This is a genomic window from Paenibacillus sp. JNUCC 35, from assembly GCF_058269095.1.
In genome coordinates, this window is the sequence record NZ_CM177771.1 from 3,158,362 (window position 1) to 3,216,032 (window position 57,671).

The 57,671-nt window shown below is 52.3% G+C and carries 36 protein-coding genes, 2 pseudogenes and 1 riboswitch (2 of these 39 only partly in view); of the genes and pseudogenes, 9 read left to right on the forward strand and 29 right to left on the reverse strand.

The window, feature by feature from the left end; translation table 11 throughout:
- The 5 genes from AC2TF6_RS14420 to AC2TF6_RS14440 form a co-directional block, all read right to left on the reverse strand.
- Positions 1-1,456, reverse strand: the 5' portion of a protein-coding gene (locus tag AC2TF6_RS14420) for a GNAT family N-acetyltransferase (protein WP_491307319.1). Its footprint begins 1,763 nt before the window's first position; 1,456 of the gene's 3,219 nt are visible here — the first part of the coding sequence; the start codon lies at positions 1,454-1,456; the stop codon falls past the left edge of the window.
- Between the two features lie 426 nt (positions 1,457-1,882).
- The gene (locus AC2TF6_RS14425; protein ID WP_491307320.1) at positions 1,883-2,782 is read right to left on the reverse strand and encodes an NAD(P)/FAD-dependent oxidoreductase; all 900 of its coding nucleotides are present in this window, start codon (positions 2,780-2,782) and stop codon (positions 1,883-1,885) included.
- A gap of 418 nt (positions 2,783-3,200) precedes the next feature.
- Positions 3,201-3,524 carry a thioredoxin gene (gene trxA / locus AC2TF6_RS14430; protein WP_491307321.1) on the reverse strand — a complete coding sequence of 108 codons (324 nt, stop codon included), beginning with the start codon at positions 3,522-3,524 and terminating at the stop codon, positions 3,201-3,203.
- 486 nt (positions 3,525-4,010) lie between these two features.
- Entirely contained in the window at positions 4,011-4,409 is a 399-nt protein-coding gene (locus AC2TF6_RS14435; protein ID WP_491307322.1) for an Rrf2 family transcriptional regulator, read from the reverse strand.
- A gap of 171 nt (positions 4,410-4,580) precedes the next feature.
- Positions 4,581-5,195: a TetR/AcrR family transcriptional regulator gene (locus AC2TF6_RS14440; protein ID WP_491307323.1), complete on the reverse strand. Its 615-nt coding sequence runs from the start codon at positions 5,193-5,195 to the stop codon at positions 4,581-4,583.
- Between the two features lie 129 nt (positions 5,196-5,324).
- On the opposite strand from AC2TF6_RS14440, the gene AC2TF6_RS14445 reads away from it, so the two are divergent.
- The 3 genes from AC2TF6_RS14445 (at position 5,325) to AC2TF6_RS14455 (ending at position 7,997) form a co-directional block, all read left to right on the forward strand.
- The gene (locus AC2TF6_RS14445; protein ID WP_491307324.1) at positions 5,325-5,969 is read left to right on the forward strand and encodes a DUF2306 domain-containing protein; all 645 of its coding nucleotides are present in this window, start codon (positions 5,325-5,327) and stop codon (positions 5,967-5,969) included.
- 63 nt (positions 5,970-6,032) lie between these two features.
- Positions 6,033-7,316 carry a Dyp-type peroxidase gene (locus AC2TF6_RS14450; RefSeq protein ID WP_491307325.1) on the forward strand — a complete coding sequence of 428 codons (1,284 nt, stop codon included), beginning with the start codon at positions 6,033-6,035 and terminating at the stop codon, positions 7,314-7,316.
- Positions 7,317-7,382: 66 nt separating this feature from the next.
- A complete protein-coding gene (locus AC2TF6_RS14455) occupies positions 7,383-7,997 on the forward strand; it encodes a DJ-1/PfpI family protein (protein ID WP_491311660.1) in 615 nt (204 codons plus the stop codon).
- A gap of 371 nt (positions 7,998-8,368) precedes the next feature.
- Here AC2TF6_RS14455 and AC2TF6_RS14460 read toward each other — a convergent pair whose 3' ends face one another.
- The 5 genes and pseudogenes from AC2TF6_RS14460 to AC2TF6_RS14480 all read right to left on the reverse strand — a co-directional run.
- The gene (locus AC2TF6_RS14460; protein ID WP_491307326.1) at positions 8,369-8,857 is read right to left on the reverse strand and encodes a YfbM family protein; all 489 of its coding nucleotides are present in this window, start codon (positions 8,855-8,857) and stop codon (positions 8,369-8,371) included.
- Positions 8,858-9,417: 560 nt separating this feature from the next.
- The gene (locus AC2TF6_RS14465; RefSeq protein WP_491307327.1) at positions 9,418-9,906 is read right to left on the reverse strand and encodes an NUDIX domain-containing protein; all 489 of its coding nucleotides are present in this window, start codon (positions 9,904-9,906) and stop codon (positions 9,418-9,420) included.
- A 46-nt stretch (positions 9,907-9,952) separates the two neighbouring features.
- On the reverse strand, positions 9,953-11,062 hold the full coding sequence (gene pabB, locus AC2TF6_RS14470; protein WP_491307328.1) for an aminodeoxychorismate synthase component I: 1,110 nt from the start codon (positions 11,060-11,062) through the stop codon (positions 9,953-9,955).
- 211 nt (positions 11,063-11,273) lie between these two features.
- On the reverse strand, positions 11,274-12,521 hold the full coding sequence (gene glyA / locus AC2TF6_RS14475) for a serine hydroxymethyltransferase (RefSeq protein WP_491307329.1): 1,248 nt from the start codon (positions 12,519-12,521) through the stop codon (positions 11,274-11,276).
- Positions 12,522-12,600: 79 nt separating this feature from the next.
- Positions 12,601-12,696: pseudogene (locus AC2TF6_RS14480) on the reverse strand (hypothetical protein); the annotation flags it as partial.
- Positions 12,697-13,043: 347 nt separating this feature from the next.
- Positions 13,044-13,249: riboswitch (cobalamin riboswitch) on the reverse strand.
- Positions 13,250-13,564: 315 nt separating this feature from the next.
- Between AC2TF6_RS14480 and metE the strand changes: the two are divergent.
- Positions 13,565-15,835, forward strand: a complete 2,271-nt coding sequence (gene metE / locus AC2TF6_RS14485; RefSeq protein WP_491307330.1) for a 5-methyltetrahydropteroyltriglutamate--homocysteine S-methyltransferase — start codon at positions 13,565-13,567, stop codon at positions 15,833-15,835.
- Positions 15,836-15,856: 21 nt separating this feature from the next.
- On the opposite strand, the gene AC2TF6_RS14490 is transcribed toward metE, so the two are convergent.
- The 14 genes and pseudogenes from AC2TF6_RS14490 to panD all read right to left on the reverse strand — a co-directional run bounded on the left by AC2TF6_RS14490 (position 15,857) and on the right by panD (position 48,594).
- Positions 15,857-16,798, reverse strand: coding sequence for a LysR family transcriptional regulator (locus AC2TF6_RS14490; RefSeq protein ID WP_491307331.1), 942 nt, complete (start codon positions 16,796-16,798; stop codon positions 15,857-15,859).
- A gap of 540 nt (positions 16,799-17,338) precedes the next feature.
- Positions 17,339-17,722 (reverse strand): hypothetical protein, encoded by a 384-nt coding sequence (locus AC2TF6_RS14495; protein WP_491307332.1) that lies wholly within the window; start codon positions 17,720-17,722, stop codon positions 17,339-17,341.
- A gap of 343 nt (positions 17,723-18,065) precedes the next feature.
- Positions 18,066-18,290: pseudogene (locus tag AC2TF6_RS14500) on the reverse strand (helix-turn-helix domain-containing protein); the annotation flags it as partial.
- Between the two features lie 70 nt (positions 18,291-18,360).
- Positions 18,361-18,564 (reverse strand): hypothetical protein, encoded by a 204-nt coding sequence (locus AC2TF6_RS14505; protein WP_491307333.1) that lies wholly within the window; start codon positions 18,562-18,564, stop codon positions 18,361-18,363.
- 171 nt (positions 18,565-18,735) lie between these two features.
- Entirely contained in the window at positions 18,736-20,124 is a 1,389-nt protein-coding gene (locus tag AC2TF6_RS14510; protein WP_491307334.1) for a M20/M25/M40 family metallo-hydrolase, read from the reverse strand.
- Positions 20,125-20,138: 14 nt separating this feature from the next.
- Positions 20,139-21,419, reverse strand: coding sequence for an ACP S-malonyltransferase (gene fabD / locus AC2TF6_RS14515; RefSeq protein WP_491307335.1), 1,281 nt, complete (start codon positions 21,417-21,419; stop codon positions 20,139-20,141).
- A gap of 21 nt (positions 21,420-21,440) precedes the next feature.
- Positions 21,441-22,157: a thioesterase II family protein gene (locus tag AC2TF6_RS14520; protein WP_491307336.1), complete on the reverse strand. Its 717-nt coding sequence runs from the start codon at positions 22,155-22,157 to the stop codon at positions 21,441-21,443.
- Between the two features lie 40 nt (positions 22,158-22,197).
- Positions 22,198-23,169 (reverse strand): cysteine peptidase family C39 domain-containing protein, encoded by a 972-nt coding sequence (locus AC2TF6_RS14525; RefSeq protein ID WP_491307337.1) that lies wholly within the window; start codon positions 23,167-23,169, stop codon positions 22,198-22,200.
- A gap of 32 nt (positions 23,170-23,201) precedes the next feature.
- Entirely contained in the window at positions 23,202-33,467 is a 10,266-nt protein-coding gene (locus tag AC2TF6_RS14530) for an amino acid adenylation domain-containing protein (RefSeq protein WP_491307338.1), read from the reverse strand.
- A 14-nt stretch (positions 33,468-33,481) separates the two neighbouring features.
- Positions 33,482-34,285 carry a CPBP family intramembrane glutamic endopeptidase gene (locus AC2TF6_RS14535; RefSeq protein ID WP_491307339.1) on the reverse strand — a complete coding sequence of 268 codons (804 nt, stop codon included), beginning with the start codon at positions 34,283-34,285 and terminating at the stop codon, positions 33,482-33,484.
- Entirely contained in the window at positions 34,282-35,091 is an 810-nt protein-coding gene (locus AC2TF6_RS14540) for a CPBP family intramembrane glutamic endopeptidase (RefSeq protein ID WP_491307340.1), read from the reverse strand. Before AC2TF6_RS14540 ends, AC2TF6_RS14535 begins: the two co-directional genes overlap by 4 nt.
- A gap of 4 nt (positions 35,092-35,095) precedes the next feature.
- Entirely contained in the window at positions 35,096-35,968 is an 873-nt protein-coding gene (locus tag AC2TF6_RS14545; RefSeq protein ID WP_491307341.1) for a CPBP family intramembrane glutamic endopeptidase, read from the reverse strand.
- Positions 35,969-36,035: 67 nt separating this feature from the next.
- Positions 36,036-48,182: an amino acid adenylation domain-containing protein gene (locus AC2TF6_RS14550; RefSeq protein ID WP_491307342.1), complete on the reverse strand. Its 12,147-nt coding sequence runs from the start codon at positions 48,180-48,182 to the stop codon at positions 36,036-36,038.
- Between the two features lie 28 nt (positions 48,183-48,210).
- Positions 48,211-48,594: an aspartate 1-decarboxylase gene (panD, locus tag AC2TF6_RS14555; protein WP_009674847.1), complete on the reverse strand. Its 384-nt coding sequence runs from the start codon at positions 48,592-48,594 to the stop codon at positions 48,211-48,213.
- Positions 48,595-49,321: 727 nt separating this feature from the next.
- Here panD and AC2TF6_RS14560 point away from each other — a divergent pair.
- On the forward strand, positions 49,322-49,747 hold the full coding sequence (locus AC2TF6_RS14560) for a hypothetical protein (protein ID WP_491307343.1): 426 nt from the start codon (positions 49,322-49,324) through the stop codon (positions 49,745-49,747).
- On the opposite strand, the gene AC2TF6_RS14565 is transcribed toward AC2TF6_RS14560, so the two are convergent.
- The 3 genes from AC2TF6_RS14565 to AC2TF6_RS14575 all read right to left on the reverse strand — a co-directional run bounded on the left by AC2TF6_RS14565 (position 49,740) and on the right by AC2TF6_RS14575 (position 52,540).
- Positions 49,740-50,945 carry an MFS transporter gene (locus tag AC2TF6_RS14565; protein ID WP_491307344.1) on the reverse strand — a complete coding sequence of 402 codons (1,206 nt, stop codon included), beginning with the start codon at positions 50,943-50,945 and terminating at the stop codon, positions 49,740-49,742. The two genes, AC2TF6_RS14560 and AC2TF6_RS14565, sit on opposite strands and share 8 nt — an antisense overlap.
- A gap of 33 nt (positions 50,946-50,978) precedes the next feature.
- Positions 50,979-51,794, reverse strand: a complete 816-nt coding sequence (locus tag AC2TF6_RS14570; protein ID WP_491307345.1) for a MerR family transcriptional regulator — start codon at positions 51,792-51,794, stop codon at positions 50,979-50,981.
- 317 nt (positions 51,795-52,111) lie between these two features.
- Positions 52,112-52,540, reverse strand: coding sequence for a MarR family winged helix-turn-helix transcriptional regulator (locus AC2TF6_RS14575; protein ID WP_491307346.1), 429 nt, complete (start codon positions 52,538-52,540; stop codon positions 52,112-52,114).
- Between the two features lie 157 nt (positions 52,541-52,697).
- Here AC2TF6_RS14575 and AC2TF6_RS14580 point away from each other — a divergent pair, with 157 nt between their 5' ends.
- The gene (locus tag AC2TF6_RS14580; RefSeq protein WP_491307347.1) at positions 52,698-54,008 is read left to right on the forward strand and encodes an amidohydrolase family protein; all 1,311 of its coding nucleotides are present in this window, start codon (positions 52,698-52,700) and stop codon (positions 54,006-54,008) included.
- A gap of 320 nt (positions 54,009-54,328) precedes the next feature.
- On the forward strand, positions 54,329-55,069 hold the full coding sequence (locus AC2TF6_RS14585; protein WP_491307348.1) for a class I SAM-dependent methyltransferase: 741 nt from the start codon (positions 54,329-54,331) through the stop codon (positions 55,067-55,069).
- Between the two features lie 15 nt (positions 55,070-55,084).
- Here the strand turns inward: AC2TF6_RS14585 and AC2TF6_RS14590 are convergent, their stop codons facing one another.
- Positions 55,085-55,225 carry a hypothetical protein gene (locus AC2TF6_RS14590; RefSeq protein ID WP_491307349.1) on the reverse strand — a complete coding sequence of 47 codons (141 nt, stop codon included), beginning with the start codon at positions 55,223-55,225 and terminating at the stop codon, positions 55,085-55,087.
- A 433-nt stretch (positions 55,226-55,658) separates the two neighbouring features.
- Here AC2TF6_RS14590 and AC2TF6_RS14595 point away from each other — a divergent pair, with 433 nt between their 5' ends.
- The gene (locus AC2TF6_RS14595; RefSeq protein WP_491307350.1) at positions 55,659-56,033 is read left to right on the forward strand and encodes a hypothetical protein; all 375 of its coding nucleotides are present in this window, start codon (positions 55,659-55,661) and stop codon (positions 56,031-56,033) included.
- Between the two features lie 249 nt (positions 56,034-56,282).
- On the opposite strand, the gene AC2TF6_RS14600 is transcribed toward AC2TF6_RS14595, so the two are convergent.
- Positions 56,283-56,963: a TetR/AcrR family transcriptional regulator gene (locus AC2TF6_RS14600; protein WP_491307351.1), complete on the reverse strand. Its 681-nt coding sequence runs from the start codon at positions 56,961-56,963 to the stop codon at positions 56,283-56,285.
- 138 nt (positions 56,964-57,101) lie between these two features.
- Between AC2TF6_RS14600 and AC2TF6_RS14605 the strand changes: the two genes are divergently transcribed.
- Positions 57,102-57,671, forward strand: partial view of an MATE family efflux transporter gene (locus AC2TF6_RS14605; RefSeq protein WP_491311661.1) — the 5' end (the start) only. 783 nt of this gene lie beyond the right edge of the window; 570 of the gene's 1,353 nt are visible here — the first part of the coding sequence; its start codon is at positions 57,102-57,104; the stop codon falls past the right edge of the window.

Here is a 57,671-nt window from a genome sequence, read left to right on the forward strand (position 1 = left end):
GTGCAAATTCACTCGAATACGGTTTTCCGATGGACGGCGGCAACAGCAGAATTTCTTCGTCTTTCCGGCTCACGGTCCGAAGCGACATCTCGTTATTCTCCTTGTCGCAATGGAGACTGTACCCGCCGTTCCAGGCCATCCAGCCGCTATCCATTTCTCCTGCAACCATCGCGCCAGGCCCGCCGAAAGCTCCGCCGACGGTAGAGGTAAACAGCACCTCGGGCCCATTGTCCGGAACGGCCCGAATTTGCGGCCGAGCATGGTAGAAGCCGTAATCCAGCAAGCGGTAAGGAACGGCCAGCGAGACCCGCTCTTTTGCTTGCAGCCTCGTTTCGAAGGTTTGCTGTTCGAGAGCAAGCCAGGCGGTACCAGGCAGGGTGAAGGAAATCGCGGCCGGCTGCGCAAAATGATTTTGTATATCCAGATATAATGTATAATTGCCGCCCGTCGCATGTCTGACTGCGGGAACGCTCATTTTGATGCTGGCCGGAAATTTCGGTACGATGCCGACCTTCAACAGCGCTTCAGAACCATTAATATGAACCCGGGTCTGTACAGCCGGGCAAGTGCGCCATTCGCTCTGCGGCTCCTCGATCACACCGACGAAAAAGCTCGCCGAGATCTGACGTTCACCTTCCACCAGCAGTTCGTCCTGCCAATCGAAAACGATGTTGCGGTCCGATTCGCCCTGGAGCTGGAGTTTGAGCGGAGCGCCTGATTTGTTGACAATGCGGTATTCGATTGTATAATCATTGCCAAATACCGTTTCGGCTTGCTCAGCCATGGCGGATAGCAAAAAATCTTCCGTCTCGATGAGGCAGATGCCGCGGCTTCTGCGTTCAATATCGACGCGTAGCGACCGGCCGTTGTCGTTGGCCCAAGCGTAGGTGTACGTCTCGAAGCCGTTCTCCTTTTGCCCGTCCGGTTTGATTTCGATCGTCCGCATCAGGTCGGCATACCAGTCGAATTCCCGAAAATAGGGGGCGAGCGCTTCACAGGCAGCCACCTGGGGGATAAAATTCATAAAATGCACCACATCTTCGCGGTCTTCCCAGAAGAACCCACACCTCTTGTACAGGGGCACGGCCTTCATATTCGCTTCCCAGGTATACAGGTCGACGCGCGGCCAGCCCAGGCGGATCGTTTCTTCGACCGCCCGCAGCACGAGCCGTTTGCCCAGCTTATGGCCGTGAAAATCCGGCCGAACGTTCAACAGCTGAATATACAGCGCGCCGGTATCCTCGCGATATTCGCCCAGGCTGCAGTATCCGACGACCTCATCATTGCAGGTGGCAAGAAACACCGCGATGGCATCCGAGTTTTCCTCGCTTTGGCGGACTTGTTCGGCTGAACGGACGGAAGACCCTCCACCCCATTCGTCGTTGCTCCGGTTCCACATTTCAGCTACACTTTCCGCATAATCGGGTTGATAAGGCACAATATCTACAATTGTCATGTTTTCACCTCGTTTAGAATAAAAAATAGAAGATAATAGCTAAACGCAGGGCAATGATTCTAGCTACTCTAATTCATTGTTTCTCACTTACAGAAAAAATCCAGTTAAAATCTGGATAATCGACAGCTTTCTAATTCTTTCATCTGCACATTGTCTATTATTTCATTTGAGGCCAATCGGCTAATAATAGAAGCTAGCGTAATAGCTGAGTGCATAACGGCTAGATAGAGGCCCTGTATTCGATCATGAAATCCAACAACTTTGTCATTCTCTTTTTTTCTACGTATAAGCATGGGGCCATTGTAACCAAGTGCCTTCATGTTCGCTTTTTTCATCTGGCATCTATGTATCCCAGAATATAAAACAGCTCGCATTTTGAAAAAAGAATCAAAACACAAGCTGTATCGAGTAACTCTTTTCAAACATTTAAACAAACCGTTCTTCTGACAAGTCATGGTTGACCGTTACCGCCGTTTTGTAACCATCAGAAGCAGCATAAATCAGTTGGGAAGGCCAAACATTAGCCGCATCTCCAGCTGCGTACAGTCCAGAAATCGTGCTTCTGCCCATTGCATCGGTCGCAATCCCACCACGTTCCGTCACCGCATATCCAAGCTGTTTAGAGAAATCAGCCTTGGGTTGCCAATTCGGAATGGCGAATCCTGCGCTTCGTTTGATCCGGCGCCCATCTGCCAGAACAATTTGTTCGAGCAGGCCGTTCCGCCCTTCAAATGCAACAACAGGGGTTTCGATGACCTGAATATGTTTGGTTTCCAGCATATTGCGTTCTTCCGCCGTCAACAGCGGCTTGCCATTCGTGCATACAACCAGATCCTGACTCCAGTTGTAGAGCAACTTGGCCATATGGAGAAGAACTGGCTCTTCCGAAAGCAGAAAAATCGGTCGATCCCTCCATTCCCAACCGTCACAATACGGACAGTTAAATAAGCTTTTCCCATAAAAATTGTGCAAGCCGTCGATTTCGGGGAACTTTTCCTTTAGTCCCGTTGCTATAATCAGTTTCTTCGCCCGTACCCGCTCACCCATCTTCATGATGATTTCGAACCCATCTAGCTGTCTGTATATATCAACGACATCTGCTTGCCGATGATCGACTGACGGATATGCCAATACCTCTTCATAGGCTATGCGTCTAAATTCTGCCGGCTCGATGCCGTCACGGGTCAGAAATCCGTGGGAGGCGTGCGTGACGGCATTACGGGGATGGTTGTTGTCAATTAACATAACACTTCTTCTCGCTCTTCCAAGAACCAGTGCGGCGCTTAACCCTCCCGGCCCTCCGCCGATAATTACGCAATCTTTCATAAGGAATGTACTCCTTCCTTTCATAACTATATTCTATCCAAATTGCCGTTGATACATAATCCATATATGGTGAAGGACGAACATGAATAGTCGCCACTTGTAATCAAACCTGCAGATGATCAGCGAAATGCCTAAGTTGACGAGTAATGCTCCGAGCGAATCACCCTCGCCCGCCAGACAAAGCCGCGGAAAGGTATTCCTTAAAAGTGACCTGCTCAAGCAGTATCCTTCGAGGCAAATAAATTAAGGTTGCGTGCAATCTCCAACATGACGTTGTAGTACAACCTCTTGAATCCCTATAGTTGTCTCAAAGCAAAATACAATTCTTTATTCTGCCAAAAGGGCTTTATGAGTCGAAGTCCTTTTGGCAGCAAAAGAAGTTTTTTAACTTGGTATCACTCTTCATTAATCGATGCTATCAATAAAAAGATGCAACCCATCCTGCCAAAATTTCTTTTGGCATAATGCCAATTTTTTTATCGATGGGCTTTCCGTCCTTGAACAAAATCGTTGTCGGAAGAGACATTACACCGTATCTGGAAGAGATTTCCGCGTTCTCATCCACATTAATTTTAAGTATTCTCACATCGTTCTGGAGGGTCGCGTCATAATCTTCGAGCACGGGGCCGAACATGCGGCAAGGCGAGCACCAAGGTGCCCAGAAGTTGACCAGCGTAATCCCTTCGCTATGCAAATCTTGTTTGAATGTGTTATCTGTCGAGTGACAAATCATGGAGTTCATCTTCCCTTCTGGTATTTGGTATTAAATAAACACTTTGGAGATATATTATATCTGCAATAGGTAATAAAATAATGTTTATTTCATAGCACACCTCCCATCGCCTCAACGATAAAGATAATAAAGATATTTTATATCCTTAATGCTGAAAAAATATCGAGGACTTTATGTATCCATAATAGCGATTTATTTCTTGTCCGTCAAGCTTAACGGCGCAAATACTTTAACGGATGCTGAGTTTTTTCATCGGTCGAAACGAAATGTTCTTGGGGGAAGGTTAGATGAAGGAAGGCGTAATCAAAAGGCAACTTGCAATAAGCAAATTTCGTCAAAAATTCTTGAACCCCATAAGTTGTACGGAGCGGATTAAATCAAATTTCTTTCCTTTAATGTCGAATCACACTTTGATGTAAGAAAGCAAAAAAAGACACAACCCTCAAATGGTCGTGTTTTTTGCTCATTTATTGTAATGCTTCCATCACGTCGTCTTTATCCTCGCGTATGATTTCGAGCCAGATCTACCAACTTCATTTTTTTCAGATGCGACTCCATTTTCTCTTCCGCTTCCTTCATTACAGCTTGAATCAAACATTCCTCACCATGGACAAAATCACATTCGAATACAGACGCGCTACCCTCGATAGCGTGGATAATATCCAAAAAAGTAACGTCGTCTTTTTTACGGGTTAATCGATAGCCTCCGTTGGCCCCGGATACTGATTCTATCATCCCTGCTTTCACGAGCCTCGCTAAAATTTTGGAAAGATAGGTTGGTGAAACTCCTTGGGATTCTGCCAATTGCTGTACGCCTATCGACTTATCCGAAGAAGCTTCAATGAGTGCTAGCATGGTATGCAGAGCATAGTTTGTCGCTTTTGTAAATTTCATTATCTCACCTTATTCAAAGACTTATTGCATCTATAATATCTTTGGTGTTGGTAAAGTGTCAAGTTTCAATTCGCCCCATCTGCGCTGACAGCAGCCAATACGAAAAAATGCTGTTCGGCACCAACTGACCGCGTGTTAGGGGATCGAATACGAATAATCCCCTCCTTTGTTTCATTGTTTATCTATTCGTGCACACTCAGTTCGATAGGAAAGCAGGTAGCGGCGTAGATGCTCTTTGCAATACGCAATATGGCTGTTGTCGTGCGCAAGCTTACTCGCCATAATGGCGCCCTCCAGTGTGGATAGTATTAACGAAGACAACGAAACGACTTCAGTATCCGAACGAAGCTCCCCAGTTTGAATTCCATCCTGAATAAACTCCTGAATGGTGGATAGAAATTGCTTCATAACCTGGAGGGCTTGCTCGCGCAGTACGGGATGGGTATCGTCACTTTCTATCGCTGTATTCAATAGCGGACAGCCTCCAATAACAGGTGGATCATTCACTGCATCCTTGTATACGTCAAATATCACCAACGCCTTCTCAATCGCAGTATCGGCACTTTCTATCGCCGTAGAAAGTCGTTCTGACAATATAGCCGCCGCATAATCAAAAGCTTCAGCAGCTAACTGATCCTTACCTGTAAAGTGACGGTATATTCCCCCTTTTTTTAAACCAGTCACCTGCATGATGTCCTTAATGCTAGAACCTGCATAACCTCTGACATTAAATAGCTCGGCAGACTTTTGAATAATGATCATTCGTGTTTGCTCGCCTTTTCTCATGATAACCTCCATCGAGTAGTTGCCGTTTTAAAATTGTAACATATGCCTGTTGAGAAAGGAGCTTTTATCCCTTATTGTAAAAGAGACCGTTCGAGCTCTTTTTTAATAAAAAAATAAGAGAGGTGAATCATGAAACAATTTGGGAAAATCCTTTATATCATTCTTAGCATCTTGTCAATCGGCTGGGCCTTTCATATGCTGGCCAGCTATTTTATTGTCGATCCAGGGGCAGTGAAACATCTTCAGCATAAAGAACTTGACGAAAATTTCAGTGAGACCATATGGCTTGTATTCCTGCGCCTTCATATTATTAACGCTTGTATTAGTTTAATAACAGGTCCACTCGGTTTATCTGCAAAAATATTGCGAAAAAAACCGGCGCTGCACCGGTTGAATGGGAAAGTTTATGTTCTGAGCATAGTATTCAGCTCCGTTGTAACGATATATTTAGCGAAGGATGCAACCGGAGGGACATTTAGCACGATTGGCTTTCTCCTCCTGAACGGATTGTGGATCTTTACTACTTTATATGCTTGGTGGGCTATTCGTTTGAAGCAGATCGTTAAGCATCGGATCTGGATGATGCGAAGCTATGCTCTGACACTGGCTAATACATCGCTTCATTTCATTCAGCTTGCATTAATAAAGCTATTTGATGTGGATTATGTATCGTCTTATACAATTGCCGTGTGGGCATCTTGGATCATCAATATAGCGATTGTGGAACTAATAATGAAGCCGAAGCGAGTGCCATCCGTTTTATATAAAAATTAGTATTTTACATATCACTAAAAAGAAGCCAGTGGATCTCTTTTTAGTAGGGTGAAGGAGTTCAATATGAAGCATATACAAGCTGATGAATTGAATAACGATAATCGTGACGAATCTAGCTATAGTCGAAGAGATGTATTGAAAATGGTGACTCTGGCGGGAACAGGTATTGTAGTTGGAAGCAGCGGGATGGCTTCTTTCTTCGCTATTAACAACAGACTAAAAGCTATTTCTCGTCCCGAAGACTCTCCATCAGAAAAAGTGAATAATGACGCAATCCCTTTCTATGGAGAAAGGCAAGCGGGTATCGGAACTCCTCAGCAAATGTATATGTGTTTTGCCGCTTTTGATATCATTTCCGATAATGTCGATAAGCTAAAACAATTACTCAAAATATGGACTGATAAGAGTGCTGACATGACCGCGGGCAGGGCACTTAGAGAAACGAATGGTCAGCAGCAGGTGAATAGCTCCGAGGAGAGTACCACTGATTCGTCAGCGAAGCTTACTATTACGTTTGGATTTGGATCGACTCTATTCACTAGGAACGGGATCGACAGATTTGGATTGGGTTCACAATGTCCTGACGAGCTGAGAGATATCCCATCTATGCCCGGAGAAACAATAAATTCACAAATATCGGGCGGTGATATTTGTATTCAGGTTTGTTCGAGTGATCCAACTGTGGCTTTTCATGTGCTTCGCAATTTAGCTGCTGCATCCATTGAGATGGCAGTTATTCGTTGGATTCAAACTGGATTTCTTGATGATTCCGATGGTCATACACCAAGAAACCTGTTTGGGTTTAAAGACGGCACAGCCAATATTGAGCTGGAAAGTGAACAAGGCAAAGAGAACTATGTTTGGGTTGACTCGTCGAAAGGTCCTGCATGGATGACCAACGGAACTTATTTGGTAGCGCGTAAAATTCGGATGGATATGGAAAAATGGGAGCAAACGTTCGATAAGAAACAGGAAGCTATATTCGGTCGATCGAAAAACAGCGGGGCCCCCTTTGGTATGCATGATGAGTTTGATGCCGTTTCGATGCGCGAAATCCCGTCTAACTCCCATGTCTGGCTTGCGCGTAGCGCCGGGACTAAAATTTTGCGAAGATCATACTCTTACTTTGAAGGCATTGATCCAGTGACTGGAAATCTGAACGCTGGTCTTTTCTTTATTAGCTTCCAGAAAAGTGTTCGCAAACAGTTAGTTCCGATGTTGTCCTCACTCGCGAAATCTGATGCGCTTAATCCCTTTATTTCAACTTTATCGAGTTCGGTTTTTGCCTGCCCGCCTGGTTCAAGTAAAGGAGGATTTATCGGCGAACAACTTTTTAAGGGGATCTGAGGATATTGATTCCAAGATAGTGGCGTTATAAACTAAAATGAAAATAAAACGGGAGTGTGAACCATGATGAAAAAGAAGTGGAGTGTAGGTATATTTCTCTTCAACGATGTTGAGGTGCTTGATTTTGCTGGTCCCTTCGAAGTATTTTCCGTTACTAATTATCCGGATCAACATGCGGATACTCCGGAATCCAATCCTTTTCTCGTAAAACTAGTTTCTGAGACGGGAGAATTGGTACAGGCTTGTAATGGATTAAAAGTGCAGCCAGATTACAGTTTCAACAATGCGCCACATTTTGATATTTTGGTGATTCCTGGCGGAGTTGGTGCCAGAGAGACGGAAATTTACAACGAGAAAGTCATTCAGTGGATTTCGCAGCGTATGGGTAATGTTGAACGGATGTTATCCGTTTGTACAGGTGCTCTTCTGTTGGCGAAGGCAGGTCTTCTAAACGGAAAGATGGCAACGACTCATTGGGCCAGCTATGATAGACTCGAGAATGAGTTTCCGGCTGTTACTGTAAAGAGAAATGTCAAGTTCGTTGATGAAGGGAACATTGTGACATCGGGTGGGATTTCCGCCGGAATCAATATGGCATTCCACGTTGTTAAACTACTACTAGGTTCAGAAATTGCTCGAACAACAGCCAAGACAATGGAGTACGACATTACGATTGAATAATATCAATACTCAGAGATGTTTGTGAAAAGGGTCATAATATGGATGTTCATTCCATGTTATGACCCTGTTTTATTTGGGGATACCGTCACATATTCACGGGGTCTTGCCCCTAAAAGTCGCACGTTCTCCCAGCTACCTCCATCTTAAACTACCTGATGATCTTTGAGTTCTTTTTTTACTTTTTCTTTCATATCCGTATTTTACTTATTGCCATCGAACAGTTCAAAGAAAAAATTAAAATCGTATTTGACTAATAGAGCAAAGTCATAAGGTGAATATGAAGTATTGTACTCTAATATTTCATAGGTGAGGAATCCCATGAACCTATGTAATGATTTTTTTGCCGCTTGCGATGATTCAAATTATTGGAATCAGAAAATATAGAAGATGAGACCTTTGCCCTCGGCTGCAGTTTGGCTGTAGAAACGCCGGATTTCGTTAAAATGCTGAAGCATGTAGGCAAAGAACTCGTCCGCATCCTCGTCTGAAACAATGCCAGCCTCAAGAGGATATACCTCTTCCTTGAGCATGACCGGGAAATCATACCGCAAGCGGAGCTGTGCTTCATCCAGCTCAGACATAGCCTGAAGCGCTTCTGCAACTTGCTCGGCGCGTAAGGAAAACGCCCCGAATGAGCCAAAATCGATGCCTTTGTCTGACGTCAGCGGAACAACATAGCCAAGAGGGGGCTCTCCATCGGAAATATCTCCACAAAGCAAGTAGTGAATCGCCTCCCAGGATCTATCAATGTCCAGTCCGGGATAATCGTCTATTTTCAAACTCTTCAATGCAATGTCGCCTGCTGCGATTTGCTGCACCAGGTTGTCATCCATAGCAAAGTAATATCCACGCATTCCCATGTTATCAGCCTTCTTTCCATTTTTAGTAGTGACTATACTGCCCTATCAAAATGTAACATCCGGGAAATGTGTATTTCAAGGAACATTATACCCATGTTTGCCGTCAGGACTTCTTGCAAGTCAATTTTGATTAATTAATCCTCCCACCACTTTTACCATAATGACGAATTTTAGCCCCAAAAAGTTCCAGCCGCTATGTTGCTTACCACACCAATGGACTGGCCGCTCCCATCGGGATTCATTTTGCCACGAACATTTTCAATACATCTATTTGGGGATATGGATCATCGGCTTTGGATAATATGGGGCTGCAAAGTATTGTTTACCGCCACACGTTAGATATGAGGTTTGCATTCTTTGGAATTTTTGCTATCTATATTTCATATAGCGCTTTCAGTTTTTCAAACAGAAGAGGAACCGTTTGTAAGGTTCTCTGGAGGAGCTTATGAGTAGTAGGCGATTGCCGGCAGAAGAAGCAAAAACAATTATTTTAAACCATGCCAAGTTGTTATTTATAGAAAAAGGTTATGATCTAGCTACAATGGACGGTGAAGCCGTGGTTAGTATTTGGTAAAAGGATGCTCCTTAATCCATTCTGATACAATCAAATATACATTGTCTTTCATTAAAGGGCTAAACGTGGGGTCATTCAAAATTTCAAACTGCTTTGGAATTGTATCAAGCAGCATAACCTCATTAGTTTCAAAACCGTTCGGCAACTCCCCAAGAACACTCACCTTTGAGATATAGATATTTTTTACAAATACAAGATGGGCCCGTTCATAAATTAAATATTGTCCGATCCTTTCGATCGAATCGAGCTCACCACCAGCCTCTTCATACATCTCCCTGATAACAGTTTGTATAACAGATTCGCCTTCCTCCCTATTTCCTCCAGGTAATTCCCAGCCGCGACATTGATGTCTAACAAGAACCAATCTACCTTTGTAGAAGGCAAAAATCAGCACACAATTAGCTTCTTCAACTAGACATTTTTTCGTTAGTATTATATTTTGATTTGCCAGGGCACCAGGAAACTCATAATTCACACTTACCACCAACTTACTTATTTTTAAAAAAGCCGCTGCTCAGCATTTATCTCCCGATCCGATCATTCCTATATGCCAACACTTTGGATTTCGTTCTCATCTCATCATATTCGTCCTCAGCGGTTGAATCCCAGATAATTCCCCCTCCTACTCCATACACAGCCTGCTGAGTATACGTATCTATAAGAACTGTGCGAATGGCCACGTTAAACGTGATGCCTTCACCCGGTACAGCGAGTCCAATAGAACCACAATAAATGTGGCGGGGCTCCTTTTCCATTGATGAAATGATCTTCATAGTAGAAATTTTGGGCGCTCCGGTTATAGAGCCACATGGGAACATAGCCTGAAATACATCAAACAGGGTGATCCCAGGTTTTGTATTTGCTTCAATGGTCGAGGTCATTTGATACAAAGTAGGATATTCCTCGATTTCAAATAGATTAGGAACTTTAACGGTGCCTGTTTTGGCAATCCGACCTAAATCATTCCGAAGGAGATCTACGATCATCACATTTTCTGTGCGGTTCTTCTCAGATTCGAACAAAGCTTGTTTGTTACCCGATTTAGGAAGGGTGCCTTTCATTGGCTTTGTGCGAATAGTATCTCCGTTCCAGTGAAAGAAAAGTTCTGGTGAAACAGATAAGATCCGATAGCGGCCTACATTTAAATATGCGGAATAATTTGTTTGACTATCTCGCAAATCTTCGTAGTAGGCAAAGTCATTGCCGCTAAACGTTGCCTTCAAACGCGTGGAATAGTTGGTCTGGTACGTCTCTCCTCTAGCAATCGCCGCATGAATATTTTCAATGATGTTTGTATATTCCACACGGCTTGTACCTGTTTTCCAGTCTGAAACGGAGTACCTCCCCTTCTGCCCTATGTCGTCCTCTTCTACTGGTTTCTCATACACACCGAACCATACTAAAGGAAACTCTGCATCGGATTCACAAACGCTGGAATGTCTCTCGAAAGCGGGGGCGGACTCATACGAGACATAACCTGCCACATAGTATTGTCCATTGATAGCTTCCTGTACCTTGTCGAAGATCCCCCGAATGTCCTCTAATTTGCGGGTTTGCCAAACCTGCAGGGGCTTCTCAAATTTTAATCTTTTCTGATTAAAATCTATGATGATGGTTGGTTCGCGTTTCACATCCTACCCTCCACTTCTATTCTTGTTCGCAGCAGTTCAATGTAGAAGTAAAATCTATAAACTAGCCCATTCGAACATTTTCCTCGAATTTAAATAAAAAAGTATTCGATCCTAAGATCAAATACTTTGCCCAGGCGTACGGCGATATGAATATGTGCTCCCTCGTGGTTCACCACGTTTACATAGCGCCGGTTCCTTAAAAAAGGCATGACTAATATTGTATACCTGGGTAAAGCGGAAATTGATTAGATAATTGTTTAACCATGCCTCGTACCTTTTCGTGGACAGCTTCATCTGACGGATTCTTTAACGTTAATGCAATAATTTTTGCGATTACTTGCATGGCTCCCTCATCCATACCTCTGGAGGTAACAGCAGCGGTTCCAATCCTAATGCCACTCGTTACCATTGGTTTAGCAGGATCGAAAGGAATGGCGTTTTTGTTCACCGTAACACCTATCTCGTCCAACAAATACTCTGCTTCTTTACCGCTAATATTGAGACTACGAAGATCAATTAGCATCAAGTGGTTGTCCGTTCCGTCAGAGACAAGGTCAATTCCTTCTCCCAAAAGAGTTTCGGACAAAGCTTTCGCATTCTTCACAACCTGTTGTGCATAAATTTTGAAGTCGGGTTGGAGTGCTTCGCCAAATGAAACGGCTTTTGCTGCAATCACATGCATTAGCGGACCTCCCTGTGTTCCGGGAAACACCGCTTTATCGATGGCGGCAGCCCATGGCTTACGGCACAAGATCATACCACCGCGTGGTCCACGTAGTGTTTTATGTGTTGTTGTGGTAACAAAATGCGCATGGGGGACCGGACTTGGATGCTGACCTGCTGCTACAAGCCCTGCAATGTGTGCCATATCAACAAAGAACAGTGCTCCCACATCGTTTGCAATAGACGCCAAAGACTCAAAATCGATAGTACGCGGATAGGCACTGGCACCAGCTACAATCATACGAGGTTTGTGCTTGAAAGCTAATTTACGAACCTCATCGTAATCAAGCCTTGCATCATTCTCTCTAACTCCATAGGAAACAAAGTTATATAGGATCCCAGATGCATTCACAGGACTTCCATGAGTCAAATGACCGCCATGCGCAAGACTCATTCCGAGAACGGTATCCCCTGCTTTCAACGCAGCCAAATATACAGCCATGTTGGCTTGTGCGCCTGAATGGGGTTGAACATTCACGTGCTCGGCACCAAACAATTCCTTGGCACGGTCACGGGCAATATCCTCTACGATATCGACGTATTCACAGCCGCCATAGTATCGTTTTCCTGGATAGCCTTCTGCATACTTATTCGTCAACACAGTACCCATCGCTTGCAGCACAGCTTCACTTACAAAGTTCTCCGATGCAATCAATTCAATCTTGTCACGCTGACGGCCTAATTCTAAATTCATAGCCTCAACGATTTTAGGATCTTGTTTACGTAACTGCTCCACTGTCCAATCCTCCATTATAGCGATATAGGCCTGCTTTTGGTACTTGTTGTTGAGCCGCTTCTTTTCCCGAAACGGTTACTAGCTTCTCAGCGAAGAACTCGACCATGTCGGTTCTCTCGAACTCACTGTGTACGAGGGCGTCGATGCCGATCTCTTGTTGCAGCTTTATCCTTGTATCCATCCTAACGAAGCAGCTTGCTCAATAATTTCTGCCATCGCTCTTGTGTATCCGGGGATGTATATTCCAGATGATGAAGAAGACTATGGTATGTATCGGCATTCAAGTTCGCAATGACCTCAATCATCCTTTGCTCATCGTCTACATGAGACAAAAAATGTATCAACTCATGCCGCATTGATGGCCCCCTCCCCATAAACGCCGTAATTGTGGACGTCTGAACGTGTTACATCTGCTAACAACAATAAAAGGCGCCCTCCCTCAAAATAAACATAGGGAAAGACGCCTTCATAATCGCAAATTATGATGGTACATCTAACACCTCCCTATCTTCCGTAGGTACAGTAGTGCTGTCAGAACAGGCAGGTCTCCTGGCTCCGGAATCATTACTCGGCAGCGGCCTTCCCGATCGATGTCGATCAGTGGCTGTATAAGCTGCTTGCTCCTCCGTTACAGTGGCGGGACCGCGTCGGTATCGCACCGAACTTCCCTTTTAATTCTGACCGGCAAGCGTGCTTGCCGGTTAGACACCTGTTCTCGATTATGAAATTTGTACGAAATTAATTACACCTACATCTTACTCGACAATGAATGGTAAAAACAAGAGCCGTCATTTAAGGTACGGCTCACCATAATCAAAGTTGTCGTCAACTGGAACCGTGATTAACGAGAAGATGAAGGGGATGCCTGTCCCGGTTCATTCGAACCTTCGATGGCTTCCCCCTTTATTGGTCCATGCGTGGAACGGGTGCAATATGGATCAGCCATAGACAAAAGCTATGGCTTTAAATAGTTTTTATGTGTTTTTCAATGGCAACGTCTGCACTTTATACTGAAGCCAACAATATCACAAGGGGTTGCTTACATGAAAACATCGATAATCGGATATCCAAGAGTCGGAGCGCTGAGGGAGCTTAAATTTACATCTGAAAAATATTTTAAAGGGACCGGTTCGATCGAGCAGCTGCATCAAACCGGTGCGGAGCTAAGAGCAGCTCATTGGAAGCTTCAGCAAGAGAACGGCGTTGATTATATTCCTTCTAACGATTTCTCCTTTTACGACGGACTGCTTGATACCGCCTGCTTGCTCAATATCGTCCCGGAAAGATACCAGGTTCTCGGTCTTAGTCCATTAGAAACCTATTTTGCAATGGCGCGAGGCTATCAAGGCGAACACGGCGACGTTAAAGCATTAGCAATGAAAAAATGGTTCAATACGAACTATCACTATATGGTGCCTGAAATCGAAGATTCCGCGAACATCCGGTTGGCAGGAACGAAACTGTTCGATGAATTTTCGGAGGCTAAGCAGCTGGGCATCACAACCAAACCCGTGCTGACCGGCGCCTTTACACTGCTCAAGCTTGCGAAATATACCGGCTCCAAAAAAGCGGACAGCATCGTTTCCCAAGTTGTTGAGGCTTATAAAGCTGTACTGGACAAACTGAACACGCTTGGCGCAGCATGGATTCAACTGGATGAGCCCGCATTGGTTACAGATTTGTCGCAGGAAGACATTGTGCTGTTCTCGAAGCTCTATGATCAGATATTATCTGTTAAAGGGAACGTGAAGGTTCTCGTTCAAACTTATTTCGGAGACGTTCGCGACTGCTATTCAACGCTCCAATCCCTTCCATTCGACGGAATCGGACTTGATTTTGTTGAGGGAAAAAGGTCTTTGGAGCTCGTGCGTGAATTTGGATTTTCAGACGAAAAAATCCTATTCGCCGGCGTAATTAACGGAAAAAACATATGGAAAAATCAGTATAAGCAAACGCTGGCACTTATTCGCGAGATTAACCAGCATGCTGCACAGATTGTACTAAGCCCTTCCTGCTCTCTGCTTCATGTTCCTTACACACTGAAGCACGAAACGAAGCTGTCGGCGGCAAGTAAATCTTATTTTGCATTCGCTGAGGAGAAGCTGCAAGAGCTTTCGGAGCTCAAATTGATCGTAAAGAATACCGATCCCAATGCCGCGTCGTTATATGCTGAGAACGAGAAATTGTTCAGTGGGCCACGGTTTACGACTGACGAGGCCGTGACAGCGAGAACGACCGCATTGACGGAAGCCGATTTTACAAGACTGCCTGCCTTTGCTGAGCGTGAAGAAATTCAAAAAGCTAAATTCAATCTGCCCCCTCTGCCTACGACGACTATTGGTTCATTCCCGCAAACGGCCGATGTTCGTGCGAACCGCGCATCCTTCAAGAAAGGTGCCATCACAGAGGAGCAATACAAGGAATTCAATTTCAGTAAAATCAAAGAATGCATCGATCTTCAGGAAGAGATCGGCCTTGATGTACTCGTGCATGGTGAATATGAACGCAATGACATGGTCGAATATTTCGGCGAATGCTTGGACGGCTTTATATTCACAGCAAACGCTTGGGTGCAATCCTATGGCACAAGATGCGTAAAACCACCGATCATCTGGGGAGATATTCGCCGTTCGAAGCCGATGACCGTAGAATATTCTACATATGCCAAGAGTCAAACCGACAAACCGGTCAAAGGAATGCTGACTGGACCGGTCACGATCCTGAACTGGTCTTACCCTCGAGAGGATATCAGTCTGAAGGACAGCGCTCTGCAACTCGCGCTTGCGATTAGAGACGAGGTATTGGATTTAGAGGCCAATCACATCGATATCATTCAAATCGACGAGGCCGCATTAAGAGAGAAGCTACCACTTCGACAATCGGATTGGCAGAGCGAATACTTGAACTGGGCTATTCCCGCTTTCAGATTGACACACAGCGGCGTCAAAGCGGAAACGCAAATTCACACGCACATGTGCTACAGCCAATTTAGCGATATCATTCGCGATATCGATGCTATGGACGCCGATGTCATTACGTTCGAAGCTTCAAGATCTGACCTTTCGATCATCGATTCGATCAAGGCTTGCGGGTTCAAGACTGAGGTCGGCCCTGGCGTGTACGATATTCACTCCCCTCGTATTCCGAGCGTCGATGAGCTTAAGCAAGGGTTAAATCGCATGCTGGAAAAAATCGATTCTGCAAAGCTGTGGGTCAATCCTGATTGCGGACTCAAAACACGCGGAGAAGCCGAGACATGGGCTAGCCTGAGACATTTGATCCAAGCAGCCAAAGAAGTAAGAGAAACACTATAGAAAATCAATAAGAGGATGAGCTCATACGAGCTCATCCTCTTGGCTTACTATGTGATGTCCGAAATCCATAATGACACTTTTGAGTTTTTGCACATAAGCGACAGCCAGCTGGCTTAGGCTCGCTTTTTGATTCGTAATGTATCCGATTAGCATGTTCTCGTCCATCCGTAGACGGACGGATTTGATCTGTTCTCCGTTAAGATCCTTGTTGAGCACGCCCGAGCTGATCGTATAGCCGTTTAACCCGATGAGGGTATTAAATAGAGTCGCACGGTCACTGACCAATATTTTCTTCTTATATGTTCTCGTGCTGAGAATTTCCTCTGAGAAATAGAAGGAATTGTATTCCCCCTGCTCGAAAGCCAGACAAGGATATTCCTCCAAATCTGCAATATCCAGCTCCTGCTTCGTAGAAAGCGGATGCTCAGAGCTGATGAACACATGGGCGTCTGCCATAAAGAGCGGATGAAACCGAAGATTATTTTCTCTGAGAATTTTCTGCATAACCTTCCGGTTAAATTCGTTAAGATACAGAATCCCAATCTCGCTTCTCATATTACGTACGTCTTCTATTATTTCGTGGGTTCGGGTTTCGCGCAGTGTACATTCATACTCGTCTACGTTCAATTCTCTCAATAAGCTGACAAAGGCTTGCACCGAGAACGCGTAATGCTGCGTCGAGATTGAAAAGAGCTTTTTTGAAGGCTTTTGATTCGTGTATCTCTGTTCGAGAAGCTCTGCCTGTTCAACGACTTGCCGGGCATAGGATAAAAATTCAGCTCCGTCACTTGACAGCACAATCCCCTTAGATGAACGCACAAATATTTCTATTCCAAATTCCTGTTCGATCTCCTTCACAGCGTTGGACAAGCTGGGTTGCGAAATAAAAAGTTTCTTGGCCGCTTCACTTATGGAGCCGCAACTTACGATGGTCAACATATATTTTAGTTGCTGCAGTGTCATCGGTAGCTGTCCCTCCTATTCCTATTTCTGTTTAAGACTCAACAGCGTCTATATGGTCTCTTTTCAAAAAAACGGGCCTCATTCGTTCCTTCCCTCGCTCTAACCGCTCTAACCCCCGTAGCATAATCCCAATTCTGACCGCTTCATTCATTTCATAGCCGCTGCATCAAAGCTAAAGTATGAATACCGTAAAATAGTGGCATTTTCCGAATATAAAGCGATCCCTGCTAGTAGAGGTAAGTTTTAATATCATTCTAACCACCTCAATGTTTCCATATCTCATTTGTAGATATTCGCCCAAGTATGACTCATTTCCTTTTGCTGCCCAGGCGGACATCGTTAGGCGGCTGCTTCGAAAGGCAGCATTACCACATTCTTGTCTTCGTAGTTGTTTGACGCTTACCTTAAAGCTTCCGAGTAACTTCTTTGCCCTACTAAAAGAACTAAGTCGCCGCTTCGCCGTAGTTATCAACAGTAATCTGCTCCATCACCGTCGATAGAAACTTATCCTGGTATAGCAATTGTGGCTGCAAAATAATATTATTTTGAGTCAGCCCATGCATGGCTATAATCTGGCAAATGCAATGAACCATGCACGCTTCTAGAAGTGTCCCCAGGCATAGTTTGCCGATCCATAGCGGATAAAGCAGCTAAAGCCCCGTTGCGTGCTTCCAACTCTTCCTCCGTACGTGGCAGCAAGAATACGGCTCCGTCGGTAGCCAGTGCTTGATTGGCTTCTACAAATGGGCGCATAATCTGCTCATAAGATGTAAAGGCCTCTTCATAACTTTCATGGGTGGCCAGTTCGCCTGCCAGAATATAGGCACCTACCATCGCTACACTGGTCCCCTGTCCGGTCAGAAAGGAAGGTGCATATCCAGCATCCCCTACCAGTACAACCCTGCCTTTGGACCATACCGGCATATGAATCTGACTGACAGTATCTGATCTTTTTTTGCCACTTGTTGGTTTCCGGGCAAGTTACAAATAAAAAGTCGAAAAACCAAATGATACCCCCTCCATAACTGGTGATTTAACCTAATTCCAACAGTTCCCTGGCAATCGGTACAGATTCTTAACATACTATTTTGTAAGAATCTGTACCGATAAAACAAAAAAACCGCTATTTAAGCGGTTCTGACTTGGATCATATTCTTGTCATCTGGAGAATTTTTCAATTAACGGAATAGCGTTTCAGAAAATCATGGACAACCTGCGAGGTTTTAATTTTCATGTAACCCGCAATTCTCGATATGTCAACATGATCCTACCCTTCATTTATCTCCTCGGAAACTGTCATTTCGTTAACAAGGGAGCTGCGTAAACGGCCAACGTCCCGGACTGGCGGCTGCCCAAACATCCGCGCATATTCCCGGCTAAAATGAGATGGGCTTTCGTATCCAACCTGAAACGCAGCTTCCGCCGCATTAATCGATCCGGAGAAGAGCAGGCGGAGCGCCTCTTGTAATCGGATATGCTTTTGAAACTGGATCTGGTTGGGCTTACAATACTGACTTACAACCATAAACTGATAAACACTATCCCCTGTTTTTCTTAAAAATTCAGGGGATTTTCTCTTTTTTGAACCAATTCTCAAAATACATCACCAACGAAAAACGTGCAAGGAATTGCTTTCTGAAGCTATTGAAGAGATCGAGGCATTTAAAATTAACCGCTTCATAACCTCGCCCCCGGTGACACCCTCCAATCTCATTTGTATCGCTTGCATCTTCACTTTCAACGGATAGCTCACTCTTGTTCCCCATACAAAAACACCTCCAAAATTGTCCTCCACATCTTACGACATGGAAGCTTTTTCTTGAAGGTGCTTTTATTTGTCTCACGCTAAGGGGTCAGTCCCCGGCGAGAGTCGCCCTGCACAACTTGCATGTTCCTTGCATCGGTCAACGGTAACGGCATGTGCATGGCAAGCTGCTCTAACCATCCGATGACAGCGGCTGCGCTCCGTACCGCTCCAGCACCCGGTAAATCGCATCCGTGCCGAACCCGACCGCTTCTACAGGAATGCGTTCATCCGCCGCATGAATCAGTTTGGTAAACTGCATGTCCTTGGGCAGCGGCATGGGCAGGAAACCGTAGGTTTGGATACCGAGTCTCGCAAACAATCTTCCGTCCGTTCCTCCGGGCAGCAGCATCGGTACCGGAATGGCCTCCTTATCCGCTTCTTTCAGCACGTCGGACAGCAAACCGAACATCCCCATGTCGGGAGCCGCGGCGCATGGGTCATGGCGCAGCACTTCCAGCCCGATCGAATCATGAATCGCGAATCGGCGCAGCTCGTTCATAAATTGCTGCGGAGTGACGCCCGGCAGCGTTCGGCCGTCCAGCTCGACCGTAATTTCGCTTGGATGAACGTTGATTTTCTCGCCCCCGCGAACGACGGTCGCGCTGACCGTATTACGCAGAAGCGGGGCGAACGTCCCGCCCTTTTCCCCCAGCAGCTTCAGGATGAGGCCGCCCAACCGGGGACGCAGCAGCCCTCTCAGCAGCAGCGCCGGCAGCAGCGGCAGCGTGGCGGCCATGCCTTCAATCATCAACCTGGCCGCCGGTACCACACGTATCGGCAGCTTATTCCTGCTAAGCGATTGAAGCATGTTCCCCAATTGCGCCATACAGTCGGCTCCCGGCTTGCCCATGGAGCCGTGGCCTCCGTCTCCTCGAATCGTCGCTTTGAGCCAACATAACTGCTTCTCCGCCACCATAATCGGATAAAAGGTTTTCCCCAGCGCATGAAACGCGAAGCCGCCGAATTCGCCGAGCGCATACTTTACGCCCGCAAAATAATCGGCATGCCGCTCTACCAGGAAGGAAGCCCCGTATTCGCCCCCTGCTTCCTCGTCGCTGACAATCGCCAGAATGAGATCGCCGCGCAGCGGCAGCTTGCGGACATGCGCGCGGAGGAAAGCCGATACGAGCATCGCCACGCCGCCTTTCATATCAAGAGCGCCCCGCCCCCAGACGAAGCCGCCCTCAATGTCGCCCCCGAACGGGTCGCGGCTCCAGGCTTGCTTGTCGACGCCAACGACATCGACATGCCCGTACAGCAGCAACGGCGGTGCCTCCCCGCTGCCCTTTATCCTGGCCAGCAGATTGGGCCGGGCCGGATCAAGCGCACAGGTCCGCGTTTCAATGCCCGCATCCTCAAGCAGTTGCCGGATATACATGATGCATACGGCTTCCTCGCCTGGCGGATTTGTTGTGTTGAAACGGATCAATGCCTGCAAAATCTCCACGGGAGACGGCAGCTCCGCCGGGCGCCGGGCTCCATCCTGTTCCAACTCGTCATCGACCAGCCGGATAGCCATGCCCCCACTCCTTCCTATAATAAACTGCCCGCGTATGGCCGGTCGGCAGGAGAAACGCCTGGCAAGCTGCGCAGGCCGAACTCACCTTGCAGTCTTGCAAGCCGCCGCTCCTGCTCTTCGGCGGACGTGCCTTTGGTGCGAAACACCGATTCCAGCATCGCCAGCGCTTGCCGAACATGCGCCTCCGCCACTTGCTCTCCCGTCTCCCGCAGTCGCTCGACCAACTGCTGCACGCCGCGGTAAGGCGAAGCGACGCCTTGTTCATATTCGGCCGCGTTCCAGTTGCGGTTTCGGACGCAAGTGGCGATAGCCAGACAACGATTAAGCAGTTCAATCGAATAAGCGTCCTTTTGCCGGCTTGCGGCAACCAGATGCGCCTCATCCTCCTTATCGTCAAAAGCGAATACACGCAGTTCGTCCGATGGAGCCAGCCGTTTCAATACATTGCCCGGACCCAGTTCCACGGCAGCAACAACGCCAATGCTCTTCTGAAATGCAAGGACCGCCGGCCATTTGACGGGGTCCGTCAATCCCCTTGCCAGCATACCCGCGATCTCCGCCGTATTCCCGTAAGGCAGACCCGTCAAGGAGGAAACTACGGGAAAACCCATTTCTCCAAACGAGACGCGGCTCAGCACTTCGGCAAATTGCGCTGCCGCCGGCGCCATCAACGGGCTATGGAACGGCGCGCTTACCTGCAGCGGAATGACTGCGGCCCCATGGGCGGACAGTCTTTCGGACGCTTCATGGACGGCCTCTTTGTGGCCTGAAATCACCGTTTGGCGATCTGAATTCATATTCGATACCACGACAATACGGCTTCCGTCCGCGCAGCCTGCGCTGGTTTCCAAGCATACTTTGGCGACAACATCGGGACTCGGCCCGTTCACGGCGGCCATCGCGCCGATCTCCGCAGCGGCGGCCCCTTGCATCAACTCGCCGCGGCGGCGTACGAGCCTGAGCGCATCCGGGAACGTTATGGCCCCCGCGCAGGTTAAAGCGGTAATCTCGCCCAGACTGTGGCCGGCAGCCATAGCCGGCGCGTATCCCCATTCCCGGCTGTAGACGCGGTACATCGCCACGCCAAGCGCAAGAATGGCGGGCTGGGCATTGTCTGTCCGCGTCAGCTCCGTCATCGGTCCCTCATACATCAGGCTGTCAAGGCGCATGCCCAGCGCTTCGTTCGCTTCCTCCATCGTCGCTTTGACAACCGCGTGCCGCTCGCTCAGCGTTTTTCCCATTCCGACGCGCTGCGAGCCCTGACCGGGAAACCATATCGCATGTTTGTTCAGCATCTTCCATCACGCTCCTCAGGGTCAGATCGGGGCAGGCACCTCGGTCAGCATTTTGTTTATCGCCGCTACAACATCGCATTCCCGCTCATGCAGGAAAAAATGTCCGCCTTCAAACAGCATCAGCTCGCTGCCTCCCGTCGCATAACGCTCCCATTCACCGAGCGGGCCTTTGACGCAGCCGTCATCCTTGCCGCTCAAGATGGTGAGCCGGAGCGGCAGCGGCGGCCGCATCCGATGCTCGTATTCGCCGACAAGCTTGAAGTCGGCTCTTAGGATCGGCATAAACATATCCAGCAGCTCCCGATGCCGGAACAGCTCGCCCGGCATGCCGCCGAGCCGTTTCAGTTCCTCAAGAAACTCGTCATCCGGAAGCATATGGGTCCGGCGAGCCTCCTTCTGCTCGCAATGCGGCGCCCCTCTGCCGGAGAGGAAGACTGCTGCAGGCAGCGGGTATCCTTCTTCCTGCAGCGTATGCAGCACCTCATACCCAAGCAGGCTGCCCATGCTGTGGCCGAATAAAGCATATGAATCGGAGCCAAGCGCCGTCTCCAGCACCAGCGGCAGCAAATCCCGCACGGCCTCCGCCACGTCCGCATAGAACGGCTCTTCCGTGCGGCTTCCTCTGCCCGCCAGTTCGGCCGGCACCAGACGCACGCCAGGATGCAGCCGGTTCGTCCAGCGCTTGTACACTTGTGCGGAGCCTCCTGCATAGGGCAAACAAATTAAAGATATCGTCATAACGCCCGCCTCCCGGGTAACATGTTGACGCAAGCGGCCTTTACGCGCCGGCGACAAGCGTGGTCCAGAACGCTTTTTCCTTCGCGAACAAATCTTCCGCGAGCGCCAGCTCTCTGCCGCGTTCGAAGTCCCCCGTCACAAAGCGGTCCTTCACCAGATCCCATCCGTCCCTCACTGCGCCAAGCTGACCGGATAGCGACTCATGCAGCGCTTCGCCGATCAGCCTCTTTTCCCGCATGGAGCGGAGCAGCGACATGTTGGCGATATGCCGGTTGCAAATGATGTTGACGCCGACAAGGCCATAGGTCAAATGAGCTTGCTTCTTCTCCGGGTCGGAATCTACATTCCACATGCCATCCATGGAGAACCCGCCAAGCTCCCTCGCAAGCCGCTCCGCATTTTCCACCACTTCAGCCAGCTTCAACTCGTAGGGCTGGATCTTTTCCTGCAGGTTGTATACGTAGAAGGCAGGCCCCAAATAGCTCGGGTTCACGTTGTATTCCGAGTTGCCGTAAGCCTTGAGAAGCCTTTCCTCCGGCACCTCGTGCTCCTCGTAGCCCGCAAGCGTATCGTCAATGACGTAGAAGACGCCGCGTTCCTTGTCGTATCCGTTAAACAGCGAATAATGATACCAATGGAACCTTTTCCAGGCCATGCTGCCCGGCAGCCAGTCATACAGATCGACGTTTACGCTCAAGTTGCGTCCGCCCTCCAGCATCGCCCTGATTTCATCCGGCACCGTCTCTTTGCTGCGGAAATGACCGGGCTCGATATAGCGGATCACCTGCGACAGCGGGAATCTGGCCGGATCGTCCATATAATACAGCGTGTCAATAGTCGGATAGCGGAAGTCTTTGTCTGTTGCGGCCTCCCAAGGAAAGTACCGGTAAATGTTCAAATACGCCGCATCCCTGTAGCTGGGATCCTCGGACACCGCAATGGAAAAGGCCTGGTTCAGCATGCAGTTCATCCAAAACTCGTTAAAAGGTTTCCTTTTCATCGACAGCTTCATCGTTCGCCGCCCCCTTAGGCTCAGAATGTGGTTCAAGCAAGCTTGCTTGCCGCAAGCACGGCACTGATTTTTTTCTTTGCTCCGTCTTCGACCAGCGCGTGTATGATCGCCATATAATCATCCGCCAGCGCCCAGGCGTTCTCTTCGCGGAAAAGACTTGTCGCATATTCCAGCGTAAAGCCGATCCTGCCGTCCCGTTCCGCCGCTTCAAGCGTCAAATCGAATTTGCTGACGCCCGGATCGAATTCCTTGGGATCGAATTCAATGCCGCCCGAACGGTAAGCGACGCGATCGATATTTTGCAAAATAAACATCGTATCGAACAGCGGATTGCGGCTGCGATCCTGTTCGATTCCCAGCTTTTGCACCAAATCCTCAAACGGGTAATTCTGGTGTTCCAGCGCCCGCAGCACATCCTCATGCAGCTCGGTCAAATAGTCGCCAACGGTCCGGTACGATTCCGGGAAGCTGCGAATCGCAACCGTATTGACGAACATCCCGATCAGCCCTTCCAACTGCGCATGATTGCGGCCTGCTACCGGCGTGCCGATAATGATATCCTCCTCACCGCTCCATTTGCTCAGCAGCATCGAATAAGCCCCGAGCAGCACCGTGTACAACGTCGTGCCGCGCTCGCGCGCAAACGCCTTGATCTTGAGCGTCAGCTCCTCATCCAGTCTGAAGTTGATCAGACTGCCCTCGAAGTTTTGCAGTTCCGGCCTTGGCAAGGCAGTTTTGAGCTCCAGTGTCGGCAGCTCCCCTTCGAAAGCCTCCAGCCAGTAGCGCTCATGCCCCATATAGGCCTCACTGCCGATTTGTTCTTCTTGCCATACCGTGTAATCCCGGTACTGGATATCGAGCGTCGGGAGCTCGCCGCCGCCGTACAAAGTGGTCAGTTCCTGCAGCAGGACGCTGACGGAGACGCCGTCGGTAATAATATGATGTAAGTCCAGCAGCAGTAGATGGCGCTCTTCGCCAAGCGGAATCAATCCGGCCCGGAACAGAGGGAGACTGCCGAGATCAAACGGACGGATAAAGCGTGCCATCAGCGCGCTGATACCGCCAAACAATCCTTCGTCTCCGCCTTCCGCGAGCAGCTTGCCCGCCGCCATTCTCAGCCTGGCACCCTGCTCCAGCGTAAATACCGGCTCCGCATGCACGCGCTGGCGGAACTCGTCCTCCTCGTGATGGAACGTCGTTCTGAGCGATTCATGACGGCGCATCATCGCAAGGAAAGCTTCCTCCAGCCTTTCCACATCGAGCTTGCCTTGCATATGCACGGCGAACGGCACATGGTACATCGTTGCCTCGTCGGAGATCAGCCCCATCATAAATTGGCGGCGCTGCGCCCTCGACATCGGGTAATGCTCGCGCTCCGGCTGCTTCGGAATGCGCGCGGCCGCCGCGGTTCCGCTAGCATCCAGATGGGCCGCTAAACCTTCAAGCGTAGGATTCGTAAAAATATCGCGCAGCGGTATTTGGATGCCAAAGCGTTCTGCAATGCGGCTGACCATGCCCGCCGCCTTCAGGGAATGGCCGCCCAGATCGAAAAAGCTGTCCTTGGCGCTGATCGCATCCGTACCGAGCAGCTCCTTCCAAATCTCGGCCAGCTTGCGCTCGGTATCCGTCGACAGCGGAACAAGCTCGCGTTTGCCCGCGTCGGCCGGTCCCGGCTTCGGCAGCGCCCTTCTGTCGATTTTGCCCGTTGGCGTAAGCGGAATCGCATCCAGAACGACCATGAAGGCCGGAACCATATAAGAAGGCAGCTTGTCCCCGAGATATTCGCGCAACTGCCCGGTCAACCGGCCGGATGGCGCGGCGCCGTCCGGCTCCGCATCCGCTGCCGCCACGTTTTGCATGACGACATACGCACAAAGCGCATATTCCCCATCCTTTTCCTGAAACGCGGTGACGACCGTTTCTTTCACCTGCTCATGGCGAAGCAGCAACTGCTCAATTTCACCGATTTCAATCCGATGGCCCCTGATTTTCACCTGAAAATCGCGGCGTCCCGCATAGGCAAACTCCCCATTTTCAAGCCTGCGCCCAAGGTCGCCCGTGCGATACATGCGTTCGCCCGGCACATACGGATTCGGCACAAAAGCGACATCCCATTCGGGATGGCTGAGATACCCACGCCCGACGCCCCGTCCGCCGATGCAAATTTCGCCCGTCACGCCTGTCGGCTGCAGCTTCAGTCCTTCGTCAAGCACCATCATGACGGAACCTTCGATCGGCGTGCCGATCGAAATGTCCTCTCCTTCGGTCACTTCCCGGATTGAGGTCCACACCGTCGTCTCCGTCGGACCGTACAAATTAAACAATCTGGCTCCGGTAGCGGCACGCAGCCTGCCGAGCACATCGGCCGTCAGCGGCTCCGCCCCGATCATCAATATGCGCAGCTTTTGCAAGCCGTCCGTTTCGCCTCGCTGATTCATCCACCATTTGAAGCGCGACGGCGTAATTTGCAGCACATCGACGCCGTGCGCGTCGATCAGGCCTTGCAGCAAGGCGGCGTCGCCCCGTTCCTCTTCGCTCGCGAGTACAATCCGCATACCCAGCGTGAGCGGAAGCAGATTTTCAACGACAAAAATATCAAAGGAGACCGATGCCATCGCCAGGATGCCCTGGCCCTTCTCAAACGGAATCCGGTTTCGGAAGCCGCTGATGAAATGCGCCAGCCCGCGATGCTCGATCATCACTCCTTTGGGACGCCCGGTCGAGCCCGACGTATACAGCACATACGCCAAATGGTCCGGCGTATGGACTAACTCCGGATTGCCTCTGTCAGCCGCATACATCTCCGGATCGTCCAGATACCACTCGGCAACGGCTCTCGTTACGACTCCTGCATATGCTTTTTCCGTCAGCAAAAGCGCTTCGCCGCAATCCTCAAGCATCCAGTCGATCCTCTCTTTCGGATAAGCGGGATCAATGGCGACATATGCGCCTCCGGCTTTCAGAACACCCAAAATGGCGACAAGCAGCAGCGGGCTGCGGGACGCCATCAGCGCGACAATGCGCTCGGGGCCCACACCCTTCGCCCGCAAGGAATGGGCAAGCCGATTCGCGCGTTCGTTCAGCTCTGCGTACGTCACCGTCTCCGCGCCGAATTGAATCGCCGCCGCATCCGGCGTGCGCGCTGCCTGGCGCTCCACTTCCTGCACAAACCCCGTCCATTCCGCCGTTGCTTGCGCGGAAGCCGCCGCCGCGTCTCCTTGCCGGTCCGTCATGCCTTTCTCAGCTCGAATTTCCATCCTACCGTTGCTCCCCTCTCTACTCACAGCCTGTAACGGCATGCTTCCTCCGGCCAACAGAGCCAGCAATTGCTCCCGCTCGCTTTCACTCATCAGCTCAAGCTCGCCGACCGTGCGACCCTGCGATCTGCACATCTCCCGCACGAGTACGGTATAGCTTTCCGCCATGCGGCGCGCGGTTTCCTCATGAAACAAATCCGTTGCGTATTCCAGTTGAAGCTCGATTTCCGCTTCCCGTTCCACCGCTTCCAGAGTCAGGTCGAACTTGCTTGTCCCCGTCTCGAACGGCATTTCGCCAAAGACGAGGCCGCCTGCTTCCATCACCGCCCGGTCCATATTTTGCAAGACAAACATGGCGTCAAACAAAGGATTGCGGCTTCTGTCCGCGTCGGCCTTCAGCCCTTTAACCAGGTCCTCGAAAGGGTACGACTGGCGCGAAAGCGCCTCTACGACATGGTTATGCAGCTCCGCCATATAGGCCCGTACCGTCTTGTCTCTTTCCGGCCTTGTCCGCAGCGCCAGCGTGTTGACGAACATGCCGATCATGCCATGCGTATCGGCATGCTCCCTGCCGGCGGCGGGGGTGCCCACAATCACTTCGGCCTGCCCGCTGTATTTGGCCAGCATCGCGGCAAAAGCGCCCAGCAGCACCGTATACAGCGTCGTCTTCGCTTCCCGCGCCAGCTTTCGCGCCTCCGCCGTTGTCCGCGCGTCCAGCCGGAACGAATGGCGGCGGCCCTTATAGCTCGGCAGAGACGGCCGCGGCCGATCCGTCGGCAGCTCCAGCACAGAAAGCTTGCCTTCGAAGATTTCCATCCAGTACCGCTCATGCTCCGCATAAGCGGCATTTGCAGAACTGGCTTCCTGCCACACCGCATAATCGCTGTATTGCACGCGCAGCTCCGGCAGCGCTTGTCCGGCATACAGCTGCGACAGCTCATTCACAAGCAAACCGGAGGATACGCCGTCCGTAATAATGTGATGAACATCCAGCAGTAGCAGATGATCTTCCTCATTCAGCCGCAGCAGCCCCGCCCGCAGCAGCGGCAGCTTGTCCAGATGAAGCGGGCGCTGGAAGACTTCCATCAGCCTCGTCACCTCGGCGCCGTCCGGCGGTGCTCCCCGCAGCGCTTCGTCCCCGGTCAACGCTGCGTATTCCAGCGCCTCCAGCTTGAACGCATACGGCGGATGAACCATTTGCCTGAACTCGTCCTTTGTCATATGGAAGGTCGTCCGCAAGCTTTCGTGGCGGCCGATCAGCGCCGTAAACGCGTCTTCCAGCCGCGCCGCATCCAGCCTGCCCTGCAAGCGGAGCGCGAACGGCACATGATACATGGTGGCGTCTCCGGCCAGCATCTGCATCATATATTGGCGGCGCTGGGCGCGCGACATCGGATACCACTCGCGGCGCTCCGCCTTCGGGATCGGCTCGGCCGCCGCAGCGGCGCCGTCCCGTTCCTTCAGCCAGGCGGCCATTTCCGCAATGGAGGTAAGCTCGAATATCAGGCTGAGCGGAACCAGGGCGCCCGTCGCCTGCTGCAGCTTGCCCGCCAGCACGGCAGCCTTCAAGGAGTGGCCGCCAAGCTCGAAAAAGTCGTCATGAATGCCGATTGGCCCGGCCGTATCGCCCAGCACTTCCTCCCAGATGGCGGCGACGCGCTCTTCCATCCCGTCTCGCGGCAGCTCCGGCTTTCCCCGCTCCCGAAGCCCGAATTCCGGCTCCGGCAAGGCGCGCCGGTCCACTTTCCCGTTCGGCGTCAGCGGTATCGCGTCAATCGCCGCGATATAGGCCGGAATCATCGCCTCCGGCAGCTTGTCTTTCAGCTTTCTTCGCCATTCCCGCGAAGGGAGCTTGTCCGAAGCGACCACATACGCGCACAGCTCTTTGTCGCCGCTTGCCTGCTCGCGGACGATCACAACCGCATCCTCCACCTCGGGAAGGGAAATCAATTGCGAGCGAACCTCGTTCATTTCAATCCGCACGCCTCTGATTTTTACCTGTTGGTCGGCCCGGTCCACATACATCGCGTTGCCGTCCGGCAACCACTTTGCGATATCGCCGGTGCGATACATGAAGCGGCCTTCGCGGTACGGATGCGGCAAAAAGCGCTCGGCTGTCATATCCGGCTTGTTCACATAACCGTCGGCAAGGCCGCTGCCGGCAATATACAGCTCCCCGGCTGCACTGATAGGGGCAAGCTGGCCGCCATAGCCGAATATATAAATTTCGACATTGTGCATCGGCCCGCCAATCGGCACATAGCCGCCGCGATAAGCGCCCGGCTTGTATGCGTACATATTGGAGCAAACCGTCGCCTCCGTCGGGCCGTAGCCGTTAATAATCCGAATCTCGGGATTAAGCTTCGTATACAGCTCCAGCGTTTCGTCTTTAATCGGCTCTACCCCGACAAGCATTTTGTCCAGCGTAATCGCGGAAGCCGATTGCTCCAGCAGCCGCGCAACCTCTTTCAGCAAAGACGGCGGCAAATAAGCGAATGTAATCCGCTCTTCCGCAATCACCTCGGCAATTCGCCGCGGATCAAGCAATTTCGGCTCCGGGTAAAGCACCGTGCAAGCCCCGAACATAAGCGGCATAAACAGCTCCGCTACGCTGACGTCAAACGAAATATTGGTCAGGCTGAGGCATCTGTCTCTCTCGCCGTATTGTCCATCGAAAAACGTCCTAAGAGAATGTCCGAAATTGTAAAAGCTGCGGTGCGGTACAATGACGCCCTTGGGCTGACCCGTAGAACCGGAGGTATAGATGACATACATCGGATCGGCGGCGTCCTGCGGCCATGCGGCGGCGGCATCGTTTCCGCCGGAGAACAACGTCTCATCCGCAATGTCCAGCACCTGCAAGGAGGCCGGCACGAAGGCCGCGGCTCCGGAACGCGCGTCGTCCGCGAATACCAGCTCCGCGCCGCTGTCCTCCAGCATATAGCGGATACGCTCCTCGGGATAATGCGGATCTACAGGCATATAAGCGCCTCCGGCTTTCATAACGGCGAGCATAGCGGTCAGCATGGGGATGGAGCGCTCCGCCATGATGCCGACGACGCTGCCGCGTCCCACACCTTTGGCGCGCAAGGTTCGCGCCAGCGCATCGGTGCGGTGATCCAGCTCCCGATAGGTCATGGATTCACCGCCGCAAGATACGGCCGGCAGGTCGGGAACGGCCGCCGCTTGTTCCTTGAAGCAATCATGCAGACAGCGCGGCGGCGGAAAGTCCGCTTCGCGTCTCCCCATCGCCAGCATGTGCAAGCGCTCCTCCTCCGTCAGCATCTCCGCTTCGCCGAGCGCGGCGTCGGGACGGAGGATCACGCTGCGCAGCAGCTGCACATAATGCCGCATGAACCGCTCGGCTGTCGCGCGGCGAAACAAATCGACATTATATTCCACGACAAGCCGCAATTCCGCACCATCTTCCACAGCCTGAATCATCAAATCGTATTTGGCCGTGCCATGCTCAAAGCGCTGGTGGCGATACGACAATCCCGCAGGCGAAGCGTTTGGAATACCCAGGTTTTGCATGATGAACATCGTGTCAAACAGCGGACTCCGGCTGGCGTCCCTTCTGTCCATCCATTGCGCGATTTCCTCGAATGGATAATCGGCGTGGGCGTAAGCCCCGGTCGCCATCTTTTTCACTTCGGACAAAAAGGCTCTGAACGGCTTGTCCGCGCGCGGATAAGCGCGCAGCGCCAGCGTGCCGGTGAACATGCCCGCGATCGCTTCCAGCTCGCGCCTGTTCCGTCCCGCAATCGGCGTGCCGACGGCAATGTCCTCGGCCCCCGTATAGTGGGCGAGGAAAGTGTAATACGCCGATAGCAGCACCATAAACGGAGTTGCGCCCGATTCGGCCGCGAGGCTGCGCACAGCCGACGTCAAACCGGCCTCGACGTACACGTCGAACGTTTCGCCGCGATTGCCTTTGACGGGCGGACGCGGGGCATCGGTCGGAAGCTCCAGCGTCGGCCAGTCTCCCCGGCATTGCTCGCGCCAATACCGTTCGGCGTTCCCGGAGAGCGGCCTGCTCTCCTGCCATACCGCATAATCCTTGTATTGCAGCGACAGCGGCGGCAACGAACCGCCCTGATATAAAGTCATCAGGTCGGACAAAAGAATGCCCGCCGACATGCCGTCGGATGCAATATGATGCATATCAAGAAACAGCACATGGCGCTCCGGCCCCAGTGTCAGCAAGGCTGCGCGGAGCAGCGGAGCCGTATCGAGCCTGAACGGCCGGAACAAGCTTTGCAGCACGCCGTCCGCCTCCGATTCATCGGCCTCCATGCGAATCAGGCGGAAAGGAATGGCGGCGTGAATGCACTGCCTGATCTCTCCGTCGATGACGTGGAAGGTGGTGCGAAGCGTCTCGTGACGCTCCACGATGGCTTGCAGGACGGCCTCCAGCCGGTCTGCATCAATAGCTCCGTCCAAGTGCAACAATTCGGGCAGATTGTAGCTGCGATCATCCGGCATCGCCTGCTGCTGCAAATACATGCGTTTCTGCGGCGATGAAACCGGATAATGCTCTTGCGGGGCCGCCTTTGGAATCGGCTCCAGCGTATCGCCGGACAAAGAGTCGGACGCTTGGCCGGTCAACGGCCCGACATGCCCGCCGTCCGCTCCTGCTTCGTCACGGCCGCCGTCCGCCGCTTGCCCGTCATGACTGCCGTTCGCCTCGTGTCCGCCGCTCCCAACGTCCGCCCCTTGTCCATCGTGCTGAGCGTTCGTTCTTTGCGCTGTCGCCGCGCCGCTCTCCCTGAGCCGCCGCTCGATCAGCGCCGTGAACGAAGGCAGATCCGCATGCCCCAGCAAATCCGCCGCCTGAATGCGGACGCCCGCAAGCTCGCTGAGCCGGTTTACAATTTTGAGCGCAATAATGGAATCTCCGCCCAGCTCATAAAACCCGGCATCCGCAGGCAATTCGTCATAACCGAGCAGCTCTCCCCAGACATCTGCGACATGCTGCTCCCATTCCAAGCCGGAGCGCTCCCCGGTTAACGCAACGCCGCGGCGGCGCTGACTCGTCATCCCGCCGCTCCGCTCCAACGCGGCTTGCCATCTGGCAAACGTCTCGTTCATTTCTTGCCCAAGCTCCTCGGGAATATCTCCACCGACCGAATATCCGCTCCAGGCCGCAAATGGCGTATGAAGCGCCGCTTCGGCACGCGCCTCCTCCACCCAGCAGCGGTGAGAATCGAACGGATACGTCGGAAGCGGCAGCCGTTGGCGGCGTTGTCCTAGGTAGATCGCCTTCCAGTCGATCTCGTATCCGCCCACGTAACGTTGGCCCAGCTTCAGCGCGTCCATTTCCCGTTCGTTTGGAACGGGTTGCTGCCGCATATCCCCGGCCGCAGCCGAGTCTGCCGTCCCGAAGCGGACGTTCGGCAGCGCAAGACCGGTAAGGCCGCTTTCTGCTGCGGCATGCAAGGTCTGGACAAGCTCTTCCCAGCTGCTCACCGCAATCGCCAGGCGATACCGATGGGCTCCCCGGCCGACGGCCAAGGTGTAGCAAAGGTCGGCCAGGCTGCGGCTCTCATCGCCGCGATGCTGCTGAGCCCAATCCCGCATCAGCAGCACGAGCCGCTCCAGCGCCGTCATGCTGTGCGCGGACAAGCAGAACAGCTCCGCTCTGTTCGAACGACCCGAAGGCATCTCGGCGGGAGCTTCCTCCAGCACAACATGGCAATTGGTCCCGCTCATGCCGAACGCGCTTACTCCGCATCTTCTTGCTTCGCCGTCCGTCTCCCATGGCGTCAATTCGTCATTGACATAAACGGGCGAATCCACAAACGGAATGTTGCGGTTCGGCGATCGGTAATGAAGCGTTGGCGGAAGCTGCTTGTGGACAAGCGACAGGATCGCTTTGAGCAGCCCTGCAATGCCGGCGGCATGGTCGAGATGGCCGATATTTGTTTTCAGCGAGCCGATGGCGCAAAATTGCCGTTTATCGGTATATCTCCGGAAGGCGCGCGTCAGCCCGTCGATTTCGATCGGGTCGCCCAGCGAGGTTCCCGTGCCGTGCGCCTCCATATAAGTCACCGTTTCGGGATCAATGTCCGCATCCTGCCAGGCGCGCGCAATGACGTCCTCCTGCGCGAGGGCGTTCGGGGCGGTAATGCCGACCGAACTGCCGTCCTGATTCATTGCGCTGCCTTTGATGACGGCATAAATAGGGTCGCCGTCCTCCTGCGCGCGGGACAGCGGCTTCAGCAGCAGCGCAACCACGCCGTCGCCGATGCCCGTTCCGTCCGCCGAGTCGTCGAACGTTCTGGCCCGGTTGTCGCTTGACTCGATGCCAAGCCGTATGCCGGTATCCAGCGGCAGCACGTTAATTTTGACACTGCCGGCAATCGCCGCCTCGCATTCGCCGCTGCGGATCGATTGGCATGCCAGATGGACCGCTACCAGCGAGGAGGAGCAGGCGGTGTCCACGCTGATCGCCGGTCCGCGCAAATTAAGCAAATACGAAATCCGGCTCGGTATCATGGAGCTGAGATTGCCGGGCGCCGCCATCGACAAGGCGTCCGGGTCCAGCGCTTCGATGATTCGCTTGTAATCATGCAGCGTGTCCCCGTTATAGCCGATAAAGACGCCGGTGCGCGAACCATGCAGCGCATCCCCGCCGTACCCCGCATTCTCAAGCGCGCCCCAGGCCGTCTGCAGGAACAGGCGCTGCGCCGGACTCATCAGCGAGGCTTCCTTGGGCGAAAGCCGGAAAAAAGAATAGTCAAACCCTGAAATATCTTCGATATATGCCCCGTCAAAAAAGGAAACGGAGCCGTATTGCGCCTCCATGCGGCGCAAATACGGCTTCAATTCCTCCTTGCGGGAATCCGGAAACCCGCCTACCAGGTCCTTGCCGCTCCGCAGAAGCTCCCAGAAGGCTTCGTGCGATTCCGCGCGCGGCAGCTTGGCGGATATCCCGACAATTGCAATATCCTTAAGGGAAACATTGGAGACGGAGCCCCCGCTCCGTCCCTTCCGCCCGGATGTGTCTTTTTTGGTATCCAGCAAATCCAGTTGAAACATGGCGCCCTTCCCTCCTAGCTAGTAATGGAATCGCTGACGGCCTGTTCTTTTTCCGCCCTTCCGCCGCTCCCGCGCAGCAGCAGCAACACATGCGCCGCGATGCCGAGTCCGCTGATCAGAGCTAATAATCCAAGCGTACCGGACTGCCAATCGCCTGACCATTGCAGCACGATATACAAGGTGCCTGTGCTGCACACATGGGCCGCAAGCGACCCCCAAAGCGAATGCGAGCCGGCGCGGACGGCGCCGTATACGATCGCGCCCAGCGCCGCAAATGCGCCAATCGTCACATTCATAAATACCGCGCCGAACAATACGGCCTGGAGCAGAACCGTCCACGGAACCGAAAGACGTTGACGCAACGTATGGAACAGCATTCCTCTGAACAGCCATTCCTCCAGCAAAGACCCCAGCAGCAAGCTGCCGAGCACAAAAATGATCAGGCTGCCGCCGGCGACAAAAGCGACCAGATCCGAAATGGCCGGAAAGGTTGCTTTTATCCACGGAAGACGGGTAAACGCGGCGATAAACAAGCCGAGCCAGACGCCCGTCCCTGCGGACAGCAGCAACGATCCGCCGCTCGCAGGAACAAACCCCAAATCCCTTAGCGAAATTTTTTGCCAGCGCAGCAGCGGAAGATAGACGACAAGCACGATGATATTGGATACAATCAGCACAATGCCGGAATTGTCGGCGATCCAGTCTTTCAGCCCGGGATCGCCGACCCAGTTGTAGAGCGCTTGATTGACAAGCATCACAATCGCCGCATAAATGACCAAATATAAGACGGTATTTCCCGCTACTCGCAATCCCTTCACGCCGACTTCACCGCCTTGGAAGACAGCGGCGCGGAGACCGAAGAACGATGCTTGACCGCAAGGAATATGCCAACTGCAATCATGGTGGCCGCCACAGCCATCACGATGGACATGACGGTGACGTCCGTCGTCTCCGGCCCGTAATGCCAAAGCAGGTACTGGCTGCCCTGACAGGCGACTTGCGCGGCAATCGGCGCCCAGATGGATTTAAACCAGACATACAAGAGCGCAAAAATAACCGCGCCGAGAAAACCGTACAGCGACAGCGGAATGTCTCCCAAAAAGAACAACGCCCCGTACAACACGCCCTGAATCACAATTGCGATCCAAACCGGGAGCACGCGTCTGAACTCATTCATCAGAATGCCTCTGAACAACGTCTCTTTGTAAATATTTCCGAGAATCAGAAAAACCAGAAATACATACCATTCCGCTCGGTTTAGATAATCAAACAATTCATGAAACCGGTATTTGTCCGATGCTATGGCGGGAAGCCGGGAGAAAGCGACCGTAAACAGGCCGGCTCCAAGTCCGATCCATAAAGCGATAGCCACCGATTTGCCGCCCATCACACGGAATTGGGCCGCTTTAAACAGATTCTCTTTGAATATAAACCTCCAGGCCAGCAGCATGAGCGGCAAACCCACCATATCGTTCAAAATAATGACGGTTACTGTGTTCTGTTCAAACCACGTGCTTTTCGGGTATACATAATCGAAAAATAATGTCGTAGCGGTAAAAAACCATGCAAAATACAGGCCGATAACAACGGCCACGCGAGCCAGCATCATTCCCCACGCCTTCATGCGGTCAGACCCCCTTATGTGCTGCCGACGGCGCGTCAGCCGTCAGCGCTTGACCGGCGCGTGCGCCGATGCCGCTGTTGCCGGAGGTCCGCCAGACATAGACGGAGCCTCCAATCAACGCAGCCAGACAGAGCGCTGTAATGATATACAGCGAAACATCGCCCAGCTTGTCAAACCATTCGTAGAACCCGATGTATTTAAATAGAAAGATTGTGCCCATGGCGGTATTTTGTACCAGAATAGGCGCCCACAGCGACCCGGTGCGCAAATACAGCGACCCGTAAATCAGTCCCGAACCGATGCTGATGACCGAAAGCGCCGCGCTCGGCTGGAAGTAGGCGTAAGCCGCGGCTTGCAGCAGCAAGGCCGCATATACCGGCATAACCCTGCGAAGCTCTCTGAAAATAAGGCCCCTGAACAATATTTCTTCAAAGGCCGGGCCGATCAAACCGGCGCCCAGAATGACGTACCAGATCGAATCCCCCCTGATCAGATCGTCGACCAACGCGGGAATGGACGGAAATTGCCGCGCAATATCGTCAATGACGATAAGGCCGATGCTGAACAAGCTTCCGGCAAGACCCAGGCCAATCATCAACAAGACGCGCGAGGCGCTCAGCCGTCTGAAGCCCGACGCGCGGAACAGATTTTTTTCCGCATGGGGCCAGATCCATCCTTTGATACGAAAGATGAGCATGTACACAAGCGTAATCAGCGTGAACAGAACGACCATAAACATGGCCGGGTTGCGATCCAGAAACTTGGCGAAGGACAGCGTCACTTCGTAATTGTAAGTAGAGCGAAGCAGATAGAGCAGCGCGTAAAAGACCCCGAGATAAAGCGCGATATTCCCTATCATGGTCAACACTTTTTTCACAGGAAAGCTCCTTTCTTCCTTCGTCAGATGTATTCAAAGGGCCAGGTACAACCCGACTTGGCCCATGCTACGCCCCCGAGACGGCGTTGCCCGTTGCGGCGCGATATTGCTCGACCACGCTCGACAGCAGCTCCAGATAAGCGGAAGCCCAATCCAGCACCGCCTCCTTGCCGAGGCGCCGGGCGTTGTACGTCCATACCCCGCCAAGCTCTGGCCCTTCCGCCCCGCTTTGCGCGGCAGCGCCATCCATATACAGCACAACATCGAATTGTTCCAATAGCGACTCCCGCTCTTTGAACCCATGCTGCGCTGCTCCTGCAAATAACGGGAACAAGGCAAATCCGGCTTTGGCTTGCGGCTGCTTTCTGATTTGCCGCGCGGTATAACATTCCCCCGCGCTCGTCCGCTTGGCGGCATGCCGCAGCAGCGTATCGAAATCGCGCACCTCCGCAAAGTCGATTTCCTTCGGGGCAATCAGCCCGTTGTCCGTCATTGCCGGAAGCACAAGCCGGCCCATGCCGGACTCGCCGCGCCAGAAGTACAGATATACGGCATAAGCCGCGGCTTCAACGGTCACCGAGCGGGATGCCGCAAGTTCCGCAAGCCCTTCCACAACCGCCCTATCCAGTTGAAATTGAACGCTGCCGATACGCTCCGCGGCATAGCCGCTGCTGACGCAGTCGTCTGCCACAGGCAGACCGCTCCAGCTCCAGCTCGCGAGCTCGCGATTTCTCGACTCCAGATAAGCCGCAAGCGATGCGATTGTCGGATAGGTGAACAAATCCGTTACGCCGAGAGCGCCGGGATACAACTCCTCCAGCCGTTGATGCGCCCGCACCAGCAGCAGCGATTCTCCCCCGACATCGAAGAAACGATGATGGATGCCGAAGTCGTCCCTTTGCAGGATTTCGCGCCATACGGCGGTAATCGCCAGTTCGATATCGCTTGCCGCTTCGACATACGGAGTGCCGCTATCCGCCGCGGGCTCCGGCTCCGGCAGCGCCTTCCGGTCGATTTTGCCGTTTGGAGACAGGGGCATGGCCGGCAGTTCCACCACGGCCTGCGGAACCATATAATCCGGCAGGCGCACCGCTGCAAAATCCCGCAGTTCCTGATGGTCCGCAGGTTCGGAGCAAACGATGTACGCGCATAAATATTCGCTTCCGCTTGCGGCGTCCCGCTTCATGACCACCGCTTCCGAAACCGCCGGATGACCGAGCAGCACATGCTCGATTTCTCCGGATTCGATGCGCTGGCCCCTTATTTTTACTTGATGGTCGATTCGGCCCAAATATTCGATCGTTCCGTCAGGCAGCCATCTGGCAAGGTCTCCTGTCCGATACATCAGACTGCCCGCCGCAAACGGATTATCGACGAACTTTTCTTCCGTCAAATCGGGCCGGCCGATATAACCCCGCGCCAGGCCCGCGCCGGATATGCACAGTTCCCCGGCAATGCCGACAGGCTGGAGCTTCATCGCTTCGCTCACGATATAAAGCGAGATGTTGTCGATCGGCTTACCAATCGGCACCTGGATCGGAATATCGCCGTCAGAGCAATCGTAATAGGAAACGTCAACCGTCGCCTCGGTCGGGCCATACAAGTTCACAAGCCTGGCATCGAACGGAACTCCAATCCGCTCGCGGAACCGCCGCACCTGATCCGCAGTCAGCGCTTCGCCGCTGGCAAACACATGACTCAGGCTCTCCAGACTGACCTCGCCGCGCAGCAAGCCGGGATGCTCCAGAAACAGGTGCAGCATGGACGGCACAAAATGCATCGTCGTTACGCCATGCCGCGCTATCGTATCCATCATAAGCGCGGGGTCCTTTTCGCCGCCCGGAGGCAGCAGGACCAGCTTGGCTCCCGCAAAGCTCCACCAGAACAGCTCCCAGACCGATACGTCGAAGGTAATCGGCGTTTTCTGCATAATGACACCGCTTGCGTCCAGTCCGTATTGCTTCTGCATCCAGCCGATCCGGTTGACGACGGAATGATGCTCGATCATGACCCCTTTCGGCTGTCCGGTCGATCCCGAAGTATACAGCACATAAGCAAGCGAACGTGAATCATGCAGCTTCTCCACAGGGAAGTCGTCCCGCTCCTGCACCAGTGCCTCATGAACGTCCATAAATGGCAGGAACGTCTCCAGCCCTTCCGGGGCTTTGCCCTTCGTCAAGACAAGCTTAGCTCCGGAATTGTCCAGCATGTAGCGGATTCGCTCCGGCGGCAAGCCCGGCGCAACAGGCACATAAGCTCCGCCCGCCTTCAGCACGCCAAAGATTGCAATCATCATCTCCAGGCTGCGATCCATCACGACGGCCACGCGTTCCTCGCGCTTGACGCCTTGCTTTCTGAGCGCCTGCGCCAGCCGGTTCGACCTCCGGTTCAATTCCGCATACGTCAATTCTCCGTCCTCCGCCGCAACCGCAATGGCCTGCGGCGTTTCCGCCGCATGTCTTTCGAGGTAAACCTCTACCGTATCGCCGCTTGCATACGGCGCGGTCGTGCGATTGAACGCTTCGCTCTGCTTCTCCGCTGCCGCGGCGCCCTGCAGCCCGATCCCTCCAAGCGGCCGCTCCGGTTCGGCCAGTGCAAGGCCGACAATACGGAAATACCATTCCGCCATTCTACGTATGCTGTCTTCTTTAAACAGCGCCGTCGCATATTCGATCGTCAAGGCTGCGCCTTTTGCGCCCTGATCCGCAATCTCAAACGTCAAGTCCAGCTTCGATACGCGATTGTCCGGCACTTGCGCCTCGAATTGCAAGGCGTCCGCCGCCTGTCCGGCCTCCATATGCTGCATGACAAACATCGTGTCAAACAGCGGATTGCGGCTCAGGTCGCGCGGCACTTCCAGCATCGTCACCATATGCTCAAACGGGAGCAAGCCGTTGTCCAGCGCCGCAAGCGCAGTTTCTTTGAGCTGCTCGGCGAACGCTCTGAACGGCATTTCGCCGGATGGCCTGCTACGAATCGGCAGCGTATTGACAAACATGCCGACCAGAGCCTCGGTTGCGGGATGGAAGCGGCCGGCGATCGGCGTGCCGACAATAAGATCGTCTTGCCCCGTCATCAGATGCAATAACGTATGGTAGGCGGCAAGCCAGATATGGAATGGCGTAACGCCCCATTGCTCCGCCGCCGCTCCGATCCCCTCGGCAAGCTCCGCCGGAATCGGCAGCGCAAGCTTGGCGCCTTCGAAGCTTTGTTCAGGCGGACGCGGATAATCGGTTGGCAGTTGCAGCACAGGAAGCGTACCCGCTAGCCGGAACGCCCAATATTGCTCTTGCTGCTCTCTCGCCTCCGAAGCCATCCACTCCTGCTGCCAAACGGCGGCATCCTTATAGTGAATGGGCAGCGGCTGCAAGGAGCCGCCGAGATACAATTGCTCGAAATCGCGCGCCATCACATTCATGGACACGCCGTCGGCGACGATGTGGTGAATGTCCAGCAGCAGCGTATGCCGACTTTCGCCGTCCGTCGCGAGAAACGCCCGAATTAACGGAGCCTTTCGCAAATCGAACGGGCGGACGACCGCGCGAGCAAATGTATTCAAGTCCGCCGCATCCATCAAGGCATGCACGGCGAGTTCAAACGAAACCCGCTCATGGACACGCTGTACCGGCTTGCCGTCTGCCCAGTCAAAGCTGGTGCGCAGCGGTTCATGGCGGTCAATCAGCCCTTGAATCGCCTCGCGAAGCCTGTCCTGATCAAGCTTGCCCGTCAGGTTCAGAGCGAGCGGAAGATTGTAGGCCGTGCTGCCCGGATAAAGCTGCTGCAGCACAAACAGCCTGTTCTGCGCGAGCGACAACGGGTAGAACGGTCGGCTTTCCGCCCGGGCAATAACCGTGGCCCGCTTGGGGGCCGCGTTGTCAATGCGGGCCGCCATTTCCCGCAGCAGGGGAGCGTCGAACACATCCTTCATCGCAAACGCCGCTCCATAACGCTGCTCGATCAAGCCCGCAAGCTGCGCGGCGCGCAAGGAATGGCCGCCCAATCGGAAGAAATCGGCTTCTCTTCCGATCACCGCCGGGTAGTCCGGCTCGCTGGAGGCCAGACGGAGCACCTCCCGCCAAAGCTCGGCCAGCCGCTGCTCCGTCGGTGTAGCCGGCGCCTCGCCGCAAGCCGCCGGTTCAGCGAACCGGGGCTGCGGCAGGCGGCTGCGGTCGGCTTTGCCGCTCGGACTCAGCGGAAACGCCTCCATAGCAACAAAATACGAAGGAATCATATACTCCGGAAGCAGTTCCTTAAGTGCGGCCCGAAGGCTAGCTTCCTCCGGCGCCTGCCCGTCCGCTGTCACGAGATATGCGCAAAGCGCCGGCTCTCCCGCATGGTCCGTCACCGCCGTCACCACGGCATCGCGAACTTCCGCCTGCAAGAGCAGCACGTGCTCGATCTCGCCGCATTCGATACGGAGACCGCGCAGCTTGACCTGATGGTCAAAGCGTCCCAAATATTCAATATTGCCGTCCGGTAGCCACCTTGCGCGATCGCCGGTACGGTACAGCTTCTCTCCTGAGGCAAACGGATTCGGAACAAAGCTTTGCTCCGTCAAATCCGGACTGTTGCGATATCCGCGCGCAAGACCGGCGCCCGCGATGCACAGCTCGCCGGACACGCCGATCGGCTGCGGTCTCATCCGCTCGTCCACAATGTAGAGCCGGATGTTATGGATTGGCTTGCCGATCGGAATCGCACCCGCCCCAGCGTCCGGGCAATCGTAATAGCTGACATCGACCGTCGCTTCCGTCGGGCCGTACAGATTAATGAGCCGGCATTGGCCGCCGCCGCGCTCCATCAGGCTGTAAAAACCTGCGACATGCGCGGGCTTGAGCGCTTCGCCGCTCGCAAATACGTATCGCAGGGAACAAAACTCGCCGCCTCTGCCGCTGTCCGCCGCATAGGGCAAAAAGACGCCCAGCATGGACGGCACAAAATGCATAACCGTAACCGCCTGCTCCTCAATCGCGCGCAGCATGACCGACGGCTCCTTCTCCCCGCCGGGCTCCAACAAATAAAGCGAAGCGCCGGCAAAGCTCCACCAGAACAGCTCCCATACGGAAACGTCGAACGTGATCGGCGTTTTTTGTAAAATAACGTCGCGCTCATTCAGCGGATAAGCCGTCTGCATCCAGTTCAGCCGGTTGATCGCCGCGCGGTGCTCCACCATAACGCCTTTGGGTTTGCCGGTGGAGCCTGACGTATAAATGACATACGCCAGATGCTCGGGGCCCGCTTGAGGCGACAGGTCCGTTTCTTCTTCGCCCTTCGGCAGCTCCGATGCGGCGGCAGCCGCAAGCGCGTCCAGATCGAGCGTTTCTCCCTGGAAGGCCGGGAACGTATGAATCCATTTGGCCCCCGCGAGAAGCAGCCTGGCCCCGCTGTCCTCCAGAATGCCGCGGATCCGCTCGGGCGGATGCTCCGGGTCGATCGGCAAATAGGCCCCTCCCGCCTTGAGCACCGCCATGATCGCAATCATCATGGACAACGAGCGCTGAGCGGCAATCGGCACAATCGTTTCGACCGCAACCCCCTTGCCTCTTAGCACGGCAGCCATGCGTTCGGCGCGGTCATTCAGCTCCCCGTACGTCAGCGAGCCTTCGGCCGACCGCACCGCCGTCCTATCCGGCCACCGCCGGGCGGACTCGGCGAACCATCCGTGAATCGTCTTCTCCGCCGGGTACGAATGTCCCGTATCATTCCATGCCGCAAAGGCCGCTTCTTCGGCAGGCGTCGCCATTACGACGTCGCCACAGATCAGGTCGGGGCTGGCGGCCGTTTGCTCCAAAATGTAAAGCAGCCGATCCGCCAACCGCTCCATCGTGCCTTTATGGAACAATCCCGTATTATACTCCAGCTCCGCCCGCAGACCGCCTTCGCCATCGCTGTACAGATCGAGCTTGAAGTCCAGCTTGGATGTTCCGTGGCTGACGGGCAAAGGCTCCATGCTCCAGCCGTCGCCGCGCGCCGCCAGCTTCTCGTCTTCAAACTGGTTGTGGACGATCAGCATCGTATCGAAAAGCGGGTTGCGCGACGGGTCATGCGGATACCGGGCCGCTTCCATCATGTGCTCGAAGCTGACATCGCCATGCTCGTATGCGGCAAGCAAACGCCCATGGGTCTCACCGACAAACGCCAGGATCGGCAGCTCGTCCGCCACCCGCATCCGAATCGGCAGAAACTGGTTGAACATACCGATCATTCGGGCCGTGTCCGGATGCGTCCGGCCTGCCGCCAAAGAACCGATTGCAAATTCCGACTGATGCGTCGTTCCCTTGAGCAACAGCGCGTAAGCCGCAAAAAGCAGGCTGTTCATGCTCGCTCCGGCGCTTGCGGCCGTCTCTTTCAGTCGTGCGGCGAGCGCCGCCGGAATTTGGAAGGTATACGTATCGCCCGCAAATGTCTGACGGTCGCCGCGCGGCCGATCCAGCGGCATATCGAGCGGCACCGGCGGCTCTGCAAGCTGCTCCGTCCAAAACGCTCGGCTTGCCCTGGCCCGCTCCGAGCCGGTCTGTCGCTCCTGCCAAACCGCATAATCCTTGTAATACAGAGCCAAAGGCGCAAGTTCCGCGCCGTCGATCAAAGCGGTCAACTCCTCCAAGAGCAGCTTGACGGATATGCCGTCCGCCGCGATGTGGTGGATGTTGAGCAGCAGATAGGCCTCCGCTCCTTCCGATTCGGGCCGGCAATAACATGCGGCGAGCAGCGGCGCTGCGGCAAGCTCAAGCGGCCGGAAAAACTCGCTCAAGCATTCCGGAAGCGTCGTCTCCGCGAGCTCCGCCGTTTGCAGAACTAAGGCGGCCGAATCGTGCACGATCTGGGCCGGAACGCCGTCGATCCAATGATAGGAGGTCCGCAACGGCTCATGCCGTTCGATCAACTTCCGAAGCGCTGGCCCGATTCTGGTCTCACCCACCGCACCCGACAGTTTAAGCGCAAGGGGAATATGGTAGGTTAGTCCGATATCAGCCATGCTTTCCGCCAAAAACATGCGCCGCTGCGGCGGGCTGAGCGGATAGGATGCGGCTTTTGGCGCGTCCGTAACAGGTTCGTACGCTTCCTTGGCAGCCCTGTCGATCCAGGCCGCCTGCTCTCTGACCGTCGGCAGCTTGAAAATTTCCTGAAGCGGCATGCGCACCCGGCAATGCTTGTAGATTGCTGAGGTCAATGCGGCCGCCTTCAGGGAATGGCCGCCATGCTCAAAGAAGTGGTCAAGCGCGCCAACCTGCCCCGCATGAAGCACTTCTTGCCACAATCCCGAGACAATGATCTCCGTATCTGTGGCGGGGGCTTCATATGGGACCGCGCGCTCCGGCGCAGGCAGACGTTTTTTGTCCACCTTGCCGTTCGCGTTCAGCGGCAGCTTCTCCAACTGCACAACCGCGGCGGGAATCATAAATGCCGGCAGCTTGCCTGTCAGTTGGCTCCGAACGCTTGCCTGCCCTTCGGTTTGCTCCGCAACGATATAAGCGCATAAATACGGCGCGCCTTCATTCTCGATCAGCGCCACAAACGCTTCCTTGACGCCAGCGCAATCCAGCAGCCTGCTTTCGATTTCACCCAATTCAATCCGGTAACCCCGCAGCTTGACCTGGCTGTCGATCCGGTCCAGAAACTCCAAATTTCCGTCAGGCAAGCGGCGCACCAGGTCGCCGGTTCCGTACACGGTTTCGCCTTCCCGGAACGGATGCGGCCGGAACTTCGAAGTGGTCTGCTCCGGCAAATTCACATAGCCGGATGCGACACCGTCGCCCGCAATCCACAGCTCGCCCGGCACCCAGTCCGGCTGCAATCGGCCCTGCTCATTCAGCACCAGCGTTTCCGAACGCGCGATCGGCGCGCCGATCGGCACGGTGGCCGTTCCTTGTCCGTCCCATGTCTCCGTGATCGGATAGCAGGTAGCGAACACCGTCGTTTCCGTGGGACCGTAGACATGCAGCAGCACGCTCGGTCCAAGCGCGCAGAGCGCTTTGCGGATATGCGGCACGGAAGCCCGCTCTCCGCCAAATAAAATATGGCGCAGGCCGATCAGCGACTCCAGCCCATGATCGACCAGCGTATTGAACAGCGCCGTCGTCACAAAGAACACGGTAATGCCTCTGGCCTCAATCAGCTCGGTCAGCCGCACAACGTCGGCAACCTCTTCCTCACCGACCAGCGTCAGCTTCGCACCGTTCAACAGCGCTCCGTACAAATCGAACGTTGAACCGTCAAAGGCGTAGTTGGAAAGTTGCAGCAGCGCATCGTTTTCCGAAATGCTTACATAATCGGTATGGAGGGCAATCCGGGACACATTGCGATGCGAGGTCATAATCCCTTTCGGCTTGCCCGTCGAGCCGGATGTGTACATGATATAAGCGAGATCGTCCGCCGAGCCGTCGATGTCCAGATCATGGCCGTACTCGCTGGCCCATCCCGTATCGAGTTCATCCATGTCGATGACATCTGTGCTGTCTCCGGCAAGCCGGGCGCCCATCTCCATCGTTGCAGCCGCAGTCACGATCGCCTGCGTTTCCGTATCCTGCAGCATAAACAAAATCCGCTCTTCGGGATATTGCGGGTCAATCGGCACATAGACGGCTCCCGCTTTCAGCACAGCCAATATCGCCGCAACCATATCGGGCGAGCGCCGTAACAGCAGCGCCACCTTCGCCTCCGGCGTGACGCCGCGCCGCGCAAGCGTGCGCGCGAACCGGTTGGCACGTTCGTTCAGCTCGCTGTAGGTATACGCCAGCTCGCCCATTTCAACGGCAATCTGCTGCGGTGTCTCCACCGCTTGCCGCTCAAACAACCTGTGCAGCGACAGCTCCTGCGTCGGAGCGGCAAGTGAACGGCCAAGCCGGAGCAGCCGTTCCCGCTCCTCTCCATCGAGGGGATCAAGCTCGCCAAGCGCCGCATGCGGCTGCGCGGCGACTGCCCGGGCCAACGCTGCATAATGCCGGGCCAATTGCGCGGCGGCCCGCTCATCGTACAGATCCAGCGCATACTCCAGCGAAAATGCGATACTATCGCCGTTATCCGTGCACTCCCAAGTCAGGTCGAACTTGGCCGAGCCGCTGTCTATCGCTTGGGGCGTATAAACGACATCCTTGCCCCGCCATTCGGGCAGCTCCATATTTTGCAGCGTGAACACCGAATCGAACAGCGGATTCCGCCCGTATTCCCGTTTCACATTCGCCAGCTCGGCTATTTCTTCATAAGGCACATCTCCGTTGCCGATAGCCGCCAGAGCCTCCCCATTGACCTGCTTCAGCCATTGATCGAAGCGCAAACCGCTTTGCCCGCGCAGGTGGATCGGAACCATGTTGACGAACATCCCGACTACGCTTTGCAGCTCCGGACGCACCCGTCTCGCGGCTGCCGTGCCGACAACGATGTCGGATTCGCCCGTATATTTCGCAAGCAGCGCATAATAAATCGAAAGCAGTACGGTGTATAACGTTACGCCCTCGCGTCTAGCCAACGCCCGCAGCGATCCGGCAAGCTCCGGCTCCAGCTCGAAGCGTTCTATTGCCCCGCGATAGCTTGGCGTCTGCGGCCTTGGACGGGGGGACGGAAGCGCCGGAGACGGCACGCCATCCCGAAAGATTTCGCGCCAATAAAGCTTCTGGCGCTCCAGCCAGCCGCCGCTTCGGCCCGCTTCCTCCCACAGCGCCATATCCCCGCCATGAATGGACAACGGCTCCGGCGCGTTCCCCTCGTAAAACCTCGTAAGATCGGACATCAAAATACCCATCGACGTTCCGTCCGTAATGATATGATGCATATCCAGCAGCAGCACGCTTGACTCGTGCTCCAGGCGCACAAGCTCCATGCGCAGCAGCGGCGCTTGCTCCAGACGAAACGGCTGCAGGAAGCGCCGCTGCCGCAGCGCCAGCTCCGCCGCCGTCCAACCGCTTCCGTTAACGACGGCAAGCGGCGGCTCAACCTCCTGCTCGATGCGCTGCATCACATTGTCTTCTTCCCTATAAAAGGACGTCCGCAGTCCCGGATGCCGCTCTATCAGCGCCCGCCACGCCGCGCGGAATCGTTCGATATCGAGCGGGCCCTTTACCTGGGCCGTAAAAGGCAGATTGTAGCCCAGCAGACCCGGATTCAGCTCTTCCAAAAGGAACAGCCGCTTTTGCGCCGAGGTCGCCGGATAAACCGTCCGCTCCTCCGCTTTGGCCACCGGCGGCGCAACGGCGGCAGTTCCTTCGCCCTCCTGCGCCTTTTGCTCCAGCAAAGCGGCCAGCGAACTCACCGTATCATGCAAGAACAGCTCGGTAAGCGTAAGCTCGACGCCAAACGCCTCTTGCAGCCTGGCGGCGGCATAAGCCGCCTTGAGCGAATTGCCTCCTTGCTCAAGAAAGCCGTCCTTGCGGCCGATGTAATCCTTTTTCAACACCTCGCGCCAGATGGACATGATCCGCTCTTCCGTCTCCGTGGCCGGCTCCAAGCCGACATCCCCGCGCAAGGTATCGCCGCCTTCCGCATCACACCGCTCTAACGCGGCCGCCGCTTCCAGCTCCGTCAGCTCGGCAAGCGCTTCGGCAAACTCGCCTTCGCGCAGCGCTTCCGCCAATACGTAGCGTTGAATTTTGCCGGAGGTCGTTTTCGGAATTCGCCGAACGGGGACAACAAAAGCAACGTCCAGACCGGCCGATCCGTTCAGCAGCTTTTTCACCTCGGCCATCAGCGGTACAAATCCGCCGGTCTTGCCGCGATGCTGAATAAAAACTGCGATCGCATCCCGTTTGGTCGTCGCATCCTGAACGGCGGCAATCGCCGTTTTCCCGATTTCGGCCCCTTTCAGGCCGCTGATCAACGCCTCCAGGTCATGCGGATACACATTTTGCCCGTTGACGAAAATGACGTCTTTCATGCGGCCGGTTACATATAAACGCCCTTCCAGCAAGAAACCCAAATCTCCCGTATTCAGCCAGCCATCCGTGGAAATCGTTTGCTTGTTTACATCGGGCCGCTTATAGTAGCCGCTTGTAACGTTGCGGCCTCTAATATGAATCAAGCCCACGCTGCCTGCTGCCGAAGGGTTTCCCCCTTCGTCGCAAATGCGCACCTCGCACTCTTGTACGGGGAAACCCAGCTCGACGATCTCGATCGCTGTATGATCCACGTGGGCGGCTATTTGGATAGGCTGTCCGATAGTGAGCGATTGGCGCTCAAGCTTCACGGTATTCAGGTGATCTTCCGTCCCCGGGAACGTCACGGCCAGACTCGCTTCCGCAAGCCCGTATACCGGGAAAATGCAATTTCCCTTTAACCCGTACGGCTTCATCGCCTCCAGAAAATCGCGGCAATGGGCGGCCGATATCGGTTCGGCCCCGTTAAAAATCAGCCTGACGCAAGACAAATCCCATGCCGCCGCTCCTTCCGGCTTCCAATGCTGCAGAAAATGCACATAACCGAAATTCGGCGAAGAGAGGCATGTCACCCGATGCTTATGCGTAAGTTCCAGCCATTTCATCGGATGAAGCACAAACGTCGAGGTCGGCAAATGCAACTGATTCATGCCGCAAAACAGCGGCGTAAGATGAAAGCCGATGAGCCCCATATCATGCGTCAGCGGCAGCCAGCTTAGCGAAGAATCCCGCTCCGTCGATTGCGCCCCATGGATAATGGCGCGCATGTTCGACAGAAGATTGCCGTGAGTCAGCACGACCCCCTTCGGGTCTCCGGTAGAGCCCGATGTAAACTGGATGAATGCAGTGTCCGTTTCGGCTGCGTCATACGGCTCAGCCTCGGGACGGTCGGCATCCGCAGCCGCCGCAAGCACTTCCGCAATCGTCACGCTGCCGGACTCGAGCTGGGCCAGCGCCTCCGCCTCCCCGTGCTTTAAAGCGTAGCCTTGAATTCCCGGCCACAGCTCTTCATCACAGAGCAATGTAGGCGCTTCCAACTGCTTGCATACCTGGATCAGCTTTTTGCGTCCTTCGTCCGTACGCGCCGCCGTCACAGGTACGGGGACAATGCCGCCGAGCACGCAAGCCCAGAACAGAAGGATAAACCGTTCGTTATCTTCCGTCTGCATGACGGCAAAGTCGCCTGGCCCAAGGCCCTGCTCGCGCAGCAGATGGAGCGCCTTTCCGGCCGATGCAAGTAATTGGCCGTATGACAAGTAGCGCCCGCCACCGCTTTCGCAAAATAAAATTCCCGCATCGTTTTCCTTGCGCGCCAGCAATACGCCGGACAAATTACGGATGGTTCTCATAGTCGGCAGCCCTCCGTTCTGTCTTTTATCACACCGTTGTGGAATGCAGTTCTTGATAATCCTCCGTTACGATGCGATTATGCTCGTCCATAATGACGACATGCGGACGATACGTGCGGGCTACCGATTCCTCCATCATCGCGTAAGAAATAATAATGACGCGGTCACCCGGCTGCACAAGTCTGGCAGCGGCGCCGTTCAAGCAAACCATACCCGAGCCTCTTGGGCCGGTAATGACATACGTCTCCAGCCTGGCTCCGTTATTTATATTGACAACTTGCACTTTTTCGTTCTCCAGGATGTTCGATGCATCCAAAATATCCTGAGCGATGGTTATGCTTCCTACGTAATTCAAATTGGCCTCTGTCACGACAGCCCGGTGAATTTTGGACTTATGCATCTCTCTAAACATGAATACACTCTCCTCATGGAGTGGTTTGGATAAATTAAAACGTGCTAATTTTTATAACGAACATGATTGTCCAACTCTTCTTTTACGGAAATTCAGAGCACAAACAAACTTACATGGTTTCTCTGTCTCAACGAAAAAGAACAAGCCGGAGCAATCAAGCCGTTATCAAAAAGAAAATCTGCGGCATACGGGTGCCGATGTGGCTGTCATACGGAGTACGCAAGTTCATGCTTATGTGTGGAAAAACTGAATGGGGAATTTCGTGCGATAGCGAGGAGTCATGTTGACTGGCAAGCGATACTTTTGTGTGGGATCTTGTTGATTGGGTAAGCTCATGCTTTGGACGAGGTCATGCTAATAAGGCAGGTTACGCTATTGTGCGGGTTCTAGTTGATTGAAAATTCTGACACTAGAAACGAAAAACGTGGCTTGTACATCGCAGCAGCTCATCATACAGACGGTTCAGTGCTGCGAAGGGGGAAAATCATGTGTAACCAGGTGTAGCGGTAATGAATTAAAGTGTTGCAGCGCAATAAATACTTTTCTCATGAACATGAAATCGCTTGCAACCTACCTTTACCTTTATAGTAGTGCTAAACCTTTACTTACGATAGGGTAATAATCTTACAATAGAGGGGGAAATTCTTTTATTTTTTAACTTATTTTGGTCAATTCTACCAGAAATTAAGAGCGCTATAGACTCCCGGTAGACGGAATGAGGTTTGGTTTGCAGCGCAATTCTGTATTTGTCGAAAAAGCGGAGCAGATAGGTCGTATCTTCCCCCAGATAAACATGTTCGTTGATCAAGCCGATTTCGTCCAGCAGCTCCCGGCGGAATACCATCGTGTTCAGTTGAAAAAAATTGCGCGTATGCGACAAAAACGCCTCGAACAATCCTTTTTCGAATACAATCGTTTCTCCGTCATTCCATGTTTCGAACTTTGTTCGGATCGAATGCAGCCAATACCGCTCAACCTCCTAATAAAAACGGCAGCCAATCGTTTGACCGGCTGCCTCTATATCATGATTCAACTATTGTGTCCCGTTAGTTTAATCGACAATGCGCGCGCCGGGTCCGACGAACTTAGCCTTGTTGGGTTGTATGTCCGATTACGCAGGCTTTGGCAGCTTGACAATTCGTGCTTTAACTAATTTGCTGCTGTTCGGAAATCAGATTCCTCCGTTTAGTTTGGCGATCCAAACGGAAGCTGATACATGCCAGGATCGATGCCGCGATCGCAACGCTCCCGCCGAACCAGGAAACATCGACGAGTTCTTTTTGAGTCGTTACAAAGCCTCCTAGAGCCGATCCGAGAGCAATGCCGACATTGACGGATACGGGGGTTAATGACGAGGCCAAATCTTTGGCTGAGGGAACATGTTTGTCGGCTAAATCAATGAAAAATAATTGCATAGTAGAGCTCATGGTATATACGACAAGAGCAATAAAGGATATACTGATCAATCCCGTAATAATTGAGCTAGAGGTAACATACAGCGACGCAAGAATGGCAGCTTGTATAAGAAACACATATCTCAGCTTTCCAATCCCGTTGCGGTTTGCTAACTTGCCCCCGATTAAGGTGCTGAAGATCGATACGATTCCATAAAGTAAAAATACGAGACTAATATACCGCTCCGGAACAAGAAGTACTTCTTTCAGCAATGGGGTTAAGTACGTATAAACGGTATAGGTTGCTCCAATACTGAACGCCGGTATAAAAAATGCGATGATAATTCGCGAATGGGTCAATAATCCAAGCTGCTTTTTTAACGAGTTTTTTGCTCCCTTTAGTCCTCTAGGAATGGTCAACGAGCTTACGGTCAGAGAAACGATTCCCAATAGGGCTGTAAACCAAAAGGTCATATGCCAGCCGCCCCATTGTCCGATAAAGGTACCTAGAGGTACCCCGATGACACTAGCTAATGTAAATCCTGTAAAAATAATAGAAATAACAGATCCTCTTTTTTCAGTAGGCACTGCTTCGCTGGCAACCGCCATGGCGAGTGCGATCAATACCCCGGTAACAATGGCAGTGACGATTCGGGAAGACAGTAGCAAAGCATAAGAATCGGACAAAGCCGTCATGATGTTTCCAGCAATAAATATGGCGATCAACGTTAGCATTAATGGGTATTTAGAGAAACGGCTTAATATAGCGGTCAAGATCGGTGTTGCGATTGCAAAAGAAATAGCAAAGGCAGATACCAGCGCTCCGGCTGTTGATATGGTGATCTTCAAGGAGGCGGACACTTCTGACAACAGACCGATTATGACAAATTCACTTGTTCCAAGGACAAAGGTCATTAAAAATAAATTCAATGTCAAAACCGTTTGCGCTCTAGTCAAAGCCCATTCTCCTTTCCATCTAATTTACTTCAATTAAGCTCTTTCCACGGCAATCTGGACTTCCGCTATAAAAGCTTCCGGATCGCCTAGTTTTTCATGAGGAATACAGATTTCACGGCGCGGCTCATTCTCCTTCATTCGGTAACCATTGCGCTCAATCCAAAACGCCAATTCCGTACTCGCGGTACAACGGCTCGTTGTCCGGCAATGGTGGATAAGCGTTGCCATCATCGGAACTTCAGGCAAACGTTTGACGGTATATGGAGAGCTGGTCGATATTTTGTGATTGATCTGACGAGCCACTTCAACGTCGATATCATCCTCACCTTCCTCACATCCATGCCAAAGAACCATTTGTGATCGAGAAGGCAATCCCAAATGACCTAAATGTTCGTCCAGTTGCTCAAAAAGCTCAGGAATTTGCCTAAGTGATGCTCTTTGACGGTAAGTCAACACCAGCTGCGGCTCCACTTCTTTGATCAAGACGTCATTGTTTAAAAGGTCTTTGCCCTCATTCTCGATAATACACAACCGTTCCTTAATTCGAGTCAGCTTGTCCTGTTCCGTTTCTATAATGGACTGAATTTCATTTTGCCTGATTCGAAACATCCCCCTGATTTGTTCAAGCGGAATATTCTCGCTCATCATTCGGCGAATTTGAACTAATGAAAAGCCTAGTTCTTTGAAGGCCAGTATACGGTGAAGTTGAAACATCTGTTCAGCCGAGTAATACCGGTAGCCTGTAAATTTGTCAGTATGAGCCGGCTTTAGTAAATGCAACTGGTCGTAATAACGCAGTGTTTTAACAGAAACCTGGCTGATCTTTGAGAACTCGCTAATTTTAAACAACCCAACCCCTCCTTGCTTCTATAGCTCTGTTTTCCTCTGGTCTCTACCGAGTATAACCTTCCAGTTTAGGGGAGAGTCAAGCGGCACCCGACACTTTTTGAGCGACTAAATTATAAGTTTGGATTTTCGGCTCTGTTCTGTTCTAACTCCTAGTAAAAAAATGAAGAACCCTTATTAATTAAGGGTTCTTCAATGTTTTTCACCAAAAATTAGCGTCATTCGTTCCTCGTCGTAAGCGTATTTGTACATCTCCCGATCTTCTAGTTCAGCCTATGTTATCAAAGGAATTTCCATAATTTCATAAGAAATCGTCTTCTTTATATGCGCTCATTGATTTTGATCAACAATTTCTTTAAGACTTGCTTCTCCTCGTCGGTAAGGACTTGAACGATTTCTTCCTCCACCTTTTGGAATGAGTCTTGAAAGTCTTCAATCAGTTCAATCGCTTTTGGCAATACATATATATTTTTTTGCCGTTCATTATTGGTCGGGATTTTGCGCTCGATGAACCCTTTTTGCTCTAGACCTTGAAGCATGCTTGTAATGCTGGCCTCACGTAGATGAAACCGATCTGCAAGATCCTTTTGAATAAGTTGATTATTTTGGTTCTCGTAAATATAGTCGATTATTTTTCCTTGTTGAGCGTTTAACCCCAGCTCTTTTATACTCTCGTCCGCTCTTTTCTTTAACTTAAGACCGATAATCTGAAACAAATCCAGATAAGGCGTATCCTTTCGGGATTGCATGATCGTCCCCCCTGTGATTGTTAGAAATCTAATTGTAAGCAAATAAACTATACAGTGATCCTACAGGCTTGTCAAACAAATATTAGTTTATTGACAGTTAGATTACTAACAGTTATACTCCGAATTGTTGAACAACAAACACTTGGGAGGAATTCAAATGGAGAAGGTAACTCTAAATGCTGCGTTAGAACAAGTTACGGCGATTACAAATGTACGTATCTTTGATGGAGATCAAATTATTGCGCCCAGGCATGTTGTCATTAAAGGGGAGTCCATTATTTCAGTGGGCGGAGACCTTCCGGCCGATGCAACGATTATCGATGGAGAAAATGCGACTCTAATGCCTGGTCTGATTGATGCACATGTCCACACCTCAATCGGCGGATTACGAGATGCCTTAAAATTCGGCGTTACAACAGAACTCGAAATGAACGGCGATTTTACTAAAAGAGGGCGCGAGATTCAGTTGAAAAATGTGAATGACGTCGCAGACGTCCGTTCTGCTGGCACAGCGATCACCGCTCCGGGCGGACACCCAGATGAATTACTGCCGGATGGAGATGAAATACCGGAATTCGTATTAAAGGAACTAGAGAAGTTATCGGAGGAAGACCGGGAAGCGATGTTGGCCGCATACGCTCACGATCACGAAGAAATACCGCAAGTGACGACAGTGGAAGAAGCGATTAAACATGTGCATACCCAAGTGGAGAATGGAGCCGACTATATTAAGATTATGATTGAAGAAGGAACGGTCATGGGTGCACCTGGCCTGCCTGTACTAAGCGACGAGATTCTAAAAACAGCCGTGACAGAAGCCCACAAGTTCGATAAGCTGGTCATCGCCCACGTCTTGACGGCTCTTTCATCGCAAGAAGCCATCGATTTTGGAGTCGACGGTTTGGGCCACTTGTTTATCGACAGACCCGAGCACACGTCCGAGTTAGTGAAATCCATAGCGGGTTCAGGCGCTTTTGTTACACCGTGCTTGGTGTTGAATTCATCGATTATTGGAAATCCGGCATCGGAATTGGCGAATGATCCGCGTGTTCATTCCAAATTAAGTCCGGATTGGATCGATATTTTGAACTCAAGCTTCAATACGTTCCCGCAAGGCAATATGGAGAACAGCTTTAAGAATGTGATGGACCTTCACCGTGCCGGAGTTGATATTCTGGTAGGGACGGATGTCGCGCCGGTTCCCGTTCCGAACCTTGGCGGCCTTGCTCATGGGGCCAGTGTCCACCACGAAATGCAGCTGCTGGTGAAGGCCGGGTTCACTCCGATCGAAGCTCTTCAGTCGGCTACTAGCAAACCGGCCCGTTGCTTTGGTCTTCACGATCGCGGCCGTATTACCGAAGGTGCGCGCGCTGATCTTATTCTCGTAAACGGTGATCCGACCACTACTATTTCGGATACCTTGTCGATCAAATCCGTGTGGTTCAATGGTTCGCAGCAACTAGGTTAATCAGATTCGATCTCCCTGTACAATGAACACTAAAACTCCGTTCCAAAGCACGGAGTTTTAGTTGATTTAATTGATTATTTTAAGTCGATGCTCATCGCTTTGAGATTTTTCTAATTTGCTTGCCACAGGATGGGTCGGTCATGTCTGAGACCAAGGACGCTGGATGGATGATTTTAGGTGGATTTGTTCATAGAAAAATGGTACGTTATTTTGGGATCAATAGCGCAGAGTGTTCGTGTTCGATATGTGTTATCGGGATAGCGCGAAAGTCGGGATATACGTTTAGGCTCATATTATTTATATTTAGGGAGGGCGTCGGCATGGACAAGAATTCTGTTTATCAAACAAACAGTTTCTATTGGGATACAAAAGGAAATGACTTCTTAGGAGCAATCGTGCTTCCTTTTTATGGAGCATTTGTCTCAGAAGAAAAATGTCAGCTTTTTGGCGATGTCTCAGGGAAAAAGATGCTGGAGATAGGCTGTGGAAACGGTCAATCCTTGCAATATCAGGGGGAACGCAAAGCATCTGAACTATGGGCTGTGGATATATCAGAGAAACAAATCGAAAAGGCAACGCAGCATTTGAAGGCATGCGGTCTTTCAGCAAAATTGATCTGTTCACCCATGGAAGAAGAATGTGGCATACCCGTGGATTATTTTGACTTTGTTTATTCGATTTATGCCATAGGCTGGACCACCGACCTTGAGGGTACTTTTTGCCGGATCGCTTCTTACCTTAAAAAAGACGGTGTATTTATTTTCAGTTGGTCTCACCCTATACACAAATGTGTTGTTGCGGAAAATAATAGGCTTGCTTTTAAAAAATGTTATTTCGATGAATCTTGGTATTCGGTATCTCTTGATGAAGGTGCGCTAACATTATCGGATCGTAAACTATCAACCTATGTGAATGCGTTGGCAAAAGCGGGATTTGTCATTGAGCAAATGATTGAGCAATCTGATGATGAAATTATGCAATCGCGGGACGATAACAGCGATTTTGCAAAAAAAGCAAAGATGCTTCCTGTAACTTTTGTAGTCAAAGCAAGAAAACTATAGTATCCGATGGCTTAATCATGATTTAGCCTCTGGATCATCATCCCAAGAAACCTTTCTGGCCTGTAATAGCTTTTGTTCGTCAAAAACAATGAGACGGTATTTGCTGTTCACTCCTTCAGGACAATATGCATGAAAAAACGAAACCATTTCCTCCACTGCCTCCACCTTCATTTGCACAAAAAAAGGACATTTCCGCTCCAATGAAGTCGCAACATGATTATTGGAACAGCTCACTAATGGTATAATGTCTTCCTTGGCAAAATTCAGCTCAGACCGTTCGGATGTCTCTCCAAATATTTTGCTCTTGCTCCATTCAGCAGCTCCATCAATACCATAGTTGAATCGTAGTTCGTAAAGCCGCGGGTTCCCTCATATAAAATTAAGGTAGATTTTATAGACACCGGTATAAAAGGTGATGTATATTTATACCTAACAGCCCAGAATATCCCAATTACTCTGCTATTGGGAGGTGTTCGGCCAACTGACGACATTTAAATTGAAAGCGAATTCAAAACGTAAAAGACCATCCACCTGGTACAAAGAAAGTGCTTGTCGAGTTCACTCTATGAAAAAAGGAGCTTGAGATGGTATGAAAAGAAAAATCGCGTCTGTCGCTTTCGTGCTTGTCCTGCTGTTCAGTTTTGCTTCCATTGGTTTGGCGGCCTCTAGCGGACCGGGTACAGGCAACAATACTTGGGCGCCGGTCCAAGCCCATGGCAATATTTATATCGAAGGCAACTTCATAAACAACGGGCAGATCAGCCTCGGGGTTAATTTTAAGCTGTACCGGGTTACCCCGACCGGAGATGTGCTGGTAGGGAGTAATTGGACGAATACCATTGTGGCCGGTCAATCTGCACGTCTCAAGATTCCTTTGGCTTCGAATCAACCCGACGGACAGTACAGACTTGTCTTAGACTCGCCGGGTGATTTCACCGTCAGTGCCTATCTGGGCTACAATTAAACGTTAAAACCTCCACAGCCACTTTGCTCCTTACGGTGGCCATGGAGGTTTTTCATCTTCAGCTTAACGCAGTTGCTCCTTCGATCTTTTCAATAAGCTTCTTGTCGCCCGGGCCACGATTCGTTTCGTCTCCTTCGTATCCGAAGCTTCCAGCCATGCATCGCAAATCCGAAGCACCCAGTAAGGGCAAAAGATTATAAACCTCATTGAAAACGCCCATCCGATAATCGGATGAGCGTTTTTTACATCCTACTTCTCCTGCTCCTTTATCACCTGCTCAATCCCAAGCAGAATCAGCTTCAATCCGAACTCAAACGCTCCGTCGGTCCCCATCAGCTCGAACAGCCCGTTCGTGAACATCCTCCGGAACAGTCCCGCTTCGCTCTCGCTCATGGAGTCCAGAAGGCGAATCATCTCCTCACCCGGAAGCGCTCCCTGGTCCTTAAGGATAGCGGAGACATTGCGCTCATGCTGATAATCGTCCAGAACGAAGTAGTAGACATAGTTCACAAGGGTGAGAATGACTTGCATCTTCTGCTCTTGGTCAAGCGGCGTTGACTCCACGCAGAGCAGCATACGGTTGGTGAACCGGATGATATCCGGTTCGTGGGGCAGCGTCATCATCATGAGCTGTGTGGAGCAAGGATACCGGCCGAGTACACTCCGTACCGTAACCGCAAGTCCCGTCAACTGCTCCTTCCAATCCCCCTCGGAGCGGAACTCCTCCAGGATTATTTTCGATACCTGGTTGGCCAGACGCTGGTAGAGATCCTGCTTACTCTTGAAGTACCAGTACAGAGAGGGAGCCTGAATCCCCAGCCGGTCGGCCAATCGTCTCATGCTGAATTTCTCGATGCCACCTTCCCCTAGAAGTTCCCAGGAGGTTCCAAAAATTTTATCCTCCGAAATCTGAGGCTGCTGCTTTTTCATTTGTATCCGCCCTTTTATCTAACAGTGTAAGTTTATGCTTTACAGGTTCATAGGTTCATGATATCATCTAACACTGTAAGGCACAACCTAACACTGTTAGAGTGAAGTCCAAAACAAATGAAGAAAGTAGTGACCCGCATGGATGCAGAAAACCTTCATTACTTTGAAAAAGCACCAATCGCAAAAGCCGTAGCTCACTTCGCTGTACCGATGATGCTAGGCACGTCAATGAGTGTCATCTATTCCATCTTGAATGCCTATTTCCTTGGTACACTGGGCAATACGGCCATGTTAACCGCACTCGCACTAACCTTGCCGTTATTCGCGGCCATTATGGCGCTAGGCAATTTGATTGGCATGGGCAGCGGTACATTCATCTCCCGTTTGCTGGGAGAGAAAAAATACGATGATGTGAAGCATGTGTCTTCATTCGCCTTTTACAGCAGCTTGGTTCTCGGTCTTATCGTGATGGCCGTCGGCCTCCCGTTGATCGATCCAATCGTTCATGGCCTGGGGGCAACGGCTGATTCCTTCGGATTCACGAAGGACTATGTCACGATTATGCTTATGGGTTCACCATTCGTCGTATTATTCTTCACGCTGGAGAATATCGTGCGCTCGGAGGGGGCAGCCATCACATCGATGATCGGTATGATTCTCAGTGTTGTCGTAAATATTATTCTCGATGCGTTAGTCATCTTCGTGTTC

Bases quoted from the DNA above. Each gene is read 5' to 3' on its own strand.
- AC2TF6_RS14425 (WP_491307320.1), bottom strand. From the start codon at position 2,782: ATGAAAGATTGCGTAATTATCGGCGGAGGGCCGGGAGGGTTAAGCGCC.
- trxA (WP_491307321.1), bottom strand. From the start codon at position 3,524: ATGAACTCCATGATTTGTCACTCGACAGATAACACATTCAAACAAGAT.
- AC2TF6_RS14435 (WP_491307322.1), bottom strand. From the start codon at position 4,409: ATGAAATTTACAAAAGCGACAAACTATGCTCTGCATACCATGCTAGCA.
- AC2TF6_RS14440 (WP_491307323.1), bottom strand. From the start codon at position 5,195: ATGAGAAAAGGCGAGCAAACACGAATGATCATTATTCAAAAGTCTGCC.
- AC2TF6_RS14445 (WP_491307324.1), top strand. From the start codon at position 5,325: ATGAAACAATTTGGGAAAATCCTTTATATCATTCTTAGCATCTTGTCA.
- AC2TF6_RS14450 (WP_491307325.1), top strand. From the start codon at position 6,033: ATGAAGCATATACAAGCTGATGAATTGAATAACGATAATCGTGACGAA.
- AC2TF6_RS14455 (WP_491311660.1), top strand. From the start codon at position 7,383: ATGAAAAAGAAGTGGAGTGTAGGTATATTTCTCTTCAACGATGTTGAG.
- AC2TF6_RS14460 (WP_491307326.1), bottom strand. From the start codon at position 8,857: ATGGGAATGCGTGGATATTACTTTGCTATGGATGACAACCTGGTGCAG.
- metE (WP_491307330.1), top strand. From the start codon at position 13,565: ATGAAAACATCGATAATCGGATATCCAAGAGTCGGAGCGCTGAGGGAG.
- AC2TF6_RS14490 (WP_491307331.1), bottom strand. From the start codon at position 16,798: ATGACACTGCAGCAACTAAAATATATGTTGACCATCGTAAGTTGCGGC.
- AC2TF6_RS14495 (WP_491307332.1), bottom strand. From the start codon at position 17,722: ATGCCGGTATGGTCCAAAGGCAGGGTTGTACTGGTAGGGGATGCTGGA.
- AC2TF6_RS14505 (WP_491307333.1), bottom strand. From the start codon at position 18,564: ATGGGGAACAAGAGTGAGCTATCCGTTGAAAGTGAAGATGCAAGCGAT.
- AC2TF6_RS14510 (WP_491307334.1), bottom strand. From the start codon at position 20,124: ATGGCTATCCGGCTGGTCGATGACGAGTTGGAACAGGATGGAGCCCGG.
- fabD (WP_491307335.1), bottom strand. From the start codon at position 21,419: ATGCTGAACAAACATGCGATATGGTTTCCCGGTCAGGGCTCGCAGCGC.
- AC2TF6_RS14520 (WP_491307336.1), bottom strand. From the start codon at position 22,157: ATGACGATATCTTTAATTTGTTTGCCCTATGCAGGAGGCTCCGCACAA.
- AC2TF6_RS14525 (WP_491307337.1), bottom strand. From the start codon at position 23,169: ATGAAGCTGTCGATGAAAAGGAAACCTTTTAACGAGTTTTGGATGAAC.
- AC2TF6_RS14530 (WP_491307338.1), bottom strand. From the start codon at position 33,467: ATGTTTCAACTGGATTTGCTGGATACCAAAAAAGACACATCCGGGCGG.
- AC2TF6_RS14540 (WP_491307340.1), bottom strand. From the start codon at position 35,091: ATGAAGGCGTGGGGAATGATGCTGGCTCGCGTGGCCGTTGTTATCGGC.
- AC2TF6_RS14550 (WP_491307342.1), bottom strand. From the start codon at position 48,182: ATGAGAACCATCCGTAATTTGTCCGGCGTATTGCTGGCGCGCAAGGAA.
- panD (WP_009674847.1), bottom strand. From the start codon at position 48,594: ATGTTTAGAGAGATGCATAAGTCCAAAATTCACCGGGCTGTCGTGACA.
- AC2TF6_RS14575 (WP_491307346.1), bottom strand. From the start codon at position 52,540: ATGCAATCCCGAAAGGATACGCCTTATCTGGATTTGTTTCAGATTATC.
- AC2TF6_RS14580 (WP_491307347.1), top strand. From the start codon at position 52,698: ATGGAGAAGGTAACTCTAAATGCTGCGTTAGAACAAGTTACGGCGATT.
- AC2TF6_RS14585 (WP_491307348.1), top strand. From the start codon at position 54,329: ATGGACAAGAATTCTGTTTATCAAACAAACAGTTTCTATTGGGATACA.
- AC2TF6_RS14595 (WP_491307350.1), top strand. From the start codon at position 55,659: ATGAAAAGAAAAATCGCGTCTGTCGCTTTCGTGCTTGTCCTGCTGTTC.
- AC2TF6_RS14600 (WP_491307351.1), bottom strand. From the start codon at position 56,963: ATGAAAAAGCAGCAGCCTCAGATTTCGGAGGATAAAATTTTTGGAACC.